This window comes from uncultured Clostridium sp. (assembly GCF_900547735.1).
Lineage (GTDB): Bacteria > Bacillota > Clostridia > Lachnospirales > Lachnospiraceae > Otoolea.
The window spans coordinates 1-50,398 of sequence record NZ_URHZ01000038.1 but is presented as its reverse complement, the minus strand read 5'-3'; the positions used below and the strand labels follow the sequence as shown (position 1 = coordinate 50,398).

The window sequence follows — 50,398 nt, the reverse complement described above, 5'->3', positions numbered from 1 at the left end:
TGAAGACTCATAACCCCCCTCCCACTCCCCCGTCCGCCGTCTCACAGAGGCGTCCCCGCCCCTCAATTAAACCTAACTATTTAGTGACAACCCGCCCATCCTGTTATATACTTGTAGATGTGGAATGATAATAGCGGCTTTTCAATACGGCCGTGTGCTCATAATACAGAAAAGAGGTAAATGATATGAAACGTGTATTTTTAATTGTACTGGACAGCGTGGGAATCGGAGAAATGCCGGATGCGGCCGACTACGGTGACGCAGGCAGCAACACAATTGCGGCGGCGGCCCGGAGTTCCTCTTTTTCCATGCCTAATATGCAGAAACTGGGTTTTTTTAATATTGACGGCGTTGACTGCCGTGAAAAAAGTGCGTCTCCGTCCGGAGCCTTTGCCAGAATGACGGAGAAATCCAGAGGCAAGGATACGACGATCGGCCACTGGGAGATTGCGGGCGTTGTTTCCGAGCAGCCGCTCCCAACGTTCCCCGACGGTTTTCCAAGGGAACTTTTAGATGAATTTGAAAAAGAGACGGGAAGAAAGGTTCTCTGCAATAAGCCGTACTCAGGAACAGAGGTTATCAAGGACTTCGGCGAGGAGCATCTGAAAACGGGAGCCCTGATTGTTTATACGTCGGCGGACAGTGTGTTTCAGATTGCCGCCCATGAATCGCTCGTTCCGATCGAGGAGCTTTACCGTTACTGCGAGATAGCGAGACGCCTCTGCACCGGAAAATTCGGCGTAGGCCGTGTGATTGCCCGTCCGTTTGAGGGAGAATTTCCGTTCAGCAGGACTTCCAGGCGCCATGACTATTCCCTGGTGCCGCCGAAGGCTACCATGCTCAACTATATTAAGGATGCCGGAAAAGATGTTCTGGCAGTCGGTAAGATTAACGACATCTTTGCCGGAAGCGGCGTGACGGATATGGTGCGCACCGTGAACAACGGGGACGGCATTGACAAGACGCTTGCCTATGCACAGAATGAATTTAACGGAATCTGCTTTACGAACCTGGTGGATTACGATATGCTCTACGGACACAGGAATGATGTGGAGGGTTATGCAAAGGCCCTGACTTATTTTGACGGTCGTCTGCCGGAGCTTCTTGCAATGCTTGGGGAAGACGATATTATGATGATTACGGCCGATCACGGCTGCGATCCCAGCACGCCTTCCACCGACCACTCCAGAGAGTACACACCGCTTGTGATAGCAGGACCGGCTGTGAAAGAGGGCGTAAACCTGGGAACCAGAAAGACATTTGCCGATATTGCGGCATCCATCCTGGATTATCTCGATGTGCCGGGAGAGACGGCCGGTGAGAGCTTCATCGGAGAAATTATTTAACAGAACGGGAGAAGTTAACATGAACAGAGAAAAAATACTGGCAGCGGTCGATCACACCCTGCTTCATCCGGAATCCACATGGGCACAGATTAAAGAACTCTGCGACGATGCAGTCAAATACGGAACGGCATCCGTGTGCATCCCTCCGTCCTTTGTAAAACAGGCAAAGGAATATGTGGGAAACAGAATGCGCATCTGTACGGTCATCGGTTTCCCGAATGGATATAACACCGAGGCGGTCAAGGTATTTGAGACAAAGACGGCAGTAGAGGAAGGGGCCGACGAGATCGATATGGTGATTAACATCGGTGATCTGAAGGACGGAAAGGAAGAGAAGATCCTGCATGAGATTAAGGCGATCAAAGAAGCCTGCGCAGGAAAGCTTCTCAAAGTAATTATCGAGACCTGCCTTCTGACGGAGGAAGAGAAGATTGTGATGTGCCGTCTGGTGACGGAGGCAAAGGCCGATTACATTAAAACTTCCACCGGCTTTTCCACGGCAGGCGCCACTTTTGACGACATTAAACTGTTTGCCGCCCACGTAGGTGACGGAATCAAGATTAAAGCGGCAGGGGGAATCGGTTCCCTGGAGGATGCGGAGCATTTCATGGAGCTGGGCGCCGACAGGCTGGGTACCAGCAGAGTGGTTAAAATTATAAAAGAAGAAGCATAACCGGCTGCGCAGCAAGTTCCGAGCCGGGATGATGAAACAGCGGGGAGGGCCGGCCATACGGTTTGTCCCCGCTGCTTTTTTATATCATAGGAACAATTTCCTATGATATAAAAAGCCCTCCGGGCAGGATGCGCACTCGCGCGAAGATGTAATATGCCGCTATGCGGCTGCGCCCGGTGCGGAAGTCCGGATCGCCGCGCAAAAAACTGCTTGCCTTACAGGCTGTTTAAACGTATCATAATATTAAATATGTTATTTCAGGGGAAGATATTATGGATAAGATAGGAACCCGGCAGATTTGCGCCACGTTTATGGGCTGCTTTCTCGGAGCGGGATTTGTCTCGGGGCAGGAGTTATGGCAGTATTTCGGCTGCTTTGGCATACAGGGAATTGCCGGTTTGTTTGCGGCATGCTTTATATTGACGTCGTTGGGAATCATACTGCTCCTTACGGCAGGGATGAGCGGCACGGGGGAGATGGACCGGGTCGTGATGCCGGTGGAGCTTCCGTGGCTGCGCACGGCGATCGGAGCGGTGCAGATTACCTTTATGTTTGGGATTTATACGGTTATGGCTTCCGGAGCGGGCACTCTGATTGAGAACCTGACCGGCAGCCATACGGCCAGAATCGTGGGAAGCGCCATATTCTGTGCGCTTGTAACCGCCGTGTCGCTCGGCGGAGTGGAAGCGGTGGTGAAGACCTTCGGACGCGTCGTCCCGGTCCTGGTGACGCTGACCATTGTCACGGCTTTGATTGTGATTATGAAGAATGGGATTGGCCGGATAGCGGTTTCGCCAAAGGCCGCATCCAATCCGCTTTTGGGAAGCTGGGGGATTGCCGCCGCCAATTTCACTTCCTATAACTTTTTCTGTGCCATCGGCGCCCTTGCGCCCCTGGGCCTTGCAAACGAATCAAAGAAACCGGCGATCCGCGGTGTGATTGCAGGAGGCGTTATTTTATTTATTATTGGGCTCTGCCTTGTTTTTGCCATGCATTCGGGAAGCGCGGCGACGGAGACGGAGCTGCCGATCCTGACGCTGGCGGAGATGGTTCATCCCGTTTTTTCATGGATTTGCGCCATATTTCTTCTGGGAGCCATGTTTGGTGCGGCAATGTCGGTATTCACCCCGGTCCCACGGTATTTCTGCCGGTTTGCCTGTATAGAGAAGCATAGAATGGTGTTTTCCTCCCTGCTGGGCGTTGCGGCCTGGGCCGCGAGCCAGTTGGGATTCGGCAGTCTGATTGGAGTACTGTACCCTATTTACGGATATATTGCATTTGCGGTCATTGCGCTGCTGATTATTAATTTTATAAAGCGGGTGCAAACAGATTCGCGGAGCCGTTAACAGAGAAAAATAAAATAGTTAATTTAACCCGGCGCGGTAAAGGAGGAGTAAAGATGGCGGAAAAACGGACAATACGGAAGATACGGGCCGGAAACGGCGAGCCGCAGGCGGAACTTACAAAAGAGGAGATAAGGGCTCTTCTCGAAGCGGCCTTTGAACGGCTTCCTTCCGCTTATGCGCCCTACTCCCATTTTCATGTGGCGGCGGCCCTTCTGTGCATGGACGGAACGGTCTGCACGGGAGTTAATGTTGAAAATGCCTCCTATCCTGCGACCAACTGTGCGGAACGCACGGCATTTTTCAAAGCGGTCAGCGAGGGGCGGCGGGAGTTCAGGGCCATTGCGATATGCGGAGGAAAAGACGGAAAGACGGAAACATACTGCGCACCCTGCGGAATCTGCCGCCAGGTGATGAGGGAATTCTGCCGTCCGTCCGGTTTCCAGGTGATTGTGGCGAGAGCGGTGGATGATTACAGAACTTATACGCTGGAAGAACTACTGCCAGAGAGCTTCGGGCCTGAAAACCTGGTGTAATGCGCCGTATCAACCGTGCACGTTTTACACGGTTTGGAACAGCCGAATGAAAGGGAGGTAAGACGGCTTATGAGAATGTATGATCTGATTGAAAAAAAGAAAAGGAATGAGAGCCTTGACCGGGAGGAAATCCGCTTTATGGTCCGGGGATTCGTAAACGGTGAGATTCCGGATTACCAGATGGCGGCTATGCTGATGGCGGTCTGCTTTAACGGGATGGATGATGAGGAGACGACGAACCTGACACTTGAGATGGCCCACTCCGGCGATATGGTGGACCTTTCGCCAATCGAAGGATTTAAAGCGGATAAGCACAGCACCGGAGGCGTGGGAGATAAGACGACCCTGATTGTCGGCCCGATTGTGGCGTCGCTCGGAGTGAAGGTTGCAAAGATGTCCGGCCGCGGGCTTGGGCACACGGGAGGCACCATTGATAAGCTGGAGGCGATCCCGGGCTTTCAGACTTCCATACCAATCGAAACATTTTTTGAGATTGTCAAGAAAACAGGGATTGCGGTGGTCGGACAGAGCGGCAACCTGGTTCCGGCCGATAAAAAGATTTATGCGCTGCGCGACGTGACGGCCACGGTGGACAGCATACCGCTGATTGCATCCTCCATCATGAGCAAGAAACTGGCGGCCGGGAGCAATGGGATTGTTCTGGACGTCAAGACGGGAAGCGGGGCATTCATGAAGACGCTGGATGACTCCATCACGCTTGCTCAGAAGATGGTGGCGATAGGCAATGGAGCCGGCCGCTCCTGCTCGGCCCTGATCACGGACATGGATGTGCCTCTTGGTTTTGCCATCGGCAATTCCCTGGAAGTGATGGAGGCAATCGACACGCTGAGAGGAAAAGGACCGGAGGATCTGCGGGAAGTCTGCCTCAGGCTGGCGGCCGAGATGCTGCATACCGCAGGACGCGGGAATGCGGAGGAATGTTACCGTATGGCGGAGCGGGCGCTGGAAGACGGAAGCGCTTTTGAATCATTTAAAAAGATGGTCGAGGCACAGGGAGGAGACGGCTCTTTCATCGATCATCCGGAACGGTTTGAGAAGGCGCCGTATTGCAGGACCGTGGAGGCGCCGGAAGACGGATACGTCTCCCGCATGGATACGGAAGGGTGCGGAATCGCCTCGGTTCTTCTGAAGGCCGGAAGGAGCACGAAAGAGGACGTGATCGACAATGCGGCCGGAATCATTCTTTATAAAAAATATGGTGATTATGTAAAAAAAGGGGAGCCGATTGTAAAACTGTATGCCTCGGATGAGAGCCTGTTCGGCCCGGCAGAGACAAAAATCCTTTCCTCCTACCAATTCTCGGACGCCGCTCCGCAGGCCAAAAAACTGGTGTATGCGAGGGTTTCGAAAGACGGTGTGGAACGATAAAACAACCGTATTTCAAAAAAATATTTTAAGCGGAAGACACTGGAAATAAAGGGAAGAACACGAAAGACAAGAAAACCTTAAGATAAGGGCCAGTAAATGGAACTTGAAAAACACATGGAACTGGTGTATAATAACGTTATCAAAAGATGAAAAGCTTATCAGATAAAGCTTTCCATCCCAATGAATAAGAGCATTTGTAACTCCTGGGATGCTCGACAACTCTTACTTTTTTTGAACCTACATCGGACATAACGGGATTCCAATATTTTTAAGCGGATGTCAGGCCTCCTATGAGTGGAAGGCAGAAGCCTAAGTGAGGTTGCCCACCTAGCAGAGCTAGGCGTCAATACTGTAAGAGCCGGCATTTTGGGGTTACAAACGATAAAAAGCAGCGAGCAATCGCTGCTTTTGCTTTGCCTTGAAGCGGTAAACAGCAGGGCGATCCTGGCCGGCGTACACAGGCGGCATCCCATGAGGTGCGTTTTCACCCAATGTTTACTTTTTGTTAAGAAATCTTTACATGATATTACTTGCCAAGTATGGAGGACTTCCTGTATACTGGTGGTGAATAAATACGGACGAGGGAAGAACATGAAAAATAATGAATTTAAGCGTTACCTTTACACCGGCCTTACGGCGGTTACCGTGATTGCGATCTGTATCGTGTTCTGGTACTGTATCCAGTACTGGGATCAGGTGGCAAAGGTTATACATCTGATTATCGGAATTGTCGCACCGATTATATACGGTGCGGTGCTTGCCTATCTTACAACCCCGATTTACAACCGGGTGACAAATGCCGTTAAGCGGAAACTTCTGAAGGTATGGAAGGATGAGAAGCATGTGACGGGTATTGCAAAGGCAGTCGGGACAGCGGCCAGCGTATCACTCGTCCTGGTGGTCGTGGCAGGCCTCTTCCAGATGCTGATTCCCCAGATGCTTGAGAGCCTGGCCGGGATCCGGGATTCGTTCCCAACCTATCTGCAGAACCTCTATTCCTGGATACGCCAGGTCCTGGCCGACAATCCGGATATTGAGGAGATGGTCTTAAGCAACCTGCAGAACGGGGTCCAGATGGCGGAAAGCTGGCTTGAGAAATCCTTTACCAATATTGACATGACAAGGCTTGGGGAATTCCTGACCGGCGTCTCCAGCAGCGTTCTGAGCCTTCTGGTGTTTGTTAAGAACTGGCTCATCGGCCTGATCGTCATGGTCTATCTTCTCAACATCAAGGATACCCTGGCAGCCCAGGGTAAAAAGGTGATCTACGGCTGTCTCAATCTCAAGTGGGCCAACAGCGTGGTGGAAGAGCTCCGCTTTGTGAACAAGATGTTCGGCGGTTTCATCATTGGAAAGCTGGTGGATTCCCTGATCATCGGTATTATCTGCTTTATCGGAACGTCGCTTATGAAGATGCCGTTTACTCTGCTGATCAGCGTCATTATCGGAGTGACGAATATCATTCCGTTCTTCGGTCCGTTCATCGGAGCGATACCGACCGGTTTCCTGGTACTGCTTGTAAGTCCGGTCAAATGTATTTATTTCCTTATATTTATCCTGCTTCTCCAGCAGTTCGACGGCAATATTCTGGGACCGAAAATTCTCGGTGATTCAACGGGACTTTCCAGCTTCTGGGTTCTGTTTTCCATTTTGCTGTTCGGAGGGCTTTTCGGGTTTGTCGGAATGATTATTGCGGTTCCGGCATTTGCGGTTATCTATGATCTGATTGCCAGGGCGGTGCATTTTTCACTCAGGAATAAGAACCTGTCCATGGCGACGGAAGATTATAGGGATCTGGATCATATTGACGAAAAAAACGGTAAGTTCATTAAATAACAGTGAAAACTATTTCATTGCCAAATAATAATGAGGCGCTGTCCGGGAAAGGATTTTTATGAGATCAAAGAAGATGGTTTACTGGGCCTTCCTGATTCCGGCGGTTGTGATAGTCCTGATTATCATAATTGTCAAACTCGATACAGCAGATAATTACATTTCCCGCGCCATGGCATCCAAAGCCATGGCGCTCGCGCTGACGGACAAAGACGGCTGCCTGTCCTCCCAGAAGGAGAACGGCTCCCATCTTCCAGCCAGGATGCAGGAAGACTGGTCGGCGAAATACATCGATTATCTGCTGGAGCAGGGACTGATCGAGGAGGGAACCGTTAAGGAGGATGATTATGCATCCTCGGCTCTTACATACGGGGAGGCGGCATTTGCGGCAGAGCAGGTGTCAAAGGGGCTTTCACAGGCTCTGGGCGTCTCCAGGAAGAAGTATAACAAACCGATGCCGAAGGAGGCGTGGTGGCTCTTTTATCCGTCGTTCCTGAAAGCCGCAGACAAGGAACAGGAGGTTAAGGAAGTCGACCTTCTGCTTTATGGAACTCCCGATAATGTGAAGGAGGCGGCGCCCTGGACCGCATATACGAGCGAGGGCATTATGGGCTTTGAGGGACTCTCCATGGATTCCCACATCGACCGTGAGATCCGCGTCCTGGCCAGAAACGGCGAGATGATACACCTCACCGAGGAGGTGTCGGAGGACGTCGTATACAGGAATGTATGGCTGGCGGCCGGCGAACGCGATAAGATGAATCTTTACATAGGCACCATTGTCCGGGAATTTCCACTGGCAAAGGAAGTGGAAGAGCAGGAGAGCGGAGTGCTGGCCGATATCTCCCTGAGCAGGGGGAAAATTAAAAAACTGTCCCTGAAAACGGATACAATCGAGGGAAAGGTTCTGGCGGTCCGCGACGACTCAATTGAGATCGAAGGATACGGGGAGGTGCGCCTCGATAAAGACTTTAAGGTATATAAGACATACGGCGTGGTAAAGGAACAGAGGAAAAAAGATATTCTGGTGGGATATAATCTGGAGAAATTCGTGGTGGCCGATAAGAAGATCTGCGCGGCCCTGCTGGTGAAGAGCTTCTCCGCAAAGAACATCAGGGTCCTTATCATGGATAAGGGATTTTCCTCGATTTTCCACGATCAGGTGATACTGAAGGCCGATACGCCGCTGACGGTGGAGTACGGCGATTCTACGGAACGGATTGAGGCGGGCAGCGAGCTGGTCATCAAAAAGGATGACGAACGCCTGAACAAGGGCAGGATTACGGTGGAGCCGGAGGACCGGCAAAAAGGGATTAAAGTGCTGAGTGTCAGCAGGCAGCAGGGAACACCGGAATATTTCGGCTGTTTTGAAATCAGCCGTGAATCGAAAGGGCTCCTGCTTCTCAACGAGGTCGATGTGGAAGATTATCTGACCAGGGTGGTGCCGAGTGAGATGCCTTCCTCCTACGAGGTTGAGGCACTGAAGGCCCAGGCCGTCTGCGCCAGGACCTATGCCTACCGGCAGATTCAGGCCAACGCTTACAGCCAGTACGGCGCCCATGTGGACGACAGCACCAATTATCAGGTATATAATAATATTGAATCCAACGAGAGAACCGACCTGGCCGTCAAAGAGACGGACGGAGAGATGGTATTTTACGGGGACACCCCGGCGGAGACCTACTATTTCTCCACCTCCTGCGGCTATTCCACCGACGGGACGATCTGGGGAGCCGATATCAAGGATGTGCCGTACCTGAAGGGAATTTCTCTCACCGAGGACGGCGGCATGGATGACATGACGACAAATGATGCCTTTGTGCCGTTTATACAGGGGCAGGGAACAAAGAATTATGATTCAGGATATTCGATGTACCGCTGGTCCACAACAGTCACCAACAAAAAACTGGCCGAGAAGATAGATGGGATCGGTACGATTCAGGCCCTCTTTGTAACCGAACGCGGCACTGGGGGAATTGCAAAAACCGTAAAGGTGGTCGGAAGCGACGGAGAAAAAGTCCTGAAGGGCCAGACCCAGATCAGGAACACGCTGGGTGCGCCGGAACTTGTTTATAAGAAAAACGACGGTTCTACGATGACGGACTGGTCGTCCCTGCCGAGTGCTTTTATTGCGGTGGATGAGACGGCAAGAGACGAGGAGAAAGGCACCAGGACCTTTACGATCTGGGGCGGCGGCTACGGCCACGGCGTTGGAATGAGCCAGAACGGCGCCCAGCAGATGGCAAAGGAAGGAAAGACCTACAAAGACATTCTGTCCTTTTTCTACAGCGGAATCGAGGTCAGGGAGCTTACAGAGTAAAACGGCGGCCATGTATCCGCCTGTTTTCGGAAATAAGAGCGGATGGACGTTCTGGCAGTACTCGGATACCGCGGTGCTGGAAGGATATGAGGGGACGGAGAAGTATATTGACATGAATGTGTTCCGCGGCCCGGAGGAAGAACTGGAACAATATCTCGTGCCGTGAACGGTTTATAAAAAGAGAAAGATATTTTGATGAACAGGCAGTAGAAAGACAGGCAGCAAAAAGGGAACTTCCGTTTCACGTCATTTATGTGGACGGAGGTTCCCTTTTTTCAGTGTTATTTATCCTTGAAAATTCCTATCGGGATTTCCATTCTCACCGTCTTCATCGGGTTGACGGTCTGGCATACGGCCAGATCCCCGCAGAGACTTAAGAGAAGAGAGGTGTCCTCGCAGCTGAGGCCTGCCTGGGAGGAGATAAAGGTTTCCATCCGCAGGGTTGCCAGTTTCCAGGCGTCATCCACCGTTTCGGCAGCGGCGATCACGATGAAACGTCCGTCCGTGATGGCAGCCGGCCATTTAAGAGGACAGTCTTTTAAGACCGTGACGCGGACCGTGACGACGCCTTCGATCTCCAGACCGCAGCCGCAGACTTCACCGTCGCCCATGACGGCGTGAAGATCTCCCATGGATAAAAGGGCGCCGGGGACATTGACCGGAAGGTAGAGTGTGGTTCCTGTCTTAATCTGGGTGCAGTCCATATTGCCGCCGTGATCAAGGGGCGTCATTGTGGAGACTTCGCCTTCCTTCGGTGCGGTGCCGATGACGCCAATCATCGGATCAACCGGGATTTTTATGGAGCTGTTGAATTCGGCTTCACCGTCTTTGACTGAAAAACGGCGGAAGTATTTTTCGGTGAGAAGTCCGTTGTCCCAATCGGTCTGAGGGAAAGAACCGCAGACGCCGACCGGGCCCATGGCGATATCGAGAATTTCGATTTTCAGGGTGTCACCGGGAGCGGCATCCTCCACATAGAGGGGGCCGGTTACCGCATTGCCTTTGGAGGAGTCGATATTTGAAAGATTGGCTCCCTCGCTGAGAAGCTGGTTGAAGAAACAGTCGTAAGTCTCAAAACGGACCGTGTCCCCGGAAGGAACGCTGAGCGCCGGTTGAACGGCAGGGGAGAAAGCAAAATGAACATGTTCTTTTGTGATTGTGGTCATGGCAAATTTCCTTTCCTTTTATATTTTGTTTGCGGTTTACGGCAGGAAACGCTGAGAGCCGCAATAAAAGCTTATCTTCGGTAGAGGTAAAGCGGCAGTCCGTTCTCCATCTTTCGTTCTGCTTCTCCATGGATTAGGGGAAGTACATAGGTGAGGAACTCCGGTCCGATATCGGTTCCGTTTTTTGTGATCCATTCGGCCGGAAATGTTTTCTCTTTATTGCAGATTTCATTGACGTCGGCCAGGGTACACTCCATTGTGTACGGCTCGTCCCCGGTACGTTTGAATGCCACCATCATTCCGCTGACGCCCTCCATTGCATTTTTGACGCCGTAGGAGCCGGCCTCGGCGGCCTCCTCTATATCCTGGGCGGAGACAACCATGCCTGAGCAGCGCTGGCTCACATTCACTTCCACGGAACGGACCTTGACGCCGAACTGGTTGCGGATATAATTTTCCAGAATCTCACCGCAGCCGGTCAGCATTTTGTGGCCAAAGGTGTCGAGCTGGGCCTCATTGGAGTATTCACAGATAAAATGTCCGGCGGAATCCGCGATTCCTTCCGAAACGCAGACAACGACGGTCTGGCTTTTTTCAAACGCCTTCTTTAAGTCAATGGAAAACTGTTCGAATTCAAAAGGGGCCTCCGGCAGATAAATGAGAAGCGGGTTATCACCCTCGTGTTTTCTGGCCAGGACGCTGGAGGCGGTGAGCCAGCCGGCGTGACGTCCCATGAGTTCCACGATGGTGACGGATTTCTGCTGGTAAACGGAGGCGTCCAGGGTAATCTCACGGACGGTGGAACCGACGTACTTTGCGGCGCTTCCGAATCCGGGCGTGTGGTCCGTCCCCACGAGATCATTGTCGATTGTTTTGGGGATTCCGATGAAACGGATATCGCTGCCGATTCCGGCGGCATAGCGCGACAGTTTGCTCACGGTATCCATGGAGTCATTGCCTCCGATATAGAAGAAATATCCGATATCCAGTTCCTCAAATTTGTGGAACAGGGTGGGATAGAATGCTGCGGAAAGATTTTCGGGGAGCTTAAAACGGCAGGAGCCGAGATAAGCGGCAGGAGTCAGTTTGAGAAGATCCAAATCCTCCTCGCTGAGTTCCGATGACAAATTCATGTATTTCCCGGCCAGGAATCCTTCGATTCCGTTAATCATGCCATAAACGGCTCCTACTTTGTCAGGGTGGTTTTTCCCCTCTCTGATGACTCCGCAGAGGCTGGCGTTGATCACGGCGGTCGGGCCGCCTGACTGGCCGACGATAATATTTTTCTTCATTATGTGTTTCTCCTTTTTTTCAGAGGTATGATATCTTATATTCTATAATAGAGGAGGAAAGATTTCAACCGGATAATACTTCGGAAACCGGAATCGGTAACAAAACAGGGAATCTCGATTATTTTCGGAGTTATGACAAACAAGTATGGTAAAAAAAATACAGAAATGATAAAATAAAGAAGACAAAAAGATTTAGTAAGACAAAAACAGATTATCTTGGGGTGGCTTTACCATAGTTCACGAGAAAAGAGATGCAGTATGAGGAAAAAAGAAAGAGGTTTCAGTCTAATCGAGCTGATTATTGCAATTGCAATATTGATTATACTGACTGGGCTGCTCGCACCCCAGTTTATGAAGTATATTGAGAAGTCGAGAAAAGCCGCCTGCCTTCATGCGATGGATACGATTGCGGAGGAATATCTGGCTGGACTGACTGATCTCGGCAGGGCGCCGGATTCGGCTGCGGCTGTCCAGGTATTGAATAAGATAATTGTGAACCACGGCGGCAATGACAAAGGAACGGAGATAAGTTCCATTGTTTATGCTTATGACGGACTGTGTAAGAGCGGTGGTAAATACAGATGCCAGCTTGTGAATAATCTGGAGGCGGTCAGGATTGAATGCAGCAAACACGGAGAGTGGGAGATGGATATTGTGACGCTCCATTCGCTGCTTACCAATATGGATTTGAGTTCTTATAAAGGAGTGGCATATAAGAATCTGGCAGAGTTTTTTAAGAAAAACACAACATTGGATTCGGAGGCAATTTCAACAGATACTGCCGGGTATGGAGAGTATGGCTCTTTTGCCAAAGTTGTTGCCGAGGAACTGTCAAAACAGGGACTGAATGTTAAGAATAAAAGCTGGATGATGTGCAAGAGCGGGGACAGTTATATCCTATACCTGACGGACAGTAAGATAACGCTGGATGATGCCAAAAGCGGTGCAGCCGTTACGTGTAAAAAGTATGACACGAAAAACGGAACGGTTACTTCGGGAACCGTAACGGTAAATTCAAAAACCATAGTATCCGGAAAACCATATCCGATAGTTAAAGACGGTTCATTCGCCCCGGAATCAAATTAATAAAAATATTTTTCGTATTGTGTATAAATCCAAACAGGGAGGTTATACTGTAAGTATCACAAAAGAGAAATTTTTGAATACTTATCCTCCCCTTTTTAAACCGGCTTGTCTGCAGATTGCAGGCAGGCCGGTTTTTTTGATTCATAGGAAGTTACGTCCTATGAATCAAAAACGCTCCGCGAGGATGCACATGCCGCGCAGAGGAATGATGCCGCTAAAGCGACCCGCCGCAGGCGGAGAATCCCGCCGCCTCACTCATTGCCTCCCGCATCTCTGCGACAGGCTCCGCGTGTCCGGTCCACAGGGCAATCTGACGGGTGGCCTGATAGACCAGCATCCCGAGTCCGTTTACGGCGGTACAGCCGGCTTCTTCGGCATCCCGGAGGAAACGGGTCCTCACCGGATTGTAGGTCGCGTCAAAGCAGATTTGACGGGGCCGAAAACATGCTTCTTCTAACGGTGTCTCATCCAGATGGCCATACATGCCAAGTCCGCTCAGATTCATCATGACGCCGCACTGCGCCGCGGCTTTGCGAACAGCGGTGCGGTCGGTTACCGGAAGTGCGGTGGCCGTTCCCGGGCTTATCCGGTTAATCTGCTCCGCCAGTTCACGGCACGGCGTTTCAAAATCCGAGATATAGATGCGCCCCGCCTTATGTAAGGCCAGTTCCATGCAGATGGACTTGCCGGCTCCCCCAGCGCCGAAGCAGAGGAAGGTATTGCCGGGGATTTCCACCCCGGTTTCTTCCTGTATGGAGCGGAGCGCTCCCAGACCGTCCGTGTTGTATCCCTTCAGGGAACCGTCTTCCTGCACCACCACGGTATTGCAGGAGCCCATCAGACGCGTCATTTCATCTGCATCGTCCAGATATTTCATCACGGCAATCTTATACGGTTTTGTGACGGCAAAACCGGCAAAGTTCATATGGCGGATTCCGCTTATAATCTTCCCAAGGTGTTCCGGGTTTTCTACCTCAACGGGGAGATAGCAGCAGTCCCAGCCCTTTTTTTCATATACCCTGTTGTGGGAGACCGCGGAGACGGACTGGCCCAGCGGATATCCCAGAAGGGCTATCAGTTTTGTATTGGTGGTAATTGAGTTCATGATATCCTCACTTTCTCCCCGCTCACAGCGCGGTGTGGAAGAGATCCAGGGCGCTGGACATCCGGTCGACCGGGATTTGGCCGGGAGCGGAGCCTGTGCCGACCGCGCCGAAGGTCATGGAGGAGCCGAAAACCTCCGCGGCCAGACGGCTGACAACGCCTTTTCCGCCCATGGACATCGTGATAATAGGGCGGTTGGCATAAGCTTCATGCATCCTGGCCGTTGCGGCGAGAAGTTCCAGAACATCGTCCGTGCCCCTCGGCATCACCGCCAGCTTTGGAATATCCACGCCCATATCCTGCATTTTGCGCAGCCGGTAGAGGATTTCCTCACGGGGAGGAGTCTTGTGGAAATCATGGTTGGAACCGATGACCAGGGCGCCGGCCGCATGGATGGCGGCGATATTTTCCCTTGCCGTCTCATCGTCCATAAAAATCTGTACATCGATCAGGTCGGCGCTGCCGCTTTCGGCGGCCAGACGGTTTAACGCTGTATATTCTGACAGGGATATTTCTTTTTCACCGCCCTCCTCCGCCGTGCGGAAGGTGAACAGCAGCGGGAGAGAGGGGAGCGATTCACGGAGCCTGTGAAGCGTATTTAAAACCTGCTCCGGCTCTAGAGCGTGTTCAAAGAAATCCACGCGCCACTCCACCATATCAATGGCCAGATTGCGGATGGCCGCCGCTTTTTCTAAAATCTTTGTTTCGGTTACTTCCACGATTGGCACGATAATGCCGGGGACTCCGGCTCCGATTTCCTTTCCGCGGACCGTTAAGGTTTTTATCATAATCATTCTCCTTTATAATCATATTCTTTTATTATCAAATTCTTTTATAATCAGATTCCTGCGTATCGGGTGCGGCCGTATCAAATGCAAAGCCGCACCCGGTTCTATTAAAAGTGAAGTGTTGGTTGCAGTTCCGGTTCACTTCTGTTTCATCAACCCTTGATCCCAGGCTGCGGTTTCTTCCCTAGATAATTCCAAGCGCCATAAAGAGCAGGATGGAAACCACACAGCCGATGGAGGTGACGACGATATTTGTGAAAAATACGTATTTATAGGATTCCTTTGCCGTCAACTGCGTATAGACGATAGCGGTAATGAAACCTCCGCTGTGCGGCAGCGTATCCAGGCCCGCGCCGGCCAGGCAGATAACGCGGTGCAGGATCTCCAGGGGGATGCCCGCAGCCCGGCAGAGTTCGATGTATTTCGGTTCCAGGGAATCCAGGAAAATCTGCAGACCGCCGGAGCATGAGCCGGTGGCGGCCGAGACAATGCCGGTGGCCAGGGAGGCGGAAATGAGCGGGCTCATAGCCATGGAAAGTGCGAATTCTACAACGGAGGCAAAGCCGGAGGAGGCCTGTACCACGCCGCCGAACCCCACGATTACCGATGTGTTGAGCAGGGCGGTGATACTGTTTTGGGCGCTCTCGTTGATTGAATTCAGCGGATTCTTAATGCGTTTCCAGAACAGGCAGAGCACCATGGCAATTCCAATGGACAGGGCGATATTCACCGCATAAACCGTGTCCAGGGTATTGCGGGTAAAGAAAATGAAGAGAATCAGAACTGCCATCGGCAGCATGGACAGCGCCCAGTGCGGGAGTTCGTCGTTCTCCGAGATACGGATTTTACTAAGGTCGTCACGGGAACCGGGCACAAAGCCGATACCGGCCGCGGCCAGCCGTTTCTGCTGGCGTACCAGGAAAACCATGCCCAGGGCAAACATCACGATGGAAACCAGGGTTCCGTTGAGCGGGGCCGCGTAGGCGTTTGTGCCAAGCACCGCACAGGGGATCAGGTTCTGGATGGCCGGGGAGCCGGGCAGGCCCACCATGCTGAAGGTCGCGCTTCCAAGCAGCATCGCCGCCGGAAACAGGCGCTTGGGAATATTTTCATTGTTGAACAGGACCAGCGCGATGGGATAAATCGTGAAGAGCAGCACAAAGAGGTTGATTCCTCCGTAGGACAGGATTCCGCTGACCAGAACGACAATCAGAAGTCCCTTGCCGCTTCCCAGCGTGTTCAGCAGCTTGACCGCAATCGATTTTGCCGCCCCGCTTTCGCCCATCAGGCCGCCGAAGACGGTGCCGAGAAAGAACAAAAGGAGATAGGTCCCGGCGTAGTTTTTCATCGAGGACGCATAGCTTACACTGAAGGCCTCCCAGAGGTTCATCCGGTTGGTGATGATGACGGCCAGGGATGCGGCGATAGAGGTGGGAATCATGCTCCAGCCCTTGAAGCTTAAGTAAATCAGCAGGCCCAGCCCAATGCCAAGGCCTAAAATTCCAATACCATCCATTGATATTTCCTCCTTTTATTTACTCAGGTAGCCGCCGTCCACCGGGATAATCTGTCCGGTCATGTATTCGGAGGCATCGGATGCGAGAAAGACCGCCAGCCCCTTTAAATCCTCCGGCTGTCCCCATCTGCCCTTGGGAATGCGTGTGCAGATGCTTTCGTACTGCTTCGGGTTCACTTCTTTTATGTTCTTAGTCAGCTCCGTCACCATATAGCCGGGCGCTATGGCATTGACATTGACGCCCTGTTCCGCCCACTCGGTGGACAGCACCTTGGTGAGCTGTGCCACGCCTCCCTTGCTGGCCGTGTAGGCGGCGATCATGCTGGCTCCGTCGAAGGAGCTCAGGGATGCGATGTTAATCAGGCGCCCGTAACCCTGCTTAAGCATCGTGCGCCCCGCCCGCTGGGCCATGAAGAATAACGCGTTCAGGTTGAGGTCCAGCACCCTGCGCCACTGGTCTTCCGGGAAGTCCTTTGCCAGGCAGCGGTATTGGATACCGGCTCCGTTTATCAGGATATCGAGGCGGCCGCCCAGGTAATCGAGCGCTTCAGCATACATCCGGTCCAAATCGGAGGTGTCGGACAAATCGCCTTTTACCCCATACACCTTTGTTCCGAGCTGTGAGAGTGTCTTTGCCGACTCGAACACGGCCTCGCTGATATCGAGGAGCACCACATCGGCGCCTGCCTCACAGAGACCTTCTGCAATGCTGTAGTTCAATCCGCGGGCGCCTCCCGTTACAAGCGCTTTTTTTCCGGTTAAACTCATTTGTTCCAATATATTTTTCATTTTTCAATACTCCTTTTCCAGAATAATTAATCAGCTGTTTATCCAAATACTGCCTTTCGCATGACACCGGAAGGCGCCTCCTCGCCGGTCCAGATTTTAAAGGCGATTTTTCCCTGATGGAAGAGCTGCACCTGGCCGTTTAAGTGACGGCATCCCAGTTCGTCCGCCGCCTGGAGGAATTTGCTCTTTAAGGGGTTGTAAATGACATCCGCCACCAGAAGTTCCTTCCGGAGAAGGGAGATGTCGATGGGCGTCTCATTTTCATGAGGCGGCATCCCGATAAAGCTGGCATTGATGACGACATCGGACTGATCAATGAAAGGTTTGAAATCTTCATCGGCCTTAAGCGGCACACAGCAGTCGTAAACATTGTGATTGATATTGTCGCAGAGCGCTCTGGCATCCTCAAAATAGAGGGATTCCAGGAAAATACGTTTCGGCTTTCTGGAAGCCAGCACCGTGGTCAGAGCCCGGGAAACGCCGCCGGCGCCGATGATAAAGAAGGTGTTATCCGGGATATTTACACCGAAATCTTCTTCCAGGCCGCGGACAAAACCTTCTCCGTCGGTGTTGTACCCCATCATTTTTCCATTCTCAAATTTGACGGTGTTGACCGCGCCGATGAGGCGGGCCATCGGGTCGATTTCATCGAGATACTGCATGATTTCAATCTTATAAGGAATGGTCACGGTCAGTCCCGCGTAATTCTGTTCGGGAAGCTTCATCAGCACGTTTCTGAAATCTTCCGGGGCTGCGTTGATGATGGAAAAATGATAGTCCAGCCCCTTTTCCCGGAATGCCGCGTTCATCATGGCGGGAGACATGCTGTGACTGATGGATTCTCCAATAATTGCCACCTGCTTTGTGATTTGATTCTCGTTCATTATAGTTAACCTCCTGGTCTGTGTTTGTTTTTCATTGCCTGCCCGGCAGATTATCCCGATGCGGTTCACACCTTCCGCCGGCCGGAAGGCGCCTTTTCCGGTACCGGCCATGCAGATGCCGCAATGGAGCGGCGATGGTGAACTGGTTGAATTTTCTGCCGTATTAAAATGGTTATTTGTGATAATTTGATGATATAATAAAGCGGGAAAATAAGGAAATACTTATATTTTATGGAAAATCACAATAAAACTTATCATTGACAGTGGGAAAATTGTGAATTATCATAAAAGACAAAGAGGCCGAAGGAGAGAGAGGAATGACGCTTAAGCAGTTACAATATTTTCAGAAGGTGGCGGAGACCGGGAATTATACGAAAGCCGCCCAGCTTCTTTTTATATCCCAGCCGGCCCTCAGTTTCTCGATTCAGGAGCTGGAGAGGGAATTGAACGCCCCACTGCTGAAGAAGGACGGGCGGACCGTGGAGCTTACGAAGTATGGCGAGATTCTGCTCGGCCACGCGGAAAGGATTTTCGGGGAGATAGAGAGCGCCGTGGACAGCATCGACTGCCTGGTGAATTCCGACAGAGGCCACATCACCCTCTCCTATATCAGTGCGATGAGCGCCGTATTCATTCCCCGAATTGTCCGGGCGTTCTGTGAGACTCCGGAGAATCACAGCGTGAAGTTTACACTCCTTGAACAGCCGACCAAGGAGGCGGAAGAGTTCGTGCTTTCGGGGAAAAGTGATGTGGGTTTTGGTTCACGTCCGGAATGCACAGCTTTGACGTCGTTTCCCGTCTATATGGAGGAGATGGCTCTGATTGTGCCTCCGGGACATCCTCTCGCCTCCCGGGAAGAGGTCTGCATCCGGGACACGAAGGACTGTCAGTTCATCGCTTATAACAAATCGAGCGGGTTGCGCCACGAGAACGACAGAGTCTACGAAGCCCAGGGGATTAAGCGGAAGATTGTCCATGAAGCGGTGGACAATATCATGGTCACGCAGCTTGTCGCGGCCGGGATGGGCGTCGCCGTGGTACCCAGGCGGTACGGCGACAGCCGTTATCACGTCACCTGCCTGCGTCTGACGGATTATATGACGCCGCGCACGCTTTACATGTTCTGGAAGGAAGACCGTTTTATCTCTCCGGCATCAAGGCGGTTCTTAGGGTTTGTGAAAGAGCAGGCGGCTCTGCTGCCCGTACAGGAGTGAGGGGAGGACTGTTCACACAGGATGTATTGTGTGAAACGTGTTAAGAAAAAAATATTTTGCAAAAACCGTCAACATGTTATATACTAGAGACGGACTGACGCATTTGCGTTAATAATCACGGAAAAAGGAAGGTTATTACATATGACATTGTTGGAAAACTGGCGTAATCTTGCATACGGCGATGGGATGGATGATAAACAGAAGGAAGAACTCTGGTCCGGATATTTTACAATTGAGAAGGGAATTTATGAGAAGATCCTTTCCAATCCCACAGAGGTAATAGAAGGCACAGTGAAAGAGCTGGCCGAGAAATATGAGACAGAAGTATTAATCATGACGGGATTCTTAGACGGAATCAACGAGAGCCTGAAAGGCTACGAGAACCCAATCGAGACAATGGACGAGGATACCGCTGTCAAGATTGAGATCGACCCGGAGAAATTATATTACAACATGGTAGAGGCAAAGGCTAACTGGCTTTTCGAACTTCCGCAGTGGGATTCCATCCTGACAGAAGAGAAGAGAAAAGAACTGTACAAAACACAGAAAGCATCCGGAACCGTGCGCAACGAGCAGAAGATCTATCCAAACGATCCATGTCCATGCGGAAGCGGAAAGAAATATAAGAAGTGCTGCGGCCGCAATAAATAATAAGCGGTAAAGGGCGGAGAGAAGAGAACGGTAATAACCGGCAGAGGAACCTGAATGCAAGTCAGGGTTTCCCTGCCGGTTTTTTAGTTACTGTCCACACTGCATTGCGCTGTGAACAATAACGTTTTTATATCGTAAAAAGCAGATTACTTTTCCTATTGATATCCCCCCACTCTTTCCTATATACTAAGCAGAGGGAGGGATACATATGCAAAATACACAAAGCGGGAGAATTAAGGAGCTGGAAGAAAAATTATATTGCCTCGAAACGATCATCCAGAATGTTCATGAGGGCATAATCCTCACGGATCGAAACTGTGTCATCACGGTATTTAATCCCGCCAAGGCGGAGATGGAACATATGGATGCCGGAAAAGCGCTGGGAGAAATTTCCTGGCTTGCCTATGAACATTCCGACTGGGAAACCTCCGAACACCGGCGCGTAATGGACAGCGGGGAAGCGATTCTGAACGCTTACAGACCCCACGCCTTTGTGGGAGAAGCTCCCGTTTATATTAATTATGAAACCGTACCTGTAAAAAAGGACGGTGAGATTATCGGCGTCTATTCCATTTGCCGGACAGAATCTACGCTGCGGAAACTGCTCTATAAACTGTTAGAACATAAACGGCAGATCCAGGACGATACGCTCATAGAAGCCGATCCCGTTCATATTGCAGAGGGAACGCGTTATACATTCGCGGACATTACCGGAACCTCGCCAATTATGAGTGAAATTATAAAAGAGGCACAGTCTGTCGCGCCGATGAATATGTCCATTCTCATCACCGGTGAAACGGGAGTTGGGAAAGAGGTCCTGGCACAGAGTATCCACAATCTCGGCCGGGAGCGCCATAAATTTATTGCCATCAACTGTGCCGCAATTCCGGCCGAGCTTTTTGAAAGCACGCTGTTCGGAACCGTCAAAGGCGCCTATACCGGTGCGGTTAATAATATAGGCCTGTTCCGGGAGGCAGGAGAGGGAACCCTGTTTCTGGATGAATTCAATTCCCTGACGCCTCTGAACCAGACGAAGCTGCTCCGCGTACTTCAGGAACGGTGCGTACGTCCGGTGGGGAGCACAAAAGAATTTCCGGTCCGGTGCCGTCTTATCTGCGCGTCAAATGAGAACCTTCAGACGCTTTTGGACGAAGGCCGGTTAAGACCCGACCTCTATTACCGGATTTCTGAATACTGCCTGGAAATACCGCCGCTCAGGGAACGCCCGGAAGACATCATCAGCCTCAGCCTTTTATTTGTCAAAAAATATAACAAGGAACTCGGCAGAAATATTGTCCATCTCTCCGATGAGTTAATCGACTGGCTCGGGAACAGGACCTGGTACGGCAATACGCGCGAACTGCAGCATACGATTCAAAATATGCTGCTGAAGGCATCCGAATTTTCCGATACACTGACGCTAAAAGACCTTCCGGTTGTCACAAGGAGAACTCCGGTCCGCAGCCGGAACGAATCCCGCCTTCCGGGGACAGCGCTCTCAGAAGCAGAACCTGCCGCGGGTCTTACGGAAGGATTGAAAAACTATCAGAGGGAACTGCTGCTCCGTACTCTGGAAAAGGAGAACTGGAATATTTCCGCCTCCGCGCGTACCCTGCAAATCAGCAGACAAAATCTGCTGGCGCGGATGAAACGGCTGCAAATTGTGCCGCCCCATAAAAATCAGCCTTCGTAGCTGTATTATAAAATAGCACTGTAACTTTTTGTTGCAGTGCTATTTTGATACAGCTATATGATATAAATGCCTAAATGAGGCGATGGTAACAACGGTTCCGTGGTATTTTGCCGTTTATACGCCGTCCGGCGGGAATGAACAATCTGAATCCTGTTTGGCACGAAACTTGCTTTTATAATGAATTGTAATGATTCTTGAACAGTAATGATTCATGCAGTAAGAAAGGAGCCGACATGTCACAAGCGATTGACACAATCAAACATGTAACAGTTGTAGGCGTGGGAACTCAGGGATCCATGATAGCCTTCCGGAATGCCGTATATGGAAAGCAGGTCACCGGATACAGCCGCACCCGCGCCTCCATTGACAAATGCCGCAGCAAGATACGCAAATGGCTTGACTATTATGTTGAGACGGGGCGTTTATCCCAGGCGGAAGCCGACGCTGCGGAACAAAGAATATCTTATGCCGAAAGCCTTAAGGAGGCATGTAAAAATGCACAGCTTGTCGTAGAGAACGTACCGGAAAAACTGGAAGTGAAACAGGAGATTTTCCGTCAGTTAGATGCCCTGTGCCCGCCGGATGCTCTGCTGAACTCCAACACATCCTCCCTGCTGATGAGCGATATCTATGCCTACGTATCCCCGGAGAGAAGGGCGCTCACCTTTTCGGTGGACCATGACGATCCAATCCGCAACGACTATCTGGAAATGATGTGGAATCCCAGTACCGGTGAGGCGGCGAAACAGGCCGCTGTCGCCCATTACCGCACGCTCGGATTCGAACCCATCATAACAGAGAGGGAAATAAAGGGATACTCCATTAACAGAGTCTGGAGAGCCGTAAAAAAAGAGTGTCTTTATCTCTGGTCCAACGGCTATATTACTCCCTCTGAGTTTGATCGGGGCTGGATGATGGAATGGCATACGAATATCGGCCCATTTCAGCTCATGGATTTGATTGGCCTGGATACCGTCTATGCAATCGAAAATTCCTATTTCAATGCCAGTGGGGACGAGCGGGATAAGCCGCCGGAAAAACTGAAGGCCTTGATCGATTCGGGCAGCCTGGGTATGAAGTCCGGCTGCGGTTTTTACAGCGGTTACGATCCGGAAATGGGAAATCTGGTTACAAAATAGACTTCGAAAAGAGGAATGATTATGTTATTAACCGATAACCAGCGTGATATGATGGATGGGAAATATGGCAAGGGGAAGGCAATGGCCGTACGGATTCTCACTGCTGTGGGAGAAAGCTTCCGCGCCGCGCGCTTTGTGCCGGTCACCCGCGCCCATGTCTCTCTGAGCGCCCAGGGCGCCGATATCTGGTTTGCCGAAAAAATGGTTCTGGCCGGGGCCGTCTGCGCCGTAACGCCCACCGTAAACCCCGGATATTCCATATGCTATTTCAAAAGCCGCTCCATGCTGTCTCCCGGCGCCGAAGAAAATATGAGACGGACAGAAAACGCCTACCGCAGTCTGGGCGCTTCCCTGACTTACAGTTGTACCCCTTATCTGAAGGAGAATATTCCGGAGCAGGGGGAAATCACCGCCTTTTCAGAGACAAGCGCCACCATTTTTGTGAACTCGGTACTCGGGGCAAAGACAAACCGCGAAAGCGCCGCCACCGCACTTTGCGCCGCCATCACGGGTTTCACGCCCGAATACGGGATGCTCCTGGATGAAAACCGGTTTGCGGATACCGCCGTTTACGTAGAAGCAGATATGAAGGATGATTTTTCCTACGCCCTGCTTGGGCTCATGGGTAAAAAAATCGGCAGGGGAATTCCTGTTTTTCTGAATCTCCCCGCCGCTCCCACCACCGAACAGATGATAGCCCTTGGCACGCAGCTCAATGTTTCGGGTTCATTTGAAATGTTCCATATTCCCGGCATTACTCCCGGCTCCCCTACTCTTGAAGCGGCAACAGGGGGCAAAACGCCCCTGCGCACCGTTACCGTTACACGGAGCGATCTGGACGGCCTCAGGAAAGAATATGCCCCGGATTACGGAAGGTCCGCTGAATTTGTAATGCTTGGCTGCCCTCATTACACCTATCGGCAGGTTCTGGAGGTGAAGGAAGCGATGGAAGGCCGCCGGGCCTCGATACCCGTCTGGATTCTGACATCGCGCCATACCGTCAGTCTTGCGCGCGGCTCCGGCATTTATGATGAACTGAAAGAAAAGAATGTGCAGATGATAGCGGATACCTGTATCGATGAGTCTCCTGTCTGGGGGTTCCTTTCCGGTAAAACGGGCTTAAGCGACTCCCCGAAATGTGCCTATTATATGGTGTCCTTTAAGGTGCATGTCCAGGTGATGAGTATGGAAGACTGTCTGTGCCGTGCTGTAAAAGGAGGTAAATAAATGGCCCGTTTCTATTCCTGTAAGACAATTTCCCCGGGCACTGCCCAGGGCGAAGCCGTAATCTCGTCCGAAGAAATTCTTTTTTACTTCACCAATCCGGCAACCGGCCGGATTACGGAATCAGGGCACTGCCTGGAAGGCCGGAGCATAGCCGGTAAAATTTTAGTATTTCCCGGCGGCAAGGGGAGCTCCGTTGTTCAGGCCGACGGCCTTTACAAATTAGAACAGGGCGGTACGCAGCCGGCCGGCCTTATCGTCAAAAATCTCGATACGGTCCTGGTTTCCTCCGCCGTAATCATGGAAATCCCTATGGTATGCGGCGTCCCCGATTCCTTCTACCGGGCTCTGAAGGAGGGCATGACGATACGGATTCACACGGATGAAAATACAATTGAACTTTCCGATTAGGCCAACCGGCCGTAAATACTGTTTTCTTGCTTGAAAGGATAGGTATATTTATGAATAGCAAACCAACGATGAAAGCTGCTTTGAAGTTTTTTGCCATGTCCCTCATCGGCATTATCTACTTTTTTGTTCCTCTTGTGCCTTCGGACAATGGGAAAGGCGTTCTTCTCGTTTACTCGGTAAACCTTATTAAGTCCGCCCTTTCCCCATGCCTTTCCACACTGGTCATGATATCGATAGGCTCCCTGATTCTTTTTTGTATCATTGCCCGGACGACGGATAAATTTCCAACGCTGACCCGGCTGTACGGGAGCGTAAAAACGTATTCCATTGTTTTATATATAATCGGATTTATTCTGAGCGGAATGACGATCCTGCAAATCGGACCGGAATATCTGACCGGACCGGCTGTCGGCGGACAGGGGCTGGGACTGGCTAAGACGGTGTTGGTCACCATTGTCGTCGCAGGCCTTATGGTTCCCTTTATTACGGAGTTCGGCCTGCTGGAATATATCGGCGTTCTGATCGAGCCGTTTATGCGTCCCGTATTTAAGGTTCCCGGCTATGCTGCGATCGACGCCGTCACCTCCTTTGTCGCCAATCCGACCCTCGGAATCTTCTTTACAAATAAACTGTATAAAGAAAAAAAGTATACTACCCGTGAGGCCGCCGGTATTGCCACCAACTTCAGTTTTATCAGCCTGGGATTCTTTGCGGTTCTGACCGCGACGGCAAATATCACGGAACATTACGGTAAAGTGCTGATTACCTCCTTCCTGCTGTCTTTCGTCATGGCGGCGGTTGTAATCCGCATCTTTCCCCTGAAGGGAATGCCGGATACGTTTATCGACGGAACGCAGAGGGAGAATGAAGAACGCAGAAGATTCAGCCTGTCCTTATTGGGGCAGGGCTATATGGCCGCCCTCAAGAAAGCGGAAGAAACATCCGCTCCTTCCGTTTATTTAAAAGCGCTGTTCGAAGTGCTTGTTTTTGCCCAGAAAATTTCGGCTTATATTATGGCCATCTCCTCAATCACTTTTCTGCTGGTGGAATACACACCGCTTTTCAATATACTGGGGATTCCGTTTATTCCGATTCTGAAGTTGTGCCAGGTCCCCAATGCCGCAGAAATTGCTCCCGCCATGATCCTCGGCCTGGCTGAAATCGCCATACCCGCCACTTTCATCTCCACGCTTTCCATTTCCGTGGAAGCCGCTTTCTTTGTGATAGTCGTATCCGCATTACAGATTATCATGTTTTCCAACAGCGCCGTATCCATCATGGAATCCGACATACCGCTGGGAATTGGGAAATTGATTCTCATCTTTTTTATCAGAACGCTGATTGCCATTCCGATTGTTTCAATCGTAATGCATATCCTGTTCTGATATAACGCCATAAAGGGCCGTGCAGAGCCGCTGATTATCAGCGGCTCTGTCCGGCTCTTTTTGCGATGTATCCGTCCGCTCTCCGGTATGACAGGCAGCAGACGGAGGTTCCAACCGCCCAGGCGGCCGGCCAGATCCACCAGACGCCGTTTATGCCCCAGTGACGGGAGAAGAAATTCCCGAGGAGGAGACGCACCATCACATCGGAGATGCTGGACATCATGAAGGCGTTCATGCGGCCGATTCCCCTCAGGGCGCCGTCCGTCACAATTTTCAGGCAGACCAGAAAGTAGAAGGGAACCACAATGCGGACAAACCCCATTCCCGCTTCAATGATTTCCGCTTTTCCCGGATCGGGGGAGACGAAAAACGACAGGACGGCCGGGCCGTCCGCGAGCATCAGGAACACGACGGCCGAAGTAAAACATCCGCCCAGAATCAGGCAGAGCCGGTATCCCTGCCGGATGCGACCGTGTTTTCCCGCACCCTTATTCTGTGCAATAAAGCCGGAGAGGGCGTTGCTGAGCGCCATCAGTGAGTTGACATACAGGCCGTTTAGGCGAAAGGCGATGGAGTAGCCGGCCATCGTGATGACGCCGTATCCGTTGATGATATTTTGCAGGGCAAGCTGGCCGGTGGACATGAAGACATGCTGGACAATGCTTGGAACTGCGAGCCTCAGTATTTCCCTCAAAACGGGAAGGGAGAAGGAAGAACGTTCTTCCCCGCCGAGCCGGCGGCACAGTTTCTTCACGGCAATGAGCGTGGCCAGGGAAGATACCGCCTGGGAGAGAATGGTAGCCAGGGCCAGACCCGGGATTCCGAGCGGAATGAAAAGCACCAGAACCAGATCCAGGACAATATTCATAAAGGAAGAAAAAATCAGAAATATCAGCGGAGTCCCGGAGTTGCCAAGTCCGTTCAGCACACCTGTGGTAATATTATACAGAAAGAGAAACGGCAGGCCCGCGGTGTAAATGAAGAGATACTGCCGTGTCGGCAGCAGAGCCTCCTTGGGGACGGAGAGCCATGTCAGGATATGGGGGCAGGCAAAAAGGCCGAAAAGCATCAGGACCACGGAGCATGGGATAAAGCAGAGCAGGGCCGTGGTTACGGCATCTTTGACATTGCGGTGTCCGCCGGAACCAAACTTCTGGGAGCAGTAAATGGAGGTCCCGATGCCGAGGCCCGATGCAACGGCAATATAAAGGACGGTGACAGGATAGCATGTTCCCACGGCTCCGAGGGAGACGGAACCGATGTAGTTGCCCGCGATCCAACTGTCGGCGAGATTGTAGGCCTGCTGAAAAAACATGCCGGCAAACATGGGAAGAGAGTAGGAGAGAAGAACCGGGAGCGGTCTCCCTGCCGTCAAATCTTTTGGACGAATCAACTCCTTCATAAATAAGCCTCCTTTCACAGCCGGTTTGTCCGGATCATGCGTTTACGGAACAAGCGGAAACGTTCCTTACAATTATTATAATAAATGTTGAGAATAGAAAAAATCGGTAGATTGCATAAAATTAATTAAATAAATTAAACAAAGTAACTAAAAACAAAAAGGTTGTTAAAATTCTGTTGACATTTGTGCAATGTTGCCATATTATATTCTCATAACCGAGAAATAACAGGGGGAAGTCATAAAAATGCTCTTTGGAATTTCTTCGAATTTGTTAGATAATTAAATGAATTAATTAAAAGAAAGAGAGGGAAAGAAATGAAATACTTTTTAGACAGTGCAAAACTTGATGAGATCCAGTACGCTTACAATACCTTTGGAATTGACGGTGTGACGACAAACCCGAGACATATTATGGTCAGCGGAAAACCGTTTATGACGGCAATTACCGATATCGCGGAGTGGATTAAGTCCGAGGGAATCGAGGGCGTGGACAAGTTTCCGGTATCGGTAGAGATTAATCCCCACCTGGACGATGCGGACGAGATGGTGGAGATGGCTAAAAAGGTTTCTGCCGTCAGCCCTAACTTCGTGATCAAGATTCCGGCTGTGGAGTCCGGTATTACGGCAGCCAGAAGACTGGAGAAGATGGGAATCCGTACCAATGTAACCCTCGTTTTCTCACCGGCCCAGGCCATTCTTCCGGCCAAAAACGGCTCTCTCTTCGTTTCCCCGTTCATCGGCTGGAAAGAGGCCAACGGTGAGGACTGCAGGGAATACATAAAGAACATCGTCGAAATTTATAAAAATTACGGCTTCTACCGAAAGACGGAGATCATCTGTGCGGCAATCCGTACGCCGAAGCAGATTGTGGACTGTGCCGCAGCCGGAGCGGATATCGTGACAACCGGCCTCGACGTGTATAAGGATACGATGAAACACGCATACACCACACAGGGCCTTGGAACATTCATTAACGCATGGGATAACACCATTACAGAGTAATCATATCACCGCAGAAAGGAATGATAAAAACCATGAAGATTGGATTTATCGGACTTGGCATCATGGGAGAGTCCATGAGCGAGAACATTGTAAAAAAGCATGACGACACGGTTTATGTGTTTGATTTTGTAAAAGAGAAGGTGGACCTTCTGGCATCCAGGGGGGCAGAAGCTTGCGGGAGCGCAAAAGAGCTGGCTGAAAAATCGGACGTAATTATCTCCATGGTTCCGAAGTCGGAGCACTCCAGAGCGGTTTACACAGGGATTTTAGACGTGCTGGACGCGGCAAAGACCTGCATTGACATGAGTACAATCGATCCGAGCGTTTCCATCGAGATATCGGAGATGGTAAAGAAGACGGGAGCCGGATTCATCGACGCTCCGGTTGTGAAGTCGAAACCGGCGGCCGTTGCGGGCAAGCTCGGCATCTATATGGGCGGAGACGAGGAAACATGTGAGAAGATGCGCCCTATCCTCCTTTACATGGGAGAAAATGTAGTCCGGATGGGCGGCAACGGCAAGGGCCTGGTTATGAAAATCTGCCATAACGCTCTTGTTTCCCAGATACAAAACGGCGTCAACGAGACGATTGCCCTGGCTGAGAAGAACGGGATCGGCGTCAGCGCCTATGCGGAAGCCATCTCCTATGGAGGAGGCCAGAACTTTTATCTGGACGGCAAGAAAACGCCGATCGAGAAGGAAGACTATACCACCGCATTTTCCGTGGAGAATATGGCGAAAGACGTCCATATCTGCATGGAGCTGGCAAAAGAGTGCGGGCTTTCCATGCCGGGTGAGCAGAATGCCTGCCGTGTCTACGACAAAGCGCTGGAACTGGGCTATGGGAAAGAAGATTTCTGCGCCACGATAAAGGTGGTAAAGGGCTGAGAAGAGTTTGAAAGAAGAAAGGCGGATAAGCATGACAACGCTTGAAAGACTGAATCAGGTCAATGATGTGCCCGTTCTTTCCGTGGAGGATCCGGAATTTGCCTCCTATGGACGGGTGGTGACGGGATACGATATGTCTGCACTGGTCTCCTTTATGGAAGAACACACGGAGGTACCGGAGAACGGGAATGTATATCTGGCTTCGGTGCCGGAGCTGGAAGCGGAGCCGGTATTCCGGGACATCCGGGATAAATTCTACGGCGAGATGGAGATTCAGGCAGGTTACTGCAACGGACGGAATACGACATACAACGGTTTTGAGTATCACAAGGGAAGCGAGATTAACGTGGCGGTAACCGACTTTATGCTGGTGCTGGGCCATGTATGGGAAATTCATGACAATACATACCGGGTGGAGGACGCAAAGGTCTTTTTCGTAGAAAGAGGCACGGCAATCGAGATGTACCAGACCACGCTTCATCTTTCTCCCTGCCGCGTAACGGACGAAGGATTTAAGGGGATCGTAATCCTTCCCAGAGGAACCAATACCCCGCTGGAACACAAGAGTGAAGCGGCGGAGGCGGAGGGAGTCCTGCTGCTTCAGAAGAATAAATGGGTGATTGCCCATGCGGAGCGGGAGCCGTTAATCAGACAGGGAGCCCATGCCGGACTCATCGGTGAGAATAAGGAATTACATTATTAAGGCGGACGCCGCCGCCCGTAAAAAGAGCGGCAGCGGCAGATTCGGTAAGGAGATTTTTATGAAACTGATTCGAAACGGCAATGAATTCGCATTAAAACACGGCTCGGAGACGATTCTGGAATACAGAAAAGACCTTCCGATTATCTATGTCGGATGCGGAAAAGAAAATGTGGATATGTACCGCGGCAATTTCAAGATTGAGGATTACGTGACGGAGCGCAGGGCGCTTTACGTTACGGGAACCCGGGAAACGCCGGACGGCCTGGTATTTGATATGGAGGGGGAGCTTTCCATGACCCTGAAACTGGACGGCGGCTGTGCGGCGCTCTCCTTTGAACAGAAAAACCCGGCCGTCAACCGGTTCTGGTTCCGTGTCAGTGCGGACGCTGACGAGAAATGCTATGGATGCGGCGAACAGATGTCATACTTCAACTTAAGGGGAAGGCATTTTCCGCTGTGGACCTCCGAGCCGGGAGTCGGCCGGGACAAAACCACCTATGTGACATGGCGTTCGGACGTGGAAAATAAGGCGGGAGGGGATTATTACAATACCAATTACCCGCAGCCCACCTTTGTTTCCACTAAGCATTACTATCTCCACGTGGATTCCACGGCTTATGCCGATTTTGATTTCCGCAGTCCCGGCTTCCATGAACTGCAGATATGGGAAGTGCCGTCCTCCATCCGTATCGAGGCGGCGGAAAATTTCGTGGAACTCCTGGAAAAGGAGAGCGCCTTCTTCGGACGGCAGCCGGAGCTTCCGGACTGGATTTATAACGGCCTGATCATCGGCGTCCAGGGAGGAAACGAGCGTTCCTTCGGCCTTCTTGAAAAGACACTGGAACACGGCATTAAAGTTTCCGGCATCTGGTGCCAGGACTGGTGCGGCAAGCGGGTAACATCCTTTGGAAAACGTCTCCAGTGGGACTGGCAGTACCATAAGGAAATGTACCCAGGCCTGCCGGAACAGATCAAAGAGCTGCATGAGAGAGGAATCAGGTTCCTGGGCTACATCAACCCATACCTGGTAAACGACGGGGATTTATACCGCCGGGGGAAAGAGGCGGGAGTCTTTGCCACCAAAGCGGACGGCAGCGACTACCTGGTGGATTTCGGGGAATTCTACTGCGGTGTGGTGGATTTTACCAACCCCGCCGCCTATGAGTGGTTTAAAAATGAGGTAATCATAAAACACAGCCTGGATATCGGAGTGGACGGATGGATGGCGGATTTCGGCGAATACCTGCCGACCGGCGACATCGTGCTCGCGAGCGGGAAAACGGCGATGGTGGAGCATAACCGCTGGCCGGCTCTCTGGGCAAAATGTAATTACGATGCGCTTGTGGAAACGGGAAAGCTCGGCGAGGCGGTTTATTTTATGCGTGCCGGAGGCACCGGAAGCCAGAAGTACTGCACCCTGCTCTGGGCGGGCGACCAGTCGGTGGACTTTACAATCCATGACGGTCTGGCAACTGTAATCTGCGCGGCCCTGAGCGCCGGTATGACCGGCTGCGGCTTAAGCCACAGCGATATCGGAGGATACACATCCCTGTTCGGCAACACCAGGACAAAGGAACTGTTCCTGCGCTGGGCCGAGATGGCGGCATTCACGCCGGTGATGCGGACCCATGAGGGGAACCGCCCGGACGAGAATTTCCAGTATTATGAGGATGAAGACTGCATGAACAGGCTGGCCCGTCTGGTGGATATCTATACGATGATGGCCCCCTATATAAAAATGCTGGTTGCTGAGAATGCAAAGACGGGTATCCCGGTGCAGCGTCCTCTGTTCCTGCACAACGAGGAGGACGAGGCGTGCTACGATATCCAGTATGAATACATGCTGGGACGGGATGTGCTGGCAGCCCCCGTCTATCTGGCGGAACGAATCCAGTGGGAGGTTTATCTTCCAAAAGGAGAATGGATCCATCTGTGGACCGGGGACGAATACGGAAAAGGCAGCCATACGGTTCCGGCAACGCTGGGAGACACGCCGGTATTCTGCAGAAAAGACTCGGAGTACGCGCCTCTGTTTGAAGAAATCCGCAGAAAACACGGGAAGTAAACGCCGATGACAAATTACATACTGTTTCTTCTTATCATATTGTTCACCAACATCATCCAGGGAATCACCGGCTTTGCGGGAACCATTCTCGCCATGCCGCCCAGCCTGATGCTGGTGGGATATCCGGTAGCCAAACCGGTGCTTAACGTGCTGGGGCTTTTATCGGGAATTTACGTCTTTGCCGGTAAACACGGGAGTGTCTGCTGGAAGGAATTAAAAAAGATTGTGGCCGTCATGGCGGCGGGCATTATCGGGGGAATCCTGATCAAAGGGCTGTTTGCGGGAAAAGAACAGATCCTTTATAAGATTCTCGGAGTTTTCATCATCTTTCTGTCCGTACAGGGAATTTACACACTGAAAAAAGGGGACGGAAAAGACGGGAAGAAAGCGGCTTTTGCAGCGCAGGAGAGGGTTAAAGATTCGCCGGCGCTGTATCTTCTGCTGGTGCTGGCCGGTATCGTGCACGGGATTTTTGTATCGGGCGGCCCGCTTTTAATCGGCTATCTGACAAAAAAAATACCGGATAAGGTGAGCTTTAGGGCTACCATCTCTACGGTCTGGATTTTCTTAAACGGCATGATTCTGGCGGACGACATCAGGATGGGGCTGTGGAATGCGGAACTTGTGAAAACACAGATGATCTCCATCCCGTTTCTGCTGGCCGGAATGTTCATCGGGGCAAAGCTCTATGCCAGAATGAGCCAGAAGCTGTTTATGATGATTACATATCTGCTGTTGTTTATTTCAGGGGTATTATTGTTGGTTAAGTAGCAAAAGAATATTTTAAATGATACAGGAGGGTTTTAATTATGAAGAAAAGAGTATTAGCACTGGCGATGGCGGCGGTAATGGCGGTTTCACTGGCGGGCTGCGGAAGTTCCGGATCGGGAGCGGCGGAGACGAAAGCGGCTTCGGACGGCAAGACGGAGGCGGCTGCCGATGCAAATGCGCCGGCAGCAGGCGGAAGCGGCCAGACAATTAAGATTATCTGCCCTTACGGCGTAGGAGGAACGGCCGATGCCATTGCAAGAAAATATGCCCTGGTAGCAGGCAAAGTTCATCCGGAATACAATTTTATCGTTGAGAATATGACCGGCGGAGACGGATTCTCCGCGGCAAACTGGTACACGGACCAGGATCCATCCACCAAAGATCTCCTGGTATACGGATTCGGCGTGGCGTACCGTCATGACCTGGGAAAGAAATATCAGACAGAGGTAGTGGATTTTGACAGAAATGATATTTACCCGGTTGCCGATATTGATGACAGAACCTGGATTATGTACGCAAAACCGGATGCCACGCTGGCAGACCTTCTCGAAAAGTCTAAAGCAGGCGGTATCAAGATGTCCGGCGGCAACCCGTTATCGGATCCGCATCTGGCTCTCGGTTCCCTGATGGCCCAGGAGGGCGGTAAGGTGATGGTAGTTCCTTATGATGGAGGAGCAGCCCAGAAGAAAGGTCTGACGGACGGTGAAGTGGACGTGTTCGTAGGCACAACCCAGGCCGGCCAGGAAGACGTGGAGGCAGGGACCATGATCCCGGTACTGGCATTTTCCGACAAGAAATTCGAAGGTTTTGCAGGCCCTGACGGCCCGATTGAGGTTCCGGGAATTGCAGGCGATGTAAAGGATCCTGCCCTGAATGCAGACGTTGATTACAGCGGTTCGATTCTTCCGGCCGGAGGATTTGTCGCAGTCCGCACCGGAGCCGATCAGGCCTGGATCGATGAGGTGGCCCAGATTTCCAAAGACGTATGGGCATCTCCGGAATACAGCGACTGGATTGGCGAGATTATGCTGAACAGGTTTGAGGTGTACGGTGATGATGCGAATGCTTTCCTGGAAGACGGATGTGCAAAAGCCCTCGCTGCATTTGAAACTCTGAGCAAGCAGCAGTAATAAGAACCAGTTATAAAAAACGCGGCACTGACCTGAAAGCCGTGTGCACGGGTCGGGTATCAAAAAGGGGCTGATGGGCTGCCGTCAGGCAGCCCATTCCCCGTATCTCAGGAAAATTTTTGCAGAGACTTCGGAGAAAGGAAGTGTTGTCAATGAAATTTAAGATTAAAACCAACTTCTGGTCCGGAATCCTTATGGGGCTGTTCAGCATCGCGATGCTGATTGCGATGCCGACTCAGGTTCGTCTCCCCATGTTTGACTCCGGTGCGCCCAGCCCGAGAATTATTCCGGGCATCTGTCTGGCTGGAACCCTGATCTGTTCGGTTTTACTGCTGATACAGAGCCTGGTGTTGAAAAAAGAAAAGATAATTGAATTCGACTGGAAAAAGGAAAAACCATGCATTATCATGATCGTCCTTCTCTGTGTCTTTGTGGCGCTGGTGATCAACATCGGATTTATTCCGGGCGTAGTTATTATTTTCCCGACTATACTGTTTTACTGCGGGGAGCGCAAACCTTTTATCTATATCTTTACGGTTGCGGCAGGGATTGGAATCTTTTTTCTGTTTAAATATGTATTCCATGTATCGCTGCCGGGCATTCCGGGACTGGGAGGGTGACTTTTATGGGAGATTTACAGCAGATTATTCTCGCTTTACACCAGGTGTTTACCGTCGGTAACCTGGTAATTATTTTCGGAGGCCTGGTTCTGGGCATGATCGTGGGATGTATTCCCGGCCTTTCCGTTACCCTGGGCATTATCCTGCTTCTGCCGCTTACTTATTCATTTTCATCCCCGGACACGGCGATCATTTCCCTTCTGGCCGTATATGTCGGAGGCATGTACGGCGGCTCAATCAGCGCCATTACGCTGAATACGCCGGGAACCAATTCGGCCATTGCCACGACGTTCGACGGGTATCCGCTGGCAAAAAAGGGCAAGGTGAAGAAAGCGCTGGACACCTCTTTATTCGCCTCCACCTTCGGCGGCCTGTTTTCAGCCCTGTTACTTCTGGTCTGTGCCTCGTTCATCACGAAACTGGTGTCGAAATTCGCGTCGGTGGAGTATTTCTCAATGGCGATCCTGGGCATTTCCCTGATAGCCGGCGTCAGCGGCGACAGCCTTCCAAAGGGAATTATGTCGGGTCTTCTGGGCATCCTGATGGCGTCCATCGGAGCCGATGCGGTAACGGGCGTCATGCGGTTTACCTTCGGCATCGATGCCCTGCGGTACGGAATCGACATGCTGCCGGCCATGATCGCCCTGATTGCGCTGACCCAGGTGGTGCAGAAGCTGAGGGACTTTGTCCTGGCAGAGGGAAAACTGGACGATATGACGAAGATTGACAATGAGGGACTGACGTTCAAGGAGGCCAAATCGATCCTTCCGGCCTGCACGCGATCCTCCGCCATCGCTTCGATTCTGGGCGCAATGCCGGGCGTGGGCGGCGGTGTGGCCCAGTTTATGTGCTACAACGAATGCCGGAGAGCTTCCAAACGTCCCCAGGACTTCGGCAAGGGGAGCCTGGAAGGAATTGCGGCGGCAGAGGCCAGCAACAATGCGGTGGTAGGCTCGGCCATGATTCCCCTCCTGACCCTGGGGATTCCCGGTGACGGAGTTACGGCGCTGCTTCTCGGGGCATTTATCCTGCACGGCATCCAGCCCGGACCTAATATGTTTACAAAGCAGGGTGTAATCGCCTATTCCATCATCCTGGGCTGCCTTGTGGCCAACCTTTTCCTGTATCCCATCGGCCTGGCCCTCACCAGGGCCGTCGCCAAAATTATCCAGGTGCGCTATACCTACCTGGCTCCGATCATCATTATCTTTTGTTTTGCCGGCGCGTTTGCAGCCACCGGAAACACGAAGGAACTGGTGCTGACCGCGGCCATTCTGGTATTCAGCTACCTGCTGACGTTACTGGACATCTCGTCCACTCCGATGATGCTGGGAATGATCCTGGCGGATATTATGGAGATGAACTTTGTCACCAGTATGATGAGCTATGATAAAGATTATCTGATTTTCTTCAAACGGCCGATTTCCTGCGTCATTCTGATCCTCACCGTAATTCTGGTGGTTTCCATGATCCGGATTAATAAGAAGGTGGAGGCATTAAACCAGGCGCAGATGGAAGAGATGATGAAAGATCAGGAGCAGGCGGAAGGAAAAGCCTGAGTCTGCGGGACGAAAAACCGAATCCGCGGAGTATAAAACAGGACCCGCGGCTGATAATGAAAAAGGAGAAAAAGAATGAGCTTTCAAGTTGCCTATATTCCGATCGGCGTCGGCACGTTCCATTTGGAAAGTGCGCAGATCGAATTTGATAAATCCATAAAACTGCTGTCTTCCCTGACGGAGGGCGGCGTATATCCCGACAAAATGCTTTTGACACTGGATGATTTGAATGGATTCCTGGACACCATCCACCCGGATCTGATTGTACTTCAGAACATTACCTTTGCCAATGCGGCCTACGCGGGCGAAGTGTTAAAACGCTTTACCTGCCCGGTGCTTCTCTGGACGCTGAGGGAGCCGGTGATAGACGGCGGCAGGCTCCGCCTGAATTCCCTGACCGGGGCGTATTCCGCGGCCAATGCTATCCGCGCATTCCGGGATGAGGAATTTGAATACGTTTTCGGCTCCCCGGAGGAGGATGAGGTGGCGGCCGAGATAGGGGCTGCCATCCGAGCCGCCGATGTGCGCTGTAAATTAAGGAGCCTTAAAATGGCGGCCGTCGGTCATACCCCCCAGGGTTTCGGCTTTGGCCGTGCCCTGGATGCGGAGCTTCTCCACACCTTCGGAGTGACGCTTGAGGCCATCGAGGCGAGAGAGCTTATTGAGAAGGCGAAAAGCTTTACGGATGAGGAGTGCGGTGCATATCTTGAGGAAGCAAAACAGTGGATGGTGGGGATGGAGGATACCCCTGAGAAAAATGTAAAAGATTTTGCCCGTCTCTACAAGGCATACAAAGACTATGTTAAAGAGAACGGAATCGGCGCCCTGTCTTCCCGCTGCTGGCCCGACTTTTTCACTTCCTTCGGGACACCGGTATGTTCGGTGCTTTCCCTGCTCAATGCCGCCGGGATTTCGGCGAGCTGTGAATCCGACGTGTACGGGGCGCTGTCCATGTACATTGGAAGCCAGTTGACCGGTAATGCGGCATTCTTCGGGGATCCCGTCTCCATGGATGAAAAAGAGGGGACGATCACCTACTGGCACTGCGGCATGGCGGCCTGCTCCCTGGCCAGGAAGGATACTGGCGCCCGGGTGGGAGTGCATCCAAACAGAAAGATCGGCCCGACCATGGATTTTGGCTGCGAGGCATGTGAGCATGTGACCGTGTTCCGCGTCGGCAGAAAGACGGACGGCACCTTCCGTTTCTTCATCGCACAGGGAGAGGCGCTCGACAAGCCGAAACAGTTCTGCGGAACTTCCATCGTGGTGAAGACGGAGAAGGCGGCAAAGGAAGTTGTATACGGCAGCGTAAAAGAGGGATGGGAACCTCATTTCGTAGTGATTTACGGCAATGTGGCGTCGGAGCTTGAAAAACTGGCCCACATGACGGGAGCGGAAATCTGCCGTTACTAACCGGGAGCGCCTGACTGGAGGATATGCGGACGACGGCCTCTTGTAACGGTTCACAGGTAATGGCCTCTTTAAACAGGTTCCCCACAGGCGTACTTTCTGCTTGCTAAAAAAAACAATTGCACCTATACTAAAGAAAGAGATTGTCGAGGAAACAGTTTTTTGTAACAGTCCGGAAGGGGCTGGACTGTTATTAGTTTATATAATATTGCAGAGAAGGACAGGACGAAAAATTGGGATATACAGGAATCAATTTAGAGAATGTGAAGCTGAGCAACAGAAGCTCCATATTGAAGCTTCTCAATGATTGCGGTGCAATGTCCAGGAAAGACATTGCCATCCGGCTGAAACTGACTCCGGCAACTGTGACGCTGATCTGCACCGAACTGATATCAGCAGGGATTCTCTGTGAAAAGGGCGAGGTGGAAGAGGAACGGCGGGCCGGCAGGAAAAAAATTCTGATTGATATCAACTACCAGTACAGCTATGTGCTTTCTATCAGTATAGAGGCGGCGAAAACCTTTATCGCGATCAGTAACCTGAAGGGGAAGAAACTTGGGGAGAAGCAGTTGGCGACCGACGGGACGATAGCCCCGGAGAAGTTTTTAAAGAAGGTGACCGATGAGAGCAAGGCGCTGATGTGGGAGAACGGTATTGCAAAGGACGGAGTGCTGGGAATCGGCGTATCGGTGCCTGGCCCGGTTAAGCGGAGTACCGGCGTAAGCCAGCATGCGTACCGGATTTGGAACGAGGCGGTCCCGGTGGGAGAGCTTATCGGCAAACAGATGAATCTTCCCACCATTGTGGAAAATAATGTCAAGGCATTTGCCGAGGGTGAGCTGATCTACGGGAACGGAAAGGAATGGGAAAATCTTCTGTTCATCAAATGGGGGCCGGGAGTCGGTTCGGCCATCATTATCCACGGACGGCTTTACGACAGCCAGAATTCCAAGACCGCGGAGATTGGCCATTATATCGTGGAAAAAGACGGGAAACCGTGCCGCTGCGGACGCAGGGGGTGCCTTGAGACGAAAGTGGCCACCCATGCCATTGCCTCCAGGATCCGGGAGGCCTGCACGGAAGAAACCATGCCGGAGCTTTACCGCCTGGTAAAGGGAGACTTAAGCCGTATTGAAGCGAGGAATATGGCGGAGTGGATGGCGGTGGAGGATGAAGGGATGTGGCAGGTATTTGACGATATCATCGAGCAGATGGCGCGGGTAGCGGTCAATACCATCACACTTCTGGCTCCGGATAAGGTGATTATCTACGGGGAGATGTTTGAACACAGGAACGTGGAGGAGCGGTTCGTGCATTTTTGCAGCCATTACGACTCGTCCTACCACGGCGGTTATATTTTAAAATCGGAGCTCAGCGACAGGATTGAATATATCGGTCCTCTGGCTGTGGCGGTCAATGAATTATTCCTTTTGGCGGGCAGCCAGGAGAACTGAAAAAGGCGGGAAAACCGGCTGAGTAATTGTCAGCCGGTTTTCCTGCCTTTCTGCCCGCGGATGCTTTTTAATATTTCCCTGGCAAGCCGCCTGTTTTCCTCGGAGTATCCGAGAAGGATGCCTGTGTCACGTTCTTCCAGGGAGGCGATAATATAATCCAGATCTTCTTTTTTCTTGCCGGTAAAATCATAGGTGCGCCCGTCGTCGGCCATGATATGAAGCGTGTAGCTCATACGGAAATGGAACCGGGAGAGTCCGGGGAGCGCAAGCCGCCTGCTGTGATAATAAACCCATACGACCGATTTAAGCGGCAGAATCAGGCTTCGGACGGTATCTACATTGACAATATAACCGGGGGTCAGATAGATGTTACCCGATTTGGCAATGCTGACATGTTTCATCTCAATCTCCACCTTGGGGAGAAGCGTCCGGATCTCGCCGAAACTGCCCAGATAGCGGAAGGTCGGGGAACGGTGGGGCTCCCAGATATAGTACAGCGAACAGAGGATGTCCGTCAGTGATAAAAACAGGCAGCCGTAGGCCAGAAGATGAAACAAAACGGTCAGGTATACGGGATAGGGCAGGGTGGAGACCGCATAGGGCGCCGTCATCTTCCTGAGGGACGGTACGGTCCAGTCAAGTCCCTCCGCCATCTCATACAGGACAGCCTCATATTCGCTTTCCGTCATCTCAATCAGCCTGCCGCTTAAGTTGAGAGGGGGAAGCGCCTCCCCGCCCGGGCTGGAAATATCGCGGTTATCCAGCAGATAGTACTGGCAGAAACCGTCCGTCAGGGTATAGTAATAATATCCCTCCGTACGCCCGTTTACGACATAATTGCAGCCGGTATATTGAAGACCCGACACGGAAACGGTGACGTAGGGGAGAGCGCGGTTATAAAAATTTTCATAATGGCTTTTGGAATTCAGAGGCCGGGGAGAAAGAAAATTGGCTCTGGGGATTTTTATCAGGGCCGCCATGGCGGCAATCAGAAGCAGAACCGGGAAAATAAGCTGTTTTAACAGGGCTCTGCGTATATTTTTAATAATGAAACTGTTTTTCATCGGTCTGTTCACTTTCAATAAGAACTGTGGCACAAGGATTCCAGCAGTTCAGGGATAGTTACCGTAATCACGTAAGGACAATAACAAGTATAACGCATAGAGAGTGAAATAATCAAGAACAGGTTGCTTTTAAAGAAAAAAATTGTTATGATCGGGTTACTGTTTTACCGGCAGGTTACCGGATTATTAAGAAGAGTGAAATGAGGTATAATAAATATGGATGCATATACGGGCTTTGCCTCGGTTTACGATATGTTTATGGACAACATCCCCTATGAGGAATGGTGCGGATATCTTACGTCCCTGCTCCGGGAATATGGGGCCGGGGAAGGGATTCTCCTGGACCTGGGCTGCGGGACGGGAAGTCTGACCGAGCTTTTGGCGAAACAGGGCTATGACATGATTGGTGTGGATTTTTCGGAGGACATGCTCCAGATTGCCATGGAAAAGAGAGTGCAGTCCGGACTGCCCATTCTCTATCTGCAGCAGGATATGAGGGAGTTTGAGCTGTACGGCACGGTATGCGCGGTTGTAAGCATCTGTGACTCGATGAACTATATTCTGGAATATGAAGACTTGGTTCAGGTATTCCGCCTGGTAAATAATTACCTGGATCCCAGAGGCGTTTTTATATTCGACCTCAATACGGAATACAAATACAGGGAAATCCTGGGCCAGTCCACTATCGCGGAGGACAGGGAAGAGAGCAGCTTCATCTGGGACAACGACTATGACGAGGAGGAACGTATCAATGAATACGATCTGACTCTTTTTATCCGGGAAGAGGGAGAACTGTACCGGAAATACCAGGAGACTCACTTTCAGAGGGCATATTCGCTGGAAGAAGTGAAAGCGGCCATCGAAGAGGCGGGGATGGAATTTGTGACCGCATATGACGCATTCACAAGGGAAATGCCGAAAGAGACAAGCGAGCGTATTTACGTGGTAGCCAGGGAACAGGGCAAGTAGAGAAGGAAAAACATCAAACGCAGACCTCAATATAGAAGAAAAGTATCCGGACCTCCCCAAGGAGAAAGCGCCGAAGGGAGAATATGGACAGAAAGGACGATATATGACAACAGACAGAGATTATATAATCAGAGCGACGGCGGCGGACGGCCAGATACGGGCTTTTGCGGCAACGACAAGAGGAGTGGTGGAGAAGGCCAGAGCCGCCCATAATACAAGCCCGGTGGCGACGGCCGCCCTGGGGAGACTGCTGACGGCAGGAGGCATGATGGGCATAATGATGAAGGGAAAAGACGATATCCTGACGCTGAGGGTCGAGGGAGACGGACCGATTGAGGGCCTTACCGTGACGGCCGACAGCGCCGGAAACGTAAAGGGATATGCCTTTAACCCCGCCGTTATGCTGCCGCCCAATTCAAAGGGCAAGCTGGACGTGGGAGGCGCTTTAGGAGTCGGCGTTCTGAGCGTGATCAGGGATATCGGCCTGAAGGAACCTTATGTAGGGCAGACCATCCTGGTTTCCGGCGAGATAGCCGAGGATCTGACCTATTATTACGCTACTTCGGAGCAGATCCCGACCTCGGTCGCATTAGGCGTCCTGATGAACAAAGACAATACCGTGCGCCAGGCGGGCGGATTCATTATCCAGCTTCTGCCGGGGGCATCCGACGATATTATCGATAAACTGGAGAAAAAGCTGGGGGATATGGATTCCATAACCTCCCTCCTGGATGCGGGCCGGACACCGGAGATGATACTCGATTCCGTCATCGGTGAATTCGGCCTGGAAATCCTAGACACGATGCCGACGGAATTTTACTGCAACTGTGACAAAGCAAGGGTGGAGAAAGCGCTGATCAGCATCGGAAGGAAAGAACTTCAGGAAATGATCGACGAGGGCAAAACAATCGAAGTAAACTGCCATTTCTGCAATCAGAATTACGCATTTACAGTGGAAGAGCTGAACGACCTTCTCAGGAGGGCGGTTCGGTAAGACGGCAGGGAGAAAATCTGGGAAATCAGCAGAATCAGGAAGAGTGGGGCGCCGGCAGGCGCCCCTTTGCAAATATGGAGGCATACATAATGAAATCCTTTTTAATGATAGGACAATCCAACATGGCCGGCCGCGGTTTTATACACGAGGTGCCGCCGATTTACAATGAGAGAATAGAAATGCTGCGCAGCGGCAGATGGCAGATGATGACGGAGCCGGTGAATTTCGACAGACCGGTTGCGGGAATCAGCCTTGCATCATCCTTTGCCGAGTCCTGGTGCCGTGTGAACCCGGAAGAAAAAATCGGCTTAATCCCATGTGCGGAGGGAGGAAGCATGATAGACGAATGGGCGCCCGACGGCGTTTTATTCCGCCATGCGGTCAGTGAAGCCGGATTCGCCATGGAAAACAGTGAACTGGCAGGCGTGTTATGGCATCAGGGTGAGAGCGACAGTGACAGCGGAAAATACAAAACGTATTATGGGAAACTGTCCCGTATCGTCGAACGCTTGAGAAAAGAATTAAATGCTCCGGATATTCCGTTTATCATAGGCGGCCTTGGAGACTATCTGGGGAAAACGGCGTTTGGGCTGGGATGCGTGGAGTATGGGCTGATTAACCGGGAACTCATGAGGTTTGCAGAAGAGAATGAGAACTGTTATTTTGTCACGGCGCAGGGGCTGACCTCAAATCCGGACGGCATCCATATCAATGCAAGGTCACAGAGAATCTTTGGCCTGCGGTATTTTGAGGCGTACCATGGAAAACAGCATGTTTATCATCCGTTAAAAGACGAGGAAAAGCTGGCAGATGCCTGCCATAACAGGGAGAATACCCCAGCCGAGAAAGTTTATATGGCGCTTGAAAATTTCACCCGCGGAAAAATACCGTATGAAAAACTGATGGAAGTTTTTGCACAGGGGCAGAAATGATGATAAAAAATGCAAAACCGCCCTGTGTAATTTTATTGAGGGGCAATGAAAAGTTCGCAAAGCGTACTTTTCGTTGTTTCCGGGCAGTCGTGAAAACCTGCGGAGTGCATTTTTTGTCAATGAAAAAAGGGAGCCGGCAGGCGCCCCCCTTTTTACGTTATTGTTTTTCCTGTATTTACATTCAATCAGCCGTTCAGGCCAGGATGCTGTTTTCCGCAAACCGCTCCCTCCAGAATGCAAAATCCGCTTTCCAATAACCAGGATCAAGGGTCCAGGTTTCGCCGATTGCCATGACATCCCCATCCGGATGATAGGCTGGCCAGTGAGGAATGGACGGCACATTGGGATTGCCGGAAGCGGCAAAGGCCGCCCAGACGTCCATCATCTGTTCCGGCAGTCTTTCCGGGGCGCCTTTGGGAATCAGGTTTCCGAAAACATAGTTGCAGGGAGCGCCGTGCAAGGCTCTGAAGCCTTCCTTTGGATCCCGGAGGCGGAAGGTGAACTGGTAGACCGGGATATGGGAACAGCAGGCCCTTGCAATCCATTCGCCGCCTAAACGCAGGCCGAGATCATTGTGTACCGTCATATAGGCCTCCTTGTCACTCATCTCCGGATGAAGGCGTCGGAAGGCCTCCATATCGTTTTCCGTTACCTTTTTATCGGTATTTCTCTGGATAACGGATGTCTTAGTTTCCTCTGCATCCATCTTTAAAAACATCTGATCATATTCCCCTTCACTGCCTCCGATCATCAGCGCCTTTACCTTAAATTCGCCTTTTACCAGGCGTTCGAAGGCATCCGTGCCGACGGTCAGTCCATCCTGGACGGGAGAGAAGAGTTTGCTGGCCTTGCCGCCGAAGCGGACGCCAAAGAGTTTTTTCTGCGCGGCCAGTATTTCTTTGGGGGACAGAGATAAAGCATCCGAAAGTGTGGAAACTCCCGCCGCTTCAAAAAATGTTCTGCCGATCTCTTCGCTGGTATCCAGGGCTACGGCGCCCAAATCGGTCATATAGGAACTTTGGCAGACCGCTTTCTGGAAATAGTCTTCGGCCTCCGGGATGACCAGGAGATGACTGATGGCATTGGAACCGGCGGAATGGCCGTACAGGGTGACATTGCCGGGATCGCCGCCGAAGGAGGCGATGTTGCGGTGAGTCCATTTGAGAGCGGCAATAATATCGAGCAGAGCCAGGTTGTTGCTGAAACGGTATCTGCCGCCCGGATCCAGGAAGGAGAGGTTCAGGCTGCCCAGGACGCCTACCCGGTAGTTGCAGGCTACGACGATCAGTTCCGGATGGGCCTTAACCAGATTTTCGGGCAGATTCAGCCGTTTATAGTTGTATCCCATGATGTAGGAGCCGCCGTATACCCAGAACAGCACGCTCTTTTTGGGAACCGTCACATCGGCCGCCCAGATATTCAGATTCAGGCAGTCCTCGGAGACGGGGACATGGGGAAAATCACCGTTCCTCTCGGCAAAAAACGGGTCCGGCTCCGCCTGTATCGGGGCGGGTCCGAATGCCTTTGCCGGAAGGGCGCCGCTAAAGGACGTAATTTCTTCTGGCGGCTGCCAGCGTTTTGCGGTGGCAAATGGGATATTCAGGAAGGTCAGGATTCCCTCCTTACCGCGAAAACCTTCAATTTTACCGCAGGGCGTATCCACGGTTACGGAACCGGACGGTTCGGATTGTGCAGTTGTAAAATCAGTGTTCATATGATTCCTTTCTTTTCTTTTATTAGACAGGGAGCATTCCCGTTACGGCCATAAAGGCGGGCATTGGAAGGCTGAATCCGTATATCGGAATCAGGGAATATTTCAGGTGTACCTTCATTTCCGCGCCGCCTGTTTTTATATACGGCGCCTGTTTCTAGTAGTATCATAGTTTTTTCTTCCCTCCGCAGCAATGGACGCTCTGCACAAATAAAAATCCTGCCGTTGGGCAGGATTCATAAATCGTCGGAATAAAGAAAAAAGTCCGGGAATTCACTTGTATTTTACGGGGAATCCCGATAAAATAGAGAATCAGATTTGGCCGTGCGTCCTATTCGGACGAAGGAGAATATTTTTTAACCGGATGAAGCAGATCCTCCTGCCGGTAGTTCTCGGCATAGCGGACTATCATTGAGGAGAGCATCAGGATCATCTGAAGGTTCCAGTCGTCCAGGCTGCGGCCGATTATTTCTTCGATCCGGTCTATCTTATTAATGACGGTATTCCGGTGGAGATACATGTCCTTTGCCGTTTTCGTGGTATTGCAGTTGTTCCTGATGTAGGTTTCCAGTATTTCGCAGAGGTTATCATGTTCCTCGATATCATGGCGCTTCAGTACCGTATATTTCGGCGTACACAGGTAGATCAGGTTATTTTCATGGAAATCATAACCAAAGCGGCCGCAGAGGTCGATGAGATGGTAGGCGGTGTAATCGTCGTAATAAAAGAGTCTCTGCCCCGGATCGCCGCTCAGGGCGCGGCCAAGGGAAATTACCTCCTTTGTCTGCAGGTAAATGGGCCGGATAGAGGAAACAAAGGCGGATTTATTGCCGATGGAGGCGTACGCATGGTAGCGTTCCAGCAGTTTTTGCAGGCGCTCACCGTCGAACGGAATATCCCAGGAATCTTCTTCCGTTTTGACAAGAAGAATTAAATCACCCTGATACACCGCGGTCTGGCAGGGCGGGAAAATCTCCGACAGGGCGTGAAGGATCAGGCCGGTCGGCAGGGATTTCTGGCCGGGTTCAAAGGTGACTACGATGCAGGTATAAAAATTCGGGGGAAGGAACGGCAGCCGGAACAGACGGCTCTGAAGTTCCTTCTCACTTGAGATTCTGCGCTCAATCAGATCGCCGATTAGAGAGGAAAACTCGGCGTTGGATTCAAATTCTTCCCGGTTGTGCATCAGCGAATGCTCCCGGATCAGGGAGACAAGCAGTTTTACATAGTCAAACAGGGCCGGATCCCGGCCGGCGGATTCGGAAAATACCAGCAGGCGCCCGTAGGTGCTGGAATGGTATTTTAAAGGGGCCAGAAGACCGTAGCTGTCCGGCTCCAACAGAGCCTCATAAATGCCTTTCGGGACCGAATCCTTTTTCTGTCCGGGAACCGGCGAATTTAAAAACGTGTCAATACTGTCGGCGGAGAGGTAGCCGAAGGACAAGAGCTGCTGGATATAAGCGTTCTCGAATGCATAATCCACATTCGAGGCAATGAGACGGTAGCCGCCGTTTAACAAAAACAGAGGAACATGCAGCCGTGAAGCGGCCTCATTCAGCAGCGGCTGAATCTCTTTATTGCGGCAGGCCAGGAGGCAGAGCCGGTTCATCCAGCCTGTAAAGTCGAAAAAACAGCTGTTGGCCCGGTTTAAAATCTCCCCGGCCGGGAGACGGCAGGAGAGAAAGGAAATATCCGACCTGCCGAAGGGCCGTCCGTCCGAACCTCCGTCTCCGGAGCCGTCTTCCGACAGCAGAAGCATGGTTCCGTCCGGGATCAGTCCCTGCCGCCACAGCCTGGAAGCGGTCCGGGAAGCGGCGATGTAAACGGTCTGCTTTTCAAAAGCAGCCGTCTTTTCGGAAAGCAGCTGTATATTACCGACGGTCAGATTGGTGTCCGGTGAGAACAGGCTCTGCAGCCGGCAGTCGGAAAAACTTTGCGCTAAAATCGGAAATGTGAACACGGAACGGCCTCCTTTTTCATTTTAGCATTAGGATATCAGCTTTTTAGACAAATTTCAACGAGAATGTGCGAAATGCACACGAAAACACGATACGAATAGCTGCTGTTCACAGCGCAATGCGGTGTGAACAGTAACCACGAATATTACCTGCGGACAGTAACAAAAAGGCCGCCGGAAGGCATAAGGCCTGGAAGGGAGAAGGGAATGTTTTTAGAATTAAAAGATACGAAGCTGTATTATGAGGAGTTTGGACAGGGAGAACGCTGTATTTTGTCGGCAATGCAGCAGCTCGACCCGGATCGGAAGGGATGGCCTTATGATCTGGCGGAAGAGGGCTTTCACGTTTTTGCAATCCAGATGAGGGGATATGGGCAGTCTGCCCATGTCATGGAGGATTATGGAGAGAAATGGTATGATATCTGGGCCGACGATGTGGCGGAATTTGCCGCAGCCATGGGAATCAAGCGGTTTCTGTATACGGGCGCTTCCGACGGAGGAGGAGTCGGCTGGCATCTCTGTCTGCGCCACCCGGAAATTTTAACCGGCTTTGCAGGGCTGGCGGCAGGCCCTCACTCCAGAAGCATCGGAACCATTTCACCCAGCAGGAAATATACAATCGACGCGGTGGGAAGCCGGGCGGCCGTGGAGCAGCTTGCCATGTACCACAAACAGAGGATTCTCTATTTTGCCAAGAAGTTTGGGGATGACCCGGAGCTGAAAAAGGAATTTGAACGGAAAGCGGAAACGATTTATCAGATGAAAATGGATATGGGGCCGGAGGAGATGAAAATCCAGCCGGGAATTACGCTCCCCTGGCTGAAGACCGATGAGGAGGTGTTAAAGGCGCTCTCCGAAATTCATTTTCCGGTGCTTCTGCTGATCGGCATGAAGGATGCAATGGTTCCTCTTGGCAAAACGGTCCAGCCGATAGGGGCCATTGAACATGCCAAGGCCGTGTTCTACCAGGAGGCAAACCACCTGCTGTACTATGGCAGGCGCGAAGATGTGAGGAGGGAAATTGCCGCCTTTGCGGAGGAGGCTTTTGAAAAAGACGGAGACAAGACTGCCCATTGAAGGGGAGTCCCTATTGTGCAGAGTATCCATTGTATAATTGACTGAAAAAAATTATGATATGACTGAAATGATAAATTACAGACATCGCGGCATGATGTTGGACGGCAGTATGGTTCCGGAGCATACGCCGTGCCGCAGTAAGGGAAGGTACAACGGATGACGTGGAACGGTATAATAACTCTGATTATGATGGTACTCATTATTATCCTGCTATTTCGGGGAGTCAGCAGCCCGGGAGTGATATTCAGCACAGTGCCCATTATCGCCAGCCTGCTCATGGGCTTTGGCCCGGCAGAAATTAGCGGTTTTATTGGAGAGGGGCTAAAAGCCATTTCCGGCACTCTGTTTTTAATGGTCTTTGCCGTTTTATATTTTGGGCTGCTTCATGAGGCAGGGGTATTTCAGGCTCTGATCCGTCTGGTCATGCGGTTTCTCGGCAACAGCATAACCGGCACGATGTGGGTTACCGCGCTGATCAGCGTCCTGACCCAGTTGGACGGTTCGGGGGCAACGACGGCAATCTGTACCATCCCGACCATGCGTCCCGTGTATGAAAAACAGAGAATCCGCTGTGAGGCTCTGCTGCTGATAGAAAGTCTTGCGTCGGGGATACTGTGTCTGCTTCCCTGGGCGCCGGGGCTCTGTGAGGCGGCGGCTTACGTCAATGTTGATGTGTACGAACTGTTTTTATGGCTGATTCCTGTTCTGGTTTTTTCCCTGGCCGCACTTTTTCTCCTCTGTATCCCTCTTGCAGCGTATGAAAAACGCCACGGAGCGGGAATGACCAGGCAAGAGTTTGAAGAGATGAAGCGGGAGATAGATAAACCCCTTGAATTTCCCCTGGGAAAGGGAGTTGCGGTGTTTGACGGGATTGTCACCCTGTGCCTGATGGCGGCGCTTTTGGGCGGTATTGTGAAAACGAATTTTGCCTTCGGCCTCACATTCGGAATTCTGCTGGTGGTTAACTTCCGTGATATAGGAAGACAGAGGGAGTATCTGAAGAAGCAGGCTCCGATGGCGCTTGACATGGCAGTCACGATTCTGGGCGTCTGCGTGATGGTGGGGGTAAACCAGGGGACGGGCGCCATCGCCGATTTGGCGAACTGGATGGTGTCCAATACTTCGGGCAGTCTTCTTTCCCATCTTCCCTTTGTGCTCTGCCTTTTCAGCATGCTGCTTTCCATCACCATCGGCGGTTCCAAGAATTCCGTGGTGCTGCCCGCCGTTATCCCCATGGTAGCCGCGTTTGGCTTTACGCCGGTTCAGGTGCTCGGCGCTGTATTTGCAACCGGAGTGATCAGTGCGAACTTAAGCCTTTTTAACGCGACGCCGTATCTGGCTCTGGGACTGGCGGGAGTGGAGATGAAAAGCCATTTAAAATATTCCCTTCTTCCGGTATACGGATTCAGCCTGCTGATGCTGTTGTTTATGGTGGTGTCGGGAATGCTGCCGATATAGGCGGGACTGAATTTACAACAACGAAAAGTACGCTTCGCGAACGTTTCATAGCCGCTCAACAACGAAAAGCACGCTTCGCGAACTTTTCATAGCCGCTCAACAAAAAGAGCCATCCGGGTGGATGGCTCTTAATTGTAATCATTTTACTTATTTCAATATAGCTTATTCACAAAATATATATTAAACATATTATGGAAAGAGGTACACTGGAAAGTTGATGATTAAAGCTTTACTACATTGGTTGCCTGTGGGCCTTTTGCTCCGTTAACCACTTCAAATTCTACCTGAGCGCCTTCCTCAAGAGATTTGAATCCGTCCATGTTCAGGCCAGAGTAGTGTACAAACACATCGTTTCCCTGCTCGTCAGAAATAAATCCGTAGCCCTTCTGGTTGTTAAACCATTTAACTGTACCTTTATTCATATGATACCTCCAAAAAAATAAAAAAAATGTTTTAACTGTAGCTATCTACAGCCTGTTCTCAGAATAGCACAATTTGGGTTGACTGTCAAACGGTTTTATGGGAAATTCAGGGAATTTCAGGGAAAATTCAATCATTTTACAACATACGGGTATTTATGGTAAAACTGTATGGAAAAAAAGGGATTCCGGGGCTGAAATACGGTGATAAAAAGAGAGAAAAGAAGGGGAGAAACGTGGTTGATAAAAGGAGAGGGCTGTTGTAAAATAAGTATCAGGCGATATCCGGGGGAAATCATAACCATCCGGATAAATCGGATGCGCAATCAGCGGGGAGAGAATCATGAATCTTTGGAATGCAGTCCATCATTTCAGGACAATAACGAGACATAAGCAGATGGTAATGGAGAATTGTTTTAAAGTGGGACTCTATAAGCAGGGCCTGCTCCACGATCTGTCTAAATATTCCTGGGAGGAATTTAAAATAGGAGTCAAATACTATCAGGGAGACAGAAGCCCCAATGCGGCGGAAAAGGAAGAAAAGGGCTATTCCGTGGCCTGGCTGCACCATAAGGGAAGAAACAAGCACCATTTTGAGTACTGGATAGATTTTGCGCCCAATAAGGCGGACGGTCTGATTGGGAATGAGATGCCCCTGAACTATCTGGTGGAGATGGTGATGGATCGGATTGCCGCCTCCAAGGTCTACAAGGGTGACGAATATACGGATGCCTGCCCCTGGGAATATTATAACCGGGGAATGGATTACATGGTGATGCATAGGAAGACCAGGGTACAGCTTGAAAAACTTCTTCTGATGCTGAAAGACGAGGGAGAAGAAAAAACATTTGACTATATCAGGAAACTGCTGCGCCACAGGAAGAGAAAGTGATTTCTTCCGGGCGGAGGGACGTAAAAACGGCGAAGAAAAAGCAAGGATTAATCTGCTTTCTCTCCGCCGTTTTATATTTGTTTCTGCCGTTTTATATTTGTTTCTGCCGTTTTATATTTGTTTCTGCCGTTTTATATTTG

The 50,398-nt window shown here is 51.2% G+C and carries 44 protein-coding genes and 1 other RNA gene; 33 read left to right on the top strand and 12 right to left on the bottom strand.

All coding sequences use genetic code 11. From position 1 onward, the window contains the following. The first annotated feature begins 185 nt into the window (after window positions 1-185). From QZT18_RS13250 to QZT18_RS13210, 9 genes are all read left to right on the top strand, one after another. A complete protein-coding gene (locus QZT18_RS13250; RefSeq protein ID WP_294148472.1) occupies window positions 186-1,346 on the top strand; it encodes a phosphopentomutase in 1,161 nt (386 codons plus the stop codon). 19 nt (window positions 1,347-1,365) lie between these two features. After that, window positions 1,366-2,019 (top strand): deoxyribose-phosphate aldolase, encoded by a 654-nt coding sequence (gene deoC, locus QZT18_RS13245; protein ID WP_294148471.1) that lies wholly within the window; start codon window positions 1,366-1,368, stop codon window positions 2,017-2,019. 272 nt (window positions 2,020-2,291) lie between these two features. Next, window positions 2,292-3,365, top strand: a complete 1,074-nt coding sequence (locus QZT18_RS13240; RefSeq protein WP_294148470.1) for a hypothetical protein — start codon at window positions 2,292-2,294, stop codon at window positions 3,363-3,365. 53 nt (window positions 3,366-3,418) lie between these two features. Beyond that, window positions 3,419-3,898, top strand: coding sequence for a cytidine deaminase (gene cdd, locus QZT18_RS13235; protein ID WP_294148469.1), 480 nt, complete (start codon window positions 3,419-3,421; stop codon window positions 3,896-3,898). A 69-nt stretch (window positions 3,899-3,967) separates the two neighbouring features. Further along, window positions 3,968-5,287, top strand: a complete 1,320-nt coding sequence (locus QZT18_RS13230) for a pyrimidine-nucleoside phosphorylase (RefSeq protein ID WP_294148468.1) — start codon at window positions 3,968-3,970, stop codon at window positions 5,285-5,287. Between the two features lie 197 nt (window positions 5,288-5,484). Further along, window positions 5,485-5,664: non-coding RNA, 6S RNA (ssrS, locus tag QZT18_RS13225), on the top strand. A gap of 214 nt (window positions 5,665-5,878) precedes the next feature. Then, entirely contained in the window at window positions 5,879-7,123 is a 1,245-nt protein-coding gene (locus QZT18_RS13220) for an AI-2E family transporter (protein ID WP_294148467.1), read from the top strand. Between the two features lie 58 nt (window positions 7,124-7,181). Further along, window positions 7,182-9,440 carry a SpoIID/LytB domain-containing protein gene (locus tag QZT18_RS13215; protein ID WP_294148466.1) on the top strand — a complete coding sequence of 753 codons (2,259 nt, stop codon included), beginning with the start codon at window positions 7,182-7,184 and terminating at the stop codon, window positions 9,438-9,440. A 10-nt stretch (window positions 9,441-9,450) separates the two neighbouring features. After that, window positions 9,451-9,606 carry a hypothetical protein gene (locus tag QZT18_RS13210; protein WP_294148465.1) on the top strand — a complete coding sequence of 52 codons (156 nt, stop codon included), beginning with the start codon at window positions 9,451-9,453 and terminating at the stop codon, window positions 9,604-9,606. Between the two features lie 115 nt (window positions 9,607-9,721). On the opposite strand, the gene QZT18_RS13205 is transcribed toward QZT18_RS13210, so the two are convergent. Then, on the bottom strand, window positions 9,722-10,606 hold the full coding sequence (locus QZT18_RS13205; RefSeq protein ID WP_294148464.1) for an acetamidase/formamidase family protein: 885 nt from the start codon (window positions 10,604-10,606) through the stop codon (window positions 9,722-9,724). 71 nt (window positions 10,607-10,677) lie between these two features. Then, entirely contained in the window at window positions 10,678-11,898 is a 1,221-nt protein-coding gene (locus QZT18_RS13200; RefSeq protein WP_294148463.1) for a 6-phosphofructokinase, read from the bottom strand. A gap of 258 nt (window positions 11,899-12,156) precedes the next feature. Here QZT18_RS13200 and QZT18_RS13195 point away from each other — a divergent pair, with 258 nt between their 5' ends. Continuing rightward, a complete protein-coding gene (locus QZT18_RS13195) occupies window positions 12,157-12,984 on the top strand; it encodes a prepilin-type N-terminal cleavage/methylation domain-containing protein (protein ID WP_294148462.1) in 828 nt (275 codons plus the stop codon). A 214-nt stretch (window positions 12,985-13,198) separates the two neighbouring features. Here QZT18_RS13195 and QZT18_RS13190 read toward each other — a convergent pair whose 3' ends face one another. The 5 genes from QZT18_RS13190 to aroE all read right to left on the bottom strand — a co-directional run bounded on the left by QZT18_RS13190 (window position 13,199) and on the right by aroE (window position 18,065). Next, window positions 13,199-14,089, bottom strand: a complete 891-nt coding sequence (locus QZT18_RS13190; RefSeq protein WP_294148461.1) for a shikimate dehydrogenase — start codon at window positions 14,087-14,089, stop codon at window positions 13,199-13,201. Between the two features lie 22 nt (window positions 14,090-14,111). Continuing rightward, window positions 14,112-14,876, bottom strand: coding sequence for a type I 3-dehydroquinate dehydratase (aroD, locus tag QZT18_RS13185; RefSeq protein ID WP_366925880.1), 765 nt, complete (start codon window positions 14,874-14,876; stop codon window positions 14,112-14,114). A gap of 184 nt (window positions 14,877-15,060) precedes the next feature. Then, window positions 15,061-16,392: a GntP family permease gene (locus QZT18_RS13180; RefSeq protein ID WP_294148460.1), complete on the bottom strand. Its 1,332-nt coding sequence runs from the start codon at window positions 16,390-16,392 to the stop codon at window positions 15,061-15,063. A 15-nt stretch (window positions 16,393-16,407) separates the two neighbouring features. Next, on the bottom strand, window positions 16,408-17,181 hold the full coding sequence (locus QZT18_RS13175) for an SDR family oxidoreductase (RefSeq protein WP_294148459.1): 774 nt from the start codon (window positions 17,179-17,181) through the stop codon (window positions 16,408-16,410). A 38-nt stretch (window positions 17,182-17,219) separates the two neighbouring features. Next, the gene (gene aroE / locus QZT18_RS13170; RefSeq protein WP_294148458.1) at window positions 17,220-18,065 is read right to left on the bottom strand and encodes a shikimate dehydrogenase; all 846 of its coding nucleotides are present in this window, start codon (window positions 18,063-18,065) and stop codon (window positions 17,220-17,222) included. A gap of 317 nt (window positions 18,066-18,382) precedes the next feature. On the opposite strand from aroE, the gene QZT18_RS13165 reads away from it, so the two are divergent. The 7 genes from QZT18_RS13165 (at window position 18,383) to QZT18_RS13135 (ending at window position 25,782) form a co-directional block, all read left to right on the top strand. Beyond that, on the top strand, window positions 18,383-19,279 hold the full coding sequence (locus QZT18_RS13165; RefSeq protein ID WP_294148457.1) for a LysR family transcriptional regulator: 897 nt from the start codon (window positions 18,383-18,385) through the stop codon (window positions 19,277-19,279). A gap of 141 nt (window positions 19,280-19,420) precedes the next feature. Continuing rightward, a complete protein-coding gene (locus tag QZT18_RS13160; RefSeq protein ID WP_294148456.1) occupies window positions 19,421-19,930 on the top strand; it encodes an SEC-C metal-binding domain-containing protein in 510 nt (169 codons plus the stop codon). Window positions 19,931-20,138: 208 nt separating this feature from the next. Beyond that, window positions 20,139-21,623 (top strand): sigma-54-dependent Fis family transcriptional regulator, encoded by a 1,485-nt coding sequence (locus QZT18_RS13155; protein ID WP_294148455.1) that lies wholly within the window; start codon window positions 20,139-20,141, stop codon window positions 21,621-21,623. Between the two features lie 233 nt (window positions 21,624-21,856). Next, window positions 21,857-22,762 carry a 3-hydroxyacyl-CoA dehydrogenase family protein gene (locus QZT18_RS13150; protein WP_294148454.1) on the top strand — a complete coding sequence of 302 codons (906 nt, stop codon included), beginning with the start codon at window positions 21,857-21,859 and terminating at the stop codon, window positions 22,760-22,762. 21 nt (window positions 22,763-22,783) lie between these two features. Further along, window positions 22,784-23,989 carry an aconitase X catalytic domain-containing protein gene (locus tag QZT18_RS13145; RefSeq protein WP_294148453.1) on the top strand — a complete coding sequence of 402 codons (1,206 nt, stop codon included), beginning with the start codon at window positions 22,784-22,786 and terminating at the stop codon, window positions 23,987-23,989. Further along, a complete protein-coding gene (locus tag QZT18_RS13140) occupies window positions 23,990-24,397 on the top strand; it encodes an aconitase X swivel domain-containing protein (RefSeq protein ID WP_294148452.1) in 408 nt (135 codons plus the stop codon). It begins immediately after the preceding gene. Between the two features lie 50 nt (window positions 24,398-24,447). Then, a complete protein-coding gene (locus QZT18_RS13135; RefSeq protein WP_294148451.1) occupies window positions 24,448-25,782 on the top strand; it encodes a YjiH family protein in 1,335 nt (444 codons plus the stop codon). Window positions 25,783-25,819: 37 nt separating this feature from the next. Here QZT18_RS13135 and QZT18_RS13130 read toward each other — a convergent pair whose 3' ends face one another. Next, window positions 25,820-27,184: an MATE family efflux transporter gene (locus QZT18_RS13130; protein WP_294148450.1), complete on the bottom strand. Its 1,365-nt coding sequence runs from the start codon at window positions 27,182-27,184 to the stop codon at window positions 25,820-25,822. A gap of 315 nt (window positions 27,185-27,499) precedes the next feature. Here QZT18_RS13130 and QZT18_RS13125 point away from each other — a divergent pair, with 315 nt between their 5' ends. The 10 genes from QZT18_RS13125 (at window position 27,500) to QZT18_RS13080 (ending at window position 38,785) form a co-directional block, all read left to right on the top strand. After that, window positions 27,500-28,186 carry a transaldolase family protein gene (locus QZT18_RS13125; RefSeq protein WP_294148449.1) on the top strand — a complete coding sequence of 229 codons (687 nt, stop codon included), beginning with the start codon at window positions 27,500-27,502 and terminating at the stop codon, window positions 28,184-28,186. Window positions 28,187-28,218: 32 nt separating this feature from the next. Next, window positions 28,219-29,073 (top strand): NAD(P)-dependent oxidoreductase, encoded by an 855-nt coding sequence (locus QZT18_RS13120; RefSeq protein WP_294148448.1) that lies wholly within the window; start codon window positions 28,219-28,221, stop codon window positions 29,071-29,073. Between the two features lie 31 nt (window positions 29,074-29,104). Then, the gene (locus QZT18_RS13115; protein WP_294148447.1) at window positions 29,105-29,776 is read left to right on the top strand and encodes a DUF4867 family protein; all 672 of its coding nucleotides are present in this window, start codon (window positions 29,105-29,107) and stop codon (window positions 29,774-29,776) included. 58 nt (window positions 29,777-29,834) lie between these two features. Further along, complete coding sequence (locus QZT18_RS13110) at window positions 29,835-31,841, top strand: alpha-glucosidase (RefSeq protein ID WP_294148446.1); 2,007 nt, start codon at window positions 29,835-29,837, stop codon at window positions 31,839-31,841. A gap of 6 nt (window positions 31,842-31,847) precedes the next feature. Continuing rightward, window positions 31,848-32,612, top strand: coding sequence for a sulfite exporter TauE/SafE family protein (locus tag QZT18_RS13105; RefSeq protein WP_294148445.1), 765 nt, complete (start codon window positions 31,848-31,850; stop codon window positions 32,610-32,612). 38 nt (window positions 32,613-32,650) lie between these two features. Next, window positions 32,651-33,742: a tripartite tricarboxylate transporter substrate-binding protein gene (locus QZT18_RS13100; RefSeq protein ID WP_294148444.1), complete on the top strand. Its 1,092-nt coding sequence runs from the start codon at window positions 32,651-32,653 to the stop codon at window positions 33,740-33,742. A 152-nt stretch (window positions 33,743-33,894) separates the two neighbouring features. After that, the gene (locus QZT18_RS13095; protein ID WP_294148443.1) at window positions 33,895-34,362 is read left to right on the top strand and encodes a tripartite tricarboxylate transporter TctB family protein; all 468 of its coding nucleotides are present in this window, start codon (window positions 33,895-33,897) and stop codon (window positions 34,360-34,362) included. Between the two features lie 5 nt (window positions 34,363-34,367). After that, window positions 34,368-35,921 carry a tripartite tricarboxylate transporter permease gene (locus tag QZT18_RS13090; RefSeq protein ID WP_294148442.1) on the top strand — a complete coding sequence of 518 codons (1,554 nt, stop codon included), beginning with the start codon at window positions 34,368-34,370 and terminating at the stop codon, window positions 35,919-35,921. A 75-nt stretch (window positions 35,922-35,996) separates the two neighbouring features. Continuing rightward, on the top strand, window positions 35,997-37,334 hold the full coding sequence (locus tag QZT18_RS13085; RefSeq protein WP_294148441.1) for a fucose isomerase: 1,338 nt from the start codon (window positions 35,997-35,999) through the stop codon (window positions 37,332-37,334). A gap of 230 nt (window positions 37,335-37,564) precedes the next feature. Then, complete coding sequence (locus QZT18_RS13080; protein ID WP_294148440.1) at window positions 37,565-38,785, top strand: ROK family transcriptional regulator; 1,221 nt, start codon at window positions 37,565-37,567, stop codon at window positions 38,783-38,785. Window positions 38,786-38,814: 29 nt separating this feature from the next. Here QZT18_RS13080 and QZT18_RS13075 read toward each other — a convergent pair whose 3' ends face one another. Next, a complete protein-coding gene (locus QZT18_RS13075; protein ID WP_294148439.1) occupies window positions 38,815-39,849 on the bottom strand; it encodes a DUF6709 family protein in 1,035 nt (344 codons plus the stop codon). Window positions 39,850-40,065: 216 nt separating this feature from the next. On the opposite strand from QZT18_RS13075, the gene QZT18_RS13070 reads away from it, so the two are divergent. The 3 genes from QZT18_RS13070 to QZT18_RS13060 all read left to right on the top strand — a co-directional run bounded on the left by QZT18_RS13070 (window position 40,066) and on the right by QZT18_RS13060 (window position 42,744). After that, the gene (locus tag QZT18_RS13070) at window positions 40,066-40,818 is read left to right on the top strand and encodes a class I SAM-dependent methyltransferase (RefSeq protein ID WP_294148438.1); all 753 of its coding nucleotides are present in this window, start codon (window positions 40,066-40,068) and stop codon (window positions 40,816-40,818) included. A gap of 103 nt (window positions 40,819-40,921) precedes the next feature. Further along, window positions 40,922-41,812 (top strand): Hsp33 family molecular chaperone HslO, encoded by an 891-nt coding sequence (gene hslO / locus QZT18_RS13065; protein WP_294148437.1) that lies wholly within the window; start codon window positions 40,922-40,924, stop codon window positions 41,810-41,812. Window positions 41,813-41,901: 89 nt separating this feature from the next. Beyond that, window positions 41,902-42,744, top strand: a complete 843-nt coding sequence (locus QZT18_RS13060) for a sialate O-acetylesterase (protein WP_366925879.1) — start codon at window positions 41,902-41,904, stop codon at window positions 42,742-42,744. Window positions 42,745-42,937: 193 nt separating this feature from the next. Here QZT18_RS13060 and QZT18_RS13055 read toward each other — a convergent pair whose 3' ends face one another. Further along, window positions 42,938-44,458 carry a carboxylesterase family protein gene (locus tag QZT18_RS13055; RefSeq protein ID WP_294148436.1) on the bottom strand — a complete coding sequence of 507 codons (1,521 nt, stop codon included), beginning with the start codon at window positions 44,456-44,458 and terminating at the stop codon, window positions 42,938-42,940. A gap of 328 nt (window positions 44,459-44,786) precedes the next feature. Further along, entirely contained in the window at window positions 44,787-46,415 is a 1,629-nt protein-coding gene (locus tag QZT18_RS13050) for a CdaR family transcriptional regulator (protein WP_294148435.1), read from the bottom strand. A 204-nt stretch (window positions 46,416-46,619) separates the two neighbouring features. On the opposite strand from QZT18_RS13050, the gene QZT18_RS13045 reads away from it, so the two are divergent. Together QZT18_RS13045 and QZT18_RS13040 are read left to right on the top strand one after the other, a co-directional pair. Continuing rightward, window positions 46,620-47,489 carry an alpha/beta fold hydrolase gene (locus QZT18_RS13045; RefSeq protein WP_294148434.1) on the top strand — a complete coding sequence of 290 codons (870 nt, stop codon included), beginning with the start codon at window positions 46,620-46,622 and terminating at the stop codon, window positions 47,487-47,489. Between the two features lie 156 nt (window positions 47,490-47,645). Further along, a complete protein-coding gene (locus QZT18_RS13040) occupies window positions 47,646-48,947 on the top strand; it encodes an SLC13 family permease (RefSeq protein WP_294148433.1) in 1,302 nt (433 codons plus the stop codon). A 221-nt stretch (window positions 48,948-49,168) separates the two neighbouring features. Here the strand turns inward: QZT18_RS13040 and QZT18_RS13035 are convergent, their stop codons facing one another. Further along, a complete protein-coding gene (locus QZT18_RS13035) occupies window positions 49,169-49,369 on the bottom strand; it encodes a cold-shock protein (protein ID WP_003503473.1) in 201 nt (66 codons plus the stop codon). A 340-nt stretch (window positions 49,370-49,709) separates the two neighbouring features. Between QZT18_RS13035 and QZT18_RS13030 the strand changes: the two genes are divergently transcribed. Further along, a complete protein-coding gene (locus tag QZT18_RS13030) occupies window positions 49,710-50,258 on the top strand; it encodes a DUF5662 family protein (protein WP_294148432.1) in 549 nt (182 codons plus the stop codon). Window positions 50,259-50,398: the final 140 nt, after the last annotated feature.

Excerpts from the sequence above, each read along its gene's own strand:
- QZT18_RS13060 (WP_366925879.1), top strand. The coding sequence starts at position 41,902 with ATGAAATCCTTTTTAATGATAGGACAATCCAACATGGCCGGCCGCGGT.
- aroD (WP_366925880.1), bottom strand. The coding sequence starts at position 14,876 with ATGATAAAAACCTTAACGGTCCGCGGAAAGGAAATCGGAGCCGGAGTC.
- QZT18_RS13070 (WP_294148438.1), top strand. The coding sequence starts at position 40,066 with ATGGATGCATATACGGGCTTTGCCTCGGTTTACGATATGTTTATGGAC.
- QZT18_RS13220 (WP_294148467.1), top strand. The coding sequence starts at position 5,879 with ATGAAAAATAATGAATTTAAGCGTTACCTTTACACCGGCCTTACGGCG.
- QZT18_RS13030 (WP_294148432.1), top strand. The coding sequence starts at position 49,710 with ATGAATCTTTGGAATGCAGTCCATCATTTCAGGACAATAACGAGACAT.
- QZT18_RS13230 (WP_294148468.1), top strand. The coding sequence starts at position 3,968 with ATGAGAATGTATGATCTGATTGAAAAAAAGAAAAGGAATGAGAGCCTT.
- QZT18_RS13045 (WP_294148434.1), top strand. The coding sequence starts at position 46,620 with ATGTTTTTAGAATTAAAAGATACGAAGCTGTATTATGAGGAGTTTGGA.
- QZT18_RS13250 (WP_294148472.1), top strand. The coding sequence starts at position 186 with ATGAAACGTGTATTTTTAATTGTACTGGACAGCGTGGGAATCGGAGAA.
- QZT18_RS13200 (WP_294148463.1), bottom strand. The coding sequence starts at position 11,898 with ATGAAGAAAAATATTATCGTCGGCCAGTCAGGCGGCCCGACCGCCGTG.
- QZT18_RS13120 (WP_294148448.1), top strand. The coding sequence starts at position 28,219 with ATGAAGATTGGATTTATCGGACTTGGCATCATGGGAGAGTCCATGAGC.
- QZT18_RS13035 (WP_003503473.1), bottom strand. The coding sequence starts at position 49,369 with ATGAATAAAGGTACAGTTAAATGGTTTAACAACCAGAAGGGCTACGGA.
- QZT18_RS13075 (WP_294148439.1), bottom strand. The coding sequence starts at position 39,849 with ATGAAAAACAGTTTCATTATTAAAAATATACGCAGAGCCCTGTTAAAA.
- QZT18_RS13095 (WP_294148443.1), top strand. The coding sequence starts at position 33,895 with ATGAAATTTAAGATTAAAACCAACTTCTGGTCCGGAATCCTTATGGGG.
- QZT18_RS13160 (WP_294148456.1), top strand. The coding sequence starts at position 19,421 with ATGACATTGTTGGAAAACTGGCGTAATCTTGCATACGGCGATGGGATG.
- QZT18_RS13155 (WP_294148455.1), top strand. The coding sequence starts at position 20,139 with ATGCAAAATACACAAAGCGGGAGAATTAAGGAGCTGGAAGAAAAATTA.
- QZT18_RS13125 (WP_294148449.1), top strand. The coding sequence starts at position 27,500 with ATGAAATACTTTTTAGACAGTGCAAAACTTGATGAGATCCAGTACGCT.
- QZT18_RS13175 (WP_294148459.1), bottom strand. The coding sequence starts at position 17,181 with ATGAAAAATATATTGGAACAAATGAGTTTAACCGGAAAAAAAGCGCTT.
- QZT18_RS13145 (WP_294148453.1), top strand. The coding sequence starts at position 22,784 with ATGTTATTAACCGATAACCAGCGTGATATGATGGATGGGAAATATGGC.
- QZT18_RS13090 (WP_294148442.1), top strand. The coding sequence starts at position 34,368 with ATGGGAGATTTACAGCAGATTATTCTCGCTTTACACCAGGTGTTTACC.
- QZT18_RS13130 (WP_294148450.1), bottom strand. The coding sequence starts at position 27,184 with ATGAAGGAGTTGATTCGTCCAAAAGATTTGACGGCAGGGAGACCGCTC.
- QZT18_RS13040 (WP_294148433.1), top strand. The coding sequence starts at position 47,646 with ATGACGTGGAACGGTATAATAACTCTGATTATGATGGTACTCATTATT.
- QZT18_RS13190 (WP_294148461.1), bottom strand. The coding sequence starts at position 14,089 with ATGAACTCAATTACCACCAATACAAAACTGATAGCCCTTCTGGGATAT.
- hslO (WP_294148437.1), top strand. The coding sequence starts at position 40,922 with ATGACAACAGACAGAGATTATATAATCAGAGCGACGGCGGCGGACGGC.
- QZT18_RS13110 (WP_294148446.1), top strand. The coding sequence starts at position 29,835 with ATGAAACTGATTCGAAACGGCAATGAATTCGCATTAAAACACGGCTCG.
- QZT18_RS13085 (WP_294148441.1), top strand. The coding sequence starts at position 35,997 with ATGAGCTTTCAAGTTGCCTATATTCCGATCGGCGTCGGCACGTTCCAT.
- QZT18_RS13055 (WP_294148436.1), bottom strand. The coding sequence starts at position 44,458 with ATGAACACTGATTTTACAACTGCACAATCCGAACCGTCCGGTTCCGTA.
- QZT18_RS13195 (WP_294148462.1), top strand. The coding sequence starts at position 12,157 with ATGAGGAAAAAAGAAAGAGGTTTCAGTCTAATCGAGCTGATTATTGCA.
- deoC (WP_294148471.1), top strand. The coding sequence starts at position 1,366 with ATGAACAGAGAAAAAATACTGGCAGCGGTCGATCACACCCTGCTTCAT.
- QZT18_RS13140 (WP_294148452.1), top strand. The coding sequence starts at position 23,990 with ATGGCCCGTTTCTATTCCTGTAAGACAATTTCCCCGGGCACTGCCCAG.
- QZT18_RS13240 (WP_294148470.1), top strand. The coding sequence starts at position 2,292 with ATGGATAAGATAGGAACCCGGCAGATTTGCGCCACGTTTATGGGCTGC.
- QZT18_RS13105 (WP_294148445.1), top strand. The coding sequence starts at position 31,848 with ATGACAAATTACATACTGTTTCTTCTTATCATATTGTTCACCAACATC.
- QZT18_RS13100 (WP_294148444.1), top strand. The coding sequence starts at position 32,651 with ATGAAGAAAAGAGTATTAGCACTGGCGATGGCGGCGGTAATGGCGGTT.
- aroE (WP_294148458.1), bottom strand. The coding sequence starts at position 18,065 with ATGAACGAGAATCAAATCACAAAGCAGGTGGCAATTATTGGAGAATCC.
- QZT18_RS13205 (WP_294148464.1), bottom strand. The coding sequence starts at position 10,606 with ATGACCACAATCACAAAAGAACATGTTCATTTTGCTTTCTCCCCTGCC.
- QZT18_RS13135 (WP_294148451.1), top strand. The coding sequence starts at position 24,448 with ATGAATAGCAAACCAACGATGAAAGCTGCTTTGAAGTTTTTTGCCATG.
- QZT18_RS13115 (WP_294148447.1), top strand. The coding sequence starts at position 29,105 with ATGACAACGCTTGAAAGACTGAATCAGGTCAATGATGTGCCCGTTCTT.
- QZT18_RS13210 (WP_294148465.1), top strand. The coding sequence starts at position 9,451 with ATGTATCCGCCTGTTTTCGGAAATAAGAGCGGATGGACGTTCTGGCAG.
- QZT18_RS13150 (WP_294148454.1), top strand. The coding sequence starts at position 21,857 with ATGTCACAAGCGATTGACACAATCAAACATGTAACAGTTGTAGGCGTG.
- QZT18_RS13180 (WP_294148460.1), bottom strand. The coding sequence starts at position 16,392 with ATGGATGGTATTGGAATTTTAGGCCTTGGCATTGGGCTGGGCCTGCTG.
- QZT18_RS13215 (WP_294148466.1), top strand. The coding sequence starts at position 7,182 with ATGAGATCAAAGAAGATGGTTTACTGGGCCTTCCTGATTCCGGCGGTT.
- cdd (WP_294148469.1), top strand. The coding sequence starts at position 3,419 with ATGGCGGAAAAACGGACAATACGGAAGATACGGGCCGGAAACGGCGAG.
- QZT18_RS13165 (WP_294148457.1), top strand. The coding sequence starts at position 18,383 with ATGACGCTTAAGCAGTTACAATATTTTCAGAAGGTGGCGGAGACCGGG.